Source organism: Nitrosomonas oligotropha (assembly GCF_900106555.1).
Classification (GTDB): domain Bacteria; phylum Pseudomonadota; class Gammaproteobacteria; order Burkholderiales; family Nitrosomonadaceae; genus Nitrosomonas; species Nitrosomonas oligotropha_A.
This window is the reverse complement of record NZ_FNOE01000007.1, coordinates 1-57,671: the sequence shown is the minus strand read 5'-3', so window position 1 is coordinate 57,671 and position 57,671 is coordinate 1. Positions and strand designations below refer to the sequence as shown.

Sequence of the window (57,671 nt, the reverse complement as noted above, 5' to 3'; positions counted from 1 at the left end):
AAGCTTGCCAAACCGATGGCCTCGGCTTGTTGTCCGGCCTCATTTTCATGATAAGCGGAACGATAAGTCGGGTCATGCTGTAATGCAGCTTCATAAGCATCTAAGAGGCTCATTGCATGACCATGGCTGATCGGGCTCAAGAAAAACCCGGCTAAAATTAAAATTTTACGGATATCTATCATTACCGTTATTCTTCACTCAAGGCCGAATGAACGCGATCCAGGATCGGTTTGAATAGATAGCTCATCAACGAGCGTTCACCGGTTTTAATGAATATTTCTACCGGCATGCCGGCGCGTATTTGTTGGTCGGTCAGCTTTTTTATACCTTCCGGTGTAACCTTGGCCTTGATATTATAAAACGGAAGTCCGCTACGTTCATCCATAAGGCGATCCGCCGATACTTGGGTGACGGTGCCCGGTATATTAGGGGTTTTCTTTTGATTTAACGCGGAAAAAATAAGATCGACTGGAAGATCTACGTGCACCCGGTCAATCAGATGAACCGGCACTTGCCCGGTAATGATCAGCATATCATCGCTCGGAACGATATCCATCAACTTAAACCCCGGGCTAATCACACCGCCTTCGGTAAAGACGTTCATCCCCACCACAATGCCATCGACGGGTGCTTTAACTTCTACATTGGCTAGTTCAAAATCCTGTCCGCTCAAACGGCTGCTTAAAGAATCCACTTCTCGTTTGATGTCGAATAGCTGTTGCCGCACTTCTTTCTGGTATTCCTGCTGGCGATGAATGCGCCGTTGTTCCAGTTCGGCTATTTGGCGTTGGATGCGGCCGATGTTGCCGGTTTCCGCAGAAATCTCCCCGGTCAATTGGGTATACGTGCGTTCGAGTTCCAATACGCGATTGCGAGGGACGAAACCATCCTGAGCCAAGTCGCGCAGATTGACAAGCTGTTCTTCCAGGAACTTCAATTGCGCATTTTTACTGCTCCGCGATGCTTCCAGTCCGCGCAATTGCATTTTTGAGCCTGCAATATTTTCTTCCAGTGCCGCGATTTCATGATGCAAGGCTAACTGGCGCGATGTGAATAATTGGTTCTGAGTGATGATGTTACTGGCGATGCGTGGATCATGCTGGAGTGTGAGCAAGTCCTGCGGGAAAGTGATTTCCTTGATGCCATCGCGTTCCGCCAATAGACGCGCTTCCACTGCGCGCGCGGTATATAGTTGACTGCGGGTGATTTCAGCCTGTGCTTTGAGCTGAACATCATTCATCCGGACTAAAACTTGGCCGACTGCGACATGATCGCCTTCCTTCACCAGAATGCTGTCGATAATGCCGCCGATTTGATGCTGGACTGCTTGCAGATGACTGGCGACCGTAACCGTACCAGGAACTGGCACGCCTTTATCCAGCGGTGCAAAAGTCGCCCACAGAATAAATCCGCCAAAGCCTGCCAGGACGATCCACCAGCCCAATTTGGTATGGAGGGTCTCATCGGTTTCGACCTGATGAGATAAATCGGTTGGCGCATGTTCAACGACGGTCTTTTTTTCTTCCACTGCAAGCTTCATTATTCTTCCTGTCCGGTAATCAGTGTTTTCTCAATATATGGTTGAAAGACGCAGTAAAATTATCCGGTTTTAGAATCGGCTGCATTGATAGTTTGCGGTGTCTGGTTTTGAGCGGCTTGCTGCTCCGCCTTTTTTTGTGCCAGCTGAGCCTGTTGCTGCTTAGCCAATGCTTCCACTACCTGATTGGTCGGCCCAAATATTTTTGCTGTGCCATCATGCAATAATAGCAATTTAGTGGTTGCACCGAGGATACTGGTGCGGTGCGTGATCAAAACGATTGTTTTGCCGCGTTTGCGCAGATCGGTGATGGCGGCCAGAAGCGCCTGTTCTCCCACATCGTCCAGGTTTGAGTTGGGTTCATCGAGAACAAGCAACGATGGATCGTCATACATGGCGCGCGCCAAACCGATGCGTTGCTTTTGTCCGCCGGAAAGACCGGCGCCGCCGTCACCCAGATGCGTGTCGTAACCTTCCGGCATATTCAAGATCATTTCATGAACTCCGGCACGTTTGGCTGCCAGAATAACTTTTTCCGCATCGATTTCACCAAAACGAGCGATGTTTTCCGAAACCGTGCCAGCAAAGAGTTCAATATCTTGCGGCAAATAGCCGATATGTGGGCCCAATTCGTCCTTGTTCCACAGATAAACATCGGCATTATCCAATCTGACTTTGCCTGCCGCTGCCGGCCAAACGCCGACTAATAAGCGCGCTAGAGTTGATTTTCCCGATCCGCTTGGACCGATGACACCGAGCACTTCACCAGCAGCGAGAGAGAAAGTTAATCCCTTGATCACGGGAAATTTGCTGCCGGGCGGGGCTGCGGTGACATTTTCAACCGCAATAAAGCCTTGCGGCTTAGGCAGCGCCATACCGGCTTTCCGCTCCGGATTCTGGTCGAGTAATTTGGTCAAACGCTCATAAGCGCTGCGGGTGCCGCCAATTTGTTTCCATACACTGATGAGTAACTGTACGGGTGCAATGGCCCTGCCCAATAGAATTGAACCGGCGATCATCATACCCGGCGTAATGCTGTTATCCAGAACCAATAAGGCGCCTAACCCCAGCATCAGCGACTGCAATGCGACAGTGCAAGATTTCGACAGCGCGGTGACGATACCGGATTTTTCGCTGGCTTCGGCCTGCAGATTGAGAAAACGGCGATGCAGTTTATACCAGCGGGATTGGAGATTAGGCAGCATGCCCATCGCCTCGATGACCTCGGCATTGCGCAAATTATTGGAGGCGATATTGGTGGATGCAACCGCCATTGAATTAGCTTCGGCTAAAGGTTTATGTGAGATTTTTTCATTGATGTAGGCCAACACCATTAACAGGGTTGTACCGCATAAAGCAAAAACGCCCAGAATGGGATGAAACATAAAGATCACGAATAAATAAATCGGAAACCACGGTGCGTCAAAAAAAGCGAACAAGGCATTCCCGGTCAGGAATTGCCGTAAATTGGTCAAATCTTTTAATGCTTGCCCGGCATTGCTATCGCCCTTTTTGAGACTTTCCTCAAAGGCGGCGGTATAAACGCGTTTATTCAATTTCATATCGAGTTGCGCACCGACACGAATCAATACAAAGCTGCGGACGAATTCCAGCGCGCCCATAAAAATGTAGGCACCTAACATGATCAATGTCAGCATCAGTAAAGTCATTTCATTGCGGCTGGTTAATACGCTGTCATAAAGTTGCAGCATATAAATGGCCGGCATGAGCATCAACATGTTGATGACTGCGCTAAAAACACCAATGTTTCTAAAGGTTTTTTTAAAGCTGGTCAGTACCTGCGCGATTTCATTCTGAGGCGCTTTAAATTTGAACTTCATTTGAATATAAATGCCATGGAGTTGAATAATTCATCAGTGAATACGTGATCCATTGAATTGATTATAGTTGTCGATTGTTAATGTTGACCCGGTAAATCTTCTGCCGTCAGTTTAAATGGTCGTGGAGAAAAATCTAAATCCCGCTTGGCTTCGGACCAGTCAAATTTCAAATCCTGATTCATTCTTTCCGCCATTGCCGTGGTCCAATTGCGGTATTTCGGCAGCCATCGTAGTCCCCATGTTGCGATCTGAAAAAGCCATAGCGGCACTGTCAACATGTGTGGAGAACGGTTCATCGCTGTGAATACGCGTTCAACCATTGCGCGATAGGTCAAAGTTTCCTCGCCGCTGAGATTATAGGTCCGGTTGGTCAAATTTTCCCTGCTCAGTGCGGCATAACATGCAGCGGCTACATCTTCCACGTGGATTGGCTGCCGCAAACCGCTCGCTGACCCGAACAAGGGAAAGAACCCAAACCGGCGGATAAATTGTGCGATTTCAGTAATATTTTTGTCACGCCCGTATCCGTAAATCAGTGTCGGGCGCAAAATGACGCATTCTACCTCATGTGCGGCGGCCCATGTTTGCAGTAACTCTTCGCTTTTAATCAATTGTTGTGCAATTTTCCTTTCGTTGGGATCGGATGAAGTATTTTTGGTGAAACGGCTGGTGGAGGATAATACGACGATCCGTCGAGCGCCATAAGCCGATAAAAGATCAAAATGCTCGGATAACACCCAAATTGGTGCCACACATAACCAAGCGCGAATTTCACGGCCTTCATTGCAAGCCTTTGTGCTATCCATTGTAGCAAATTGTTGCCACGTGATTTGTGCGTCCAGTGTTTTGTTTGTGATGGAATGACGAGAGAATGCGGTGACATGCCAGCCATACTCAATCAGTTTCCTGATTAAACATTCTCCTGCTAAGCTCGTTGCACCCAGCAATCCAACGCGTTGCTCATTCATGTTTGAATTTCAACATCCGGTAACAATTTTGGGCTGCATAAACCAGCACTGTGGCGCTGAAGCGCAGCCATACACCTAATGTAATCAATCCCATTAATATGCCGGGATATTGCTGCCGGAAAAATTTCCGGTAGAAACGCAGCATGCCTTTATGTTTATGCCAAGAAACGAAGTACGGCCGGGCGCGGCTGCAGGTTCCCTGGAAATGAACAACCGGTGCATCCGGCACAAAAACAATTTTCCAGTTCTTTTGCTTGAATCGCATGCACCAATCCAAGTCTTCGCAATGCAGGAAATATTGTTCGTCCCAAGAGCCGACATCGTCGATGGCCTGACGCTTTACCAACATCAACGCGCCGGATATCGCTTCAACTTCGATTGGAGTTTGGGGTAAAGGCTGTTTATCCAGATGAAAATCAAAAAACAGCCGTGGCGAGTATTTTTCCAGATGATGCAAACCGAAAGCGCGTACGAAAGCCCGCCATGGCGTAGGGATCGCGCGCCGCCCGCCGCCTTGTTCGGAACCATCCGGGTTAACGAGATAGCCGCCAATCATACCGATGCGAGGATCCGATTCCATGACTTGCATCATGCGCTGTAGTGAGTTTTCCTGCAGGATGCAATCCGGATTTAAGAAAAGGATATAAGGTTGCGTTGCCGCGCCAAGGCCAGTGTTGCAACCGGCGGCGAAGCCAGCATTACTATTCAGGCGAACTATCTGGAGGTGATTATCTGCGAAAAAACTGGATTCAAGTTCTGACAGGCTGGAATCAGATGAGGCGTTGTCAATGACCAAGACTTGCTGCACTTGTTGCAAAACTGCCTGAACGCACTGGGTTAATATTCGACCGGCGTTATAGTTGACAATTATTACAGATATGGATTGTTTGCATCGTTCTTTTATGTCGTGACAGATTTGTTGTGGAGCGTACATTGTCTATCTTTAAATAAGGCCACTATGAGATGAAATAACTGCTGCTCAGTATTATCGGTAATTATCTCATGGTGTCAATGGGTTGTGTCCTTTAGTTTGACAGATGCTTTAATAAAAGCCTTGCGTGGCAACCAAGCCATCATTTGCAGTAAGCTTAAGCAAGAACAGATTCGCTTGCGCTGAATTTTTTTTCTTTGTTCCCATAGTTGTCCGATATGCTTAAAGGCATCGATTTTGGCTTGCGAATAAAGCCTAAGACGGCCAGAAGCAGCATAATAAAATCCCACGTAAAGAATCATGGCGATATGGATCGGCATGAGGATAAAAATTAGCGGACTGGGCATATTCTTGATAAATGTCCAGGTTAAGTTACGATGCCCATGATAAACAGAGAAGTCGCTCGAGCTTCCTGTGATGCCTGAACCGACGTGATGCACTTTAGCTCTGGGTAGTAACAGGCTTTTACCACCGCTGAGTCGCAGACGAAAACCAAGATCGACATCTTCAGAGTAAGCAAAATAAGTTTCATCGAAGCCGCCTAAGCGGCGATATGTTTCGGTGCGATATATCGCTGCGGCTGCACATGCTGAAAAAATCTCTACCGGCTGTTTGGGAGTGATATCGCAAGGGTATCCATGGGCGGTGCGCCAATGTAATCCGGATAGGTGGTAACTGTCGCCCAGTCCATCCAAGTGCGATGGATTATTTGCGTCAATCAGTGCACAGGCAAAGCAATCGACATCCGGAATCCTATGAATGTTTTTTACAATTTCTTCCAGGCATTCCGGCTCAGGATAAGCATCAGGGTTCAGAAAAAAAATCCAATCACTTTGAATATAATCCGCTACGGCGAGGTTATTGGCAGCTGCGAAACCGGTATTTTCGTTTAGGCGAACAAGGCGGCATGGGAAGTTTGTTTTCTCGGCCGCCTGCCAAGAACTATCCACGCTGTGGTTATCTATTACGATGACCTCAAAATTTGAGTAAGTTTGCTCCGCTAATGCAGACAAGGCTTTGGACAGCATCTCTCCGGAATTGTAGTTGACAACGATAACAGAAATAAAAGGGTTAAAAGGGGGCTGTGCGCGAGTCATTCGTTTTGCAGCTCATGATTCATGATTAAGTATGATTTACTCACGCATTGATTGCTTGGTTGATCGTATTTTTGGAATTCTGGCCATCTTGCAAAATATTACGCAGTTGGCGTTCGGCAACAGCAAATGAGAAATGCTCCTCGATATTAACTTTTCCTGAATTGGATAAACTTGTCCACAGTTGTTCATCATCGTAGGCGCGGACAATTTGCCTGGCGAAGTCTTCCGGAGTGTCTGCAACCAGGATGTCTTTGCCGTGCGTGAGATTCATTCCTTCGGCTGCGACTGTGGTGGCAACTACCGGCACACCGTAAGTCATGCTGGTGTTGATTTTGCCTTTAACGCCAGCACCATAACGAATGGGGGCAATAGATAGTCTGATACGATCAAAAATTGGTTTTATGTCTGATACAAAGCCTTTAATAATGATATGCGAAGAAGCATGAGCAGCAATTTTTGGGGGAATATTGGAGCCGATAATCAAAAGTTTTAAACCCGTTTTTAATGAATGGAGTATCGGGAAAATTTCGTTAATAAAAAATTCCATTGCATCTACATTAGGCCGGTGTTCAAAGCCGCCGATAAACAGAATATCTTTTCTTTCTTGATAGCCGTAAACCGTTTCCTGGTTTTGATGAATATTCGATAATAGTGCTACCGGAACATCGGGGGCTTCTTGTTTAAATAATTCAATTTCTACCGGGCTGACTAATAAAGTTTTATCCGCTTTACGTGCAGTACTCAATTCCTGCAGTTTTAGCCTTTCGGCTGCAGCTAATTGCTGTTTGTCCTGATTGATCAAAGCTTGCCGCTGTTCACGCAAAAAATGTAGATCCACCGTATCGAACAGTATCATTGCATTCGTGCAGTATTTTTTTGCGGTATCTATAAATTGCTCAGCAACATTGACCCGGCTGAGTAATACAACATCGTATAGATGCCCATGTGCTATCAAATGCGAATGAATCGATTCTAAATAAGGCAAATAAAAGCATTCGATACCGATAGACTGCATTCTTCGTGTGTAAACCGGGTGATATGCAAGCGTTTTTGCGATAAAACTAACTTTGTATCCTAATTTTTTGAAAATTTGCAGCAAATTAAACATGCGTAATGAGCCGGAATCATTATCGGGCATTAGAACCAGATCATCGAGGACAAGCACACGCTTACTGACGTCACGTTCTTTCTCAAGATGGGGCATGTCTCCGTTGGGCCGGTGAGATTGCAGTGTTTCGCGCCAGCGTCGATAAAATTTTTCATGATTAACCGTCTGATAACGTTTGGTGCCTTGTGTAACATCTGTTCCAGAAGATACGCCTTCAAAATGAATGACCGTAACGGCGGGCTGATAGTACACTTTTTTTCCAGTCTTCCTGACACGAAAAGCGAGATCGGTGTCTTCATAATAAGCGGGGGTATAGTAGTCATCCAATAGCCCGAGATCGACAAGATCTTGCCGTTTAATCATTAAGCAAGCTCCCGAACAATAATCAACGGCTCTGCAATAGGAATATTCCGGTTTTTCCGGATCATCGGTGCGCCCATAATTCCAGGCTGAAGCATCCTGCCACACGATACCCCCGGCTTCTTGCAGCTTGCCATCAGGATAAACCAGTTTGACTCCCACCAATCCGGCATCTGGAAAATCTGAAAATGTTTTTGTTAGCGCACTCAACCAGTCACGAGTGACGATTGTATCGTTGTTTAACAGTACGATAAAACGTCCTTTTGCGGTATTCACTCCGGCATTGCAAGAATAGATGAATCCCTTATTTTCTATGTTGTGGATGACTGTAATTCCTTTGATATTACTGAGCATCTTGGAGGTGTCATCGGTTGATGCATCATCGACGACAATCACTTCATAGGCACTTTCTCCACTGTTTTCATGAATCGATTTCAGGCAGGTGAAAGTATATAAATGTTTGTTGTGAACCGGGATGACAATAGAAATATCGGGATTAGGGGTCTCTGGAAAACTCAGTGAGTGATAGCGGGTTGCAATTGAATAATCATTTTTATGTGGCTGGGCTTTCTGAGGGGCAGAAAAGCACTTTCTGTGGATTCGTGTGAGTAACGCACGAACTCCTTGTGTTTTTAGAATGTTTAATGCGGCTGGAACGTATTTAAATAGTTTGGTCATTTGTAGGCTTGCTTTCGTTGGTTTTGACGTGTTTCTGAAACCCATTGAAATGCAACGGTTTCTTATTGATATTTTGTGGAGCAGCAATTGAACGGCATTTTATAGCATGCGGTGATGGTTTGTTAACGTACTAGGCCGTGGCCGTAATAATAATCATCCAATACTAATGTGCGCAGCAAATCTGTTTCGGATCCGGAAGGGTTTTTAATAAACTGCAAGAAAAGATCCTCTGCAATTTCTCCGGGTACCTCAAAATCAGTTAATAAGTTATCTCTTAGATTGATTGATTGGTTAACAAAATCCAGAATACCTCGCCGGATTTCCGCGCGTGCCGCCGCAGTTTGACGTTCTTCGTTCGATTGCGCGCGGAATTCGGGTGTTATATCAGTTGAATTGGTTGTTCTGTAGCACACTATTTGCGCGTCGTCGGCACTCAAAAATTTTTCAATAGTAAAGCTTTTTCTATATATGATTGGCTCGGTCGCAGTCGGTTTAGCATAATGACAATAGTAACCCTGTGCAATGACCTGATGTTTCAAAGCAACCTGCTCTGCAGAGTCTAGCGTCATTAAATAATAACCATGTATTTTTTGCCCCAGAAGTTGATTGAGGCGTTTTTGTGTTGTCGCTGCGTAACCAATATCGACAATGGCCACAGTCGAATCTTTGTTTAATCCAAGATTATCTAAATAGGCCATTAATCCGGGGCGTTCTTGTCCAGCCTGCTTCAGGATCCGCTCTTCGAGTTCTTGCAGCAGCGGTTTCAGATGATCGATATTTTCTTCTTCAACCGCAACCATTTTTTTCATTGGCCATATTTTGCGACGCGCCAATTCTTCACATTCTTCGTTCGATAGGCGTAATCCATACCGCTCAAAAATAAAATCCGGCATTGGGTTGGGCGCATAGTGAGTGCATGCAATTTTAAAAATATCATCCAGATTTGAAATCATTGGGACAGTGATTGCGCGCCGTGAGAGCACCAGATATTCAGATGCAACCGCATCAGTTTTACCGGATACCCACAAATCGTAAACGATTTTGAGTATTTGTCCTTCACGTGCGAGGAAATATAAACGTTTCATGCCATCGGTTGCCGCTTTTTTAACTAACCATTGCACAAAAGAGAGTACAAGGGGACCAGCGATCGTGAATCCAATCGCCCAGGGTGAAGAAGCCGGAACAAAATCGGCCGGATCGAAGCGGGGATAGAACACGGGGTGGAAGTTGCCTTGTGTGATGATTCCGAGTGTAAGCTGCTTATTCAGGTTATTCCGGGCATCCCGGTTGAGCGCCCGTTCGATAACCGGTTCAAAACGCGGTATTGCCCGGGCAAGTTCGACAGGGCGCATAATATGCATGGTTCTAAATCCCATATCGACCGGGATTTGCACATCAGAATGTTCGTTATCACCGATGACCAGGATTTCATGGGGTGATACATTTTCATCCGTCAGGAGCTGACGGTAAAAATGACCAGTATCTTTTCTCAACCGATTGTCAGAAGATAAGTAAAATTTATGCCATCCATTGATTCCACAACGTGTCAGCATGGTTTCAATGACGGATTTGGGTAGATACATGTCGCTGGCAAGAACAACGCGTTTACCGAGATTGATCGCGAGTTTAAATAAGGCAATTGTTTCGGGGCGGGGTGACACGATGGCCAGTTCGATGGTTTTCTCAAGTTCGCAGATTTCTTTGACGACATCGGCTGATAGGCCGGACATGGCCGCGAATTGTTTGAAAATGGCATCCAAACCAACGTCGTGTCCTGCAATCCGGCGCGCCTCGTTTTCTGCCGCGGCGCGGAACTCAAAATAAAGCTGGCCTGCTTGGCCACCGATACGCCGGGCTATGATTCGCTTGATACTTTCAGGATCCAACAGCGGGCGCGTGATCAATGTATCGAATATATCGAATACCACCAGGCGTATGGCGGGGTTTCTGAGTTGAATATGAACGTCTTCCGGTTTGTGCGACAGGTACTGGTCAATGCGCCAGCGAGACCAGTGATTGGATTGCTTATCCCAGAGGATAACTGCATTGTGGCCGGATTTCCGGGTAACCAAGACGAATAAACGTTCAATGCAATGTGCCAGTGTTGCATCGGTTTGTCCCGTTTCTTCGGGAAAATCTTCGATACTAAGATGAGCGTTGAATAAAGGTTGTAATGCTTTGGATTGCGCCCAGAACATCGATCCGGCCGGGAAGTCAAAATAGCCTATTGGACAATCGGCGATGCCCAGTTTCTTACACAGAATATATCCGTTGGTTTTATTGGAGAGCCAAGTATTTGCCCAATAAGGTAGAACGGTTGAATTATGTGGATAAATAAAGCCGATATTTTTATCACCACTTAACAGTGAAAAGATTTTCTGGATTTGTAATGGATTGCCCAATAATTGGGTCAACAAATATTCGCGCCAGCCATCCGCCGCGCCATTGGTATATAGTGATTTTTTACTATGAATATGCGCTATATAATCATATTCTTGTAATGCCGTGCCAAAAGTACAGAACATGGGTGCAATATCACGTCCGCGGTTGGGCACGATAGTGATGATTAATTGCCCTAGATGCGGCAAATGAGAAAAAGCATGCTTGCATGTCTGGCTTGCTGCCTCATCGGGTGTCGAGATAAACAAGTCATATGGAAAAGGCATATTACTCAGATAGTTTGCAAATTCTGTTGCGAGATCCGCATAAAAAATATGCGCGTGGATCGCAATACGTTCGGCTGGTGGTGTTGCTAACGGGGCAATCGTGGAAAGATCCACCATTCCTGCCAGAGAGCCATAGGAATCTACAGTCCCTGGAGTCGAATCACCGGCCTTACTTACGCGCCATGCCTCATAGTGCCCCATTCCGGAAAACAGTGGACCGGCGACGCGATAAGCGATATTCAATGCATGTTTGCGCCATCGCACTGGAAATTGCCAGTAGATGGCTTTGAGTAAAGGGAAAATTCTACGGCGCACCCCATCCCAAGCGGCGTGATGCTGTTCGCGGATTATTCGAACAAGGAACCGCAAAGGGGCTGTGATTTTCCATGAAGTTGAGTGAAATATGTCATGAATTGTTTTTTGCAGGGATTGCTCACGCTGAGTACTTGCAATTGTATTTTGTGTCAGTTGACTGTGTAGCGAAGCAAGCGAATGTTCATTATTCGCTAATTGGTTGCGAAGACTGGATATCAAATGTTCACTATGAGCTAATTGGCTGCGAAAGCTGGATATCAGGTCTTCACGGTATTCAATTAAATCCTCCAGTTGCTTGCCGGTCAGCAGCATTTTCCATTTATCGTAAACTTTACTTCTCGATTCCTTTAGAAAAGCCTTGTCTTGCTGGAGCCCTAAGCCGGAGTGTCCATAATTGTGGTAAATAGCGGTAATGTTGTCGATATGCAATATTTCGCTGTGCTGTGCGACTTGAATCCAGAAATCCCAATCTTCAAATACCTGCAGGTTTTCATCAAAACCGCAATGATCTTGCGTGACTAAAGACTGCTCAAACAGCATGGCATGAATCGGGATAAAATTTCTGCCCAAAAGCCGGTGTTGATCGTAAGGTTCGTTAAATGCAGTGACTTCCTGAAGTTGTTGATCCACGTAGTGCTCAACGCGTACGCCAGAGTATACGCATCGAGCTCTGGGGTGATTTTGTAATGCAGTAACTAGATGGGTGATGTGTTCCGGATAAAATAAATCATCGTCGTCAAGGAAAATCAGATAGTTTCCATTCGCCGAGTGCAGCCCAGTGTTGGCTGCCCGGCTTCGATCTAATGGTGCGCCAGTTTCAATGGTTTTGAGTGGAAAGCGCCCGCACCATTCGCCTAGTTTCCGATGACCTTCCCCCTTTGCGTCTACCACCACCACTTCGATATTCTGATAAGTCTGCAAAGCCACGGAGTCCAGTGCATCGGATAACGTGGGCCGATCCATGCTGCGGATAATGACGCTGACCAATGGCAGATCGCCGCTATCCAGCGGAAGTCCAAGTAATTTTTGGCGGGTATGCTCGGATTGATAGAGTTTGAGCGGATCGTTCGCTAACGCTTCCGCGGCAAGGAGAATGTAGGCTTCCGCTGCTGTGACATCGGCTGGCAGCGTATAGGTACGATAATGATTCAATGATGCAATATGCTGATCGTAACGCTGCTTTGTGTTTTGTGAAATAAAGCAGGTCATCGCGGCTGCCTTGCGTGCAGCCAAATCGCTGATATCGAGTAACTGATTGGGGGGCAATGGAATGCCCACTTCGTACAACGCAATGTTGACCGTAGCGCCAATGCGTCTGACAGCCTCAACAGCTGCCATACTCAGCGCGCGATGGTCCGGGTGCATTTCAAAAACCGATGGGGCATAAACCAGATCAGCGCCGGTTTCGCGGATGGCGGTTAAAATTTCCTCAATCAGTTTTTCACCATAGCAGACTTGCCGATCCTGGTATTGCCAGAAAATGGGTGTGCCATAGCCAAGGATGCCGGCTGCAGCAACACTTTCCTGTTGACGCTGCAGAATGTATTCAGCTTTTGTGTCTTCGCTTGCGCCATAAGCGCCATCGGATACTACGATAACGTGAACAGGGATGCCTTGCTCAATGTGACGCATAATGGCTCCGCCGCAACCGAATACTTCATCATCGGGATGAGGGGCGAATACGAGTGCGCAATTACCAGGGATTTTTCTAATAGCTTGGTAGGGAATGAGTGTGTTTTCCAATGTTTCTCGCTAAAAATTCTTACTGTAGATGATAGATCCGGCTCTCAAGTGGTGCGGATATTCATGCCTTGAGAGTCTATGGTGGCAATGTTCGCATTTATTGTTTTAACTTGCAATTTTCCTGCGCGGACATGTGGATTGCGCTTTGACATCGATAAAGCACGCCATTTCTAGCCTTCTGTTTTTATTCTCGCAAGTGCTGTCAGGAAGCATGCAACCAACGCATTGACTCATGTGGTTCGTGTTTCTTGGCAGTAAGCTTGGTAGTAACTTCTTACGTTTTGTTATTGTGAAAAGATCTTCCTTGTATTATTTTCCTTGTATATCAATCTTGTAATGCGTGCAAGTGATCGGATTGGATTGGTCACGAGAGTCCGATATCAGTATGAATATGGTATTTGCAATGCGCATTGATGCTCCGCGGGACTGGTTGTAAAACCGCTGAGCTTAAAGCTCTCATTCTCCTTTTATTGTTACAGTAGGGATTGCACCATGAAGATAAACAAACTAAAAAGTCTTGTGGCAGCACTGTCTCTGCCTGCTGGGTCGAATATGGCGTATGCGTTGATGCCATGGAATGACGGTCCGCCTGATATCGTAATCTACACCGGTGGTGCTGCACAGGACAGAGCAATTGATTTGGCGGTCGTAAGCTCCCTGGTTGAGCCGGAAACCGATGACTGGTTTAGTGATAAAACTTCAACCGGTTCTATCGGAAGCCGTTGGCGCGCTTATAAATCAACGTTAGGTGAAGGTCTGGCAGGACGGAAAATTCTGTTTGAGAAACGGTCCTGCGGTGCTGCCGGTTACGGGGTTATCCCTCTGGTGGGCAATGATGGCCGGGGTATTTCTATGGAGCACTTCAATATCCAGGGCTTGCCGCAAACTATCTGGACAGCGGACGGGGCCAAACGTTGGGTTGCTTCCATCACCGGCGCCAATGCCAGCACCTACTTAGCTAAGGTGCTTCCAGATGCTGGTTTTCTTGGCGCCGATCCCGGCATTTTGTTGAAACTGGGTACTGAAAGCTATCAGAACAAGTTAAGGAATTGATTTCCAGCCAGTTTGAGACCGATTGACCGACCAATATTGATCGTTTCCCGATACCTTATGCAGCATAAATCGGGTAACTATCAGACCTGGTGTGAACTACTACAGGTTATTGCAGTAATCCAGAATTTGTGCCGGATGTTTCTCCTGCTCTGCCGGGTTTTCCGGTTCAACGGAAATCTTTATCGCCGCTCATCAGCCACCAGCGATCTTTCAGTGTCTCCGAGGATGGGCCATCGCTCCAGGTGTTTGCAGGTATATGGATGTTCACGGACTGTTGAGTACCGCCTGTAACGGCAAAGTGGCGGGCGAAATTCTCGGTAATCCGGCAAAACACTCTTGCGGCGCCCTGCAGGCCAGCCAGTCTTCTGGCATGAGTGATCAATAACGGAATTTCAGCTAAGGGCGCAATCAAATCAAGGATTTCGCAACCTTCAGGATCGAAGCGCAGTACCAAGATGCCGCGCGCGCGCGGGCTGAAACGGCTTTTTACCAATATTACCTGATAGCGTTGCTGTGGATGATTAAGGTAACGGTGCAGCACATATTCCCAATCGCGCACGCCGGCAATCGCGTTCTGCAGATCTTTAGCCATACGTTGCCAGCATTGATTGACCGTGGCTTTTGTGAGGCTAGTCTGATCATGGCTAATCAGGTGCAAACGAGTTCCCCATAATGGAAAACGTGATCGTGTGCTCCAAGAGAATTCAGTCATGCGCCCGACGGTCGCATATAATCCATGCCGCTCCGCAATTTTCATGTGGCGTTCGTTCGGGAAGCCAAAACCTACCAGATAAGGTTTGCCGTAGCCGATGAAACGCTCCAGAAAGGTCGCCGTTGTCAGGAAGAATGGGCCTCTGCGGGTGAGTATGCCGCGTTCACTCGTATCCACCATGACATCGCAGATTTGCACCGCCATTTGCAGCTGGCCGAAGAACAGAATTTTCCGGCCTACACCGCCATAATGAGCGATCAGTTTATCGCCCAGCCACGCGCCCACTTGATGACTTAAATTGGAGCCGTATTTCCACTGCCAGGTAGCCGGTGTCATGTCATGATGAAAGGTATCCTTGAACAATCCGAGCATTGCCGGGATATGGTTTTTGCCCAGAAGTTGCAAGCGCCATTTGGGGAGTGACTTTTTTCTGAAATGCAGCAAAGCGTAGCCATGATGGCCGCTCGCATATTGATTGCGATAGTTCCGGTTTGACTCGTCCAGTTGTTGTAGTTGTTCGGTGTTCAGAGCAAGGTCTTGCAGTAGACTTCTCCGATGGGTTGTGGTCATTCGCAGCAGGTGATCCAATGTGGGGGCGGCCATCGTGGATAGATCCAAGTGTTCAAGCAGCTTGAATCCAAATCGCCCGGCCAGCTCTATGATGTCTTGCAGTAAATGGAGTCTGCTAATTCCAACGCTATCATACTTAAGCGCGAATTCATCGATGATAATTAAATCACCCGATAAGGTGAGCAGATTCATCGCTTTCTCGAAAATCAACAGCGGCTCAATGTATTGCGCCGATTCCTGGAATAATACGGCATCAAAGCTGCCTGGCTCGGCTGTATATGTTTCCAGAGAATGGTGGCTCACGGAAGCTTCCGGCCCCAATGATTTTTGAATATATTTTAATTGCTGTGTATCGGCAGTGATGCCATGCACATCATAGCCGTGCTGGCGAAGTAAAGAAAAGGTGGTGCCAAGACCAACATCGACCTGCAGAATGCGGCAGGGAGGAAGCGGCAGCCGCGCCATCAGCAGATTGGTGGAAAATTGCTGTGCGGTGCTTAAGCTGGTTTTGTCATTCTCAAATAATCCATAATGCAGATCGGTGGCTTTATCTTCTTGCAATGACAGTGCATGGGCATAGACATTCGCCGGGAATGTCAAATCTCTAAAGGGAGAGGGTGGCGTAGACATGCCCGTAGCCGTAAAAGTATCGGTCTGCCGGTAGTGCTGAGTGTCTGGTATCAGATGATGATTGATTGACTTAGTCATTATGGGGAACCGTGTTATTTTCCCATTGATGAGGAATTGAAAAATATCCTTGTAAGCGCCCAGCTTGTCTGACTTGCAAGTTTGCTACAGCTTCGGCTGCATCATAAAGATGCAAACCACGTTCACACAGCAAATATACATTAATCAAATATTCACCTTTAAGCAGCGGCAGCTGATTGAATCCGAGGCAAACTTGGCCCGCGCCGGATGGCGCGCGCTGCAGAGCAAATTGGTCTTCCCATGTTGCCGCACTGGTGATCGTGCGTCCATCCTTTGTTTGTATTGTCATGGCAATCGTGGGGCAGGGCAGTGCAGGATCGGAAGTGAACGCCACTGCTATCATCATGCGTGACTCGCCGCTTGTGACGATGGCCTGTTGAACAAGCATATCGTTGACGTGTAATTTGATTCTTTCCAGACGTGCGCTACCGGATCCGTGTTGTGTATTGGATGCCGGTTCAGTGCGAGCGGTGGCGGGAGTTTCGGGCGTTGCATTCCAAGCGCTTTTGTCCAGAAATGTTTGATAAGCGGATACCACTTGCGCTGATTCACCATCCAATACGATCTCGCCTTTATTGATCCAAATGGCGCGCGCGCATAAGGATTCAACTTGAAAGAGCGAATGTGAACAAAACAATATCGTTTTCCCGGCGTCGCGCATTTGCATGATGCGATCAAATGATTTGCGGGCAAATGCGCCATCACCGACGGATAAGGCTTCATCAATCACCAGAATATCCGGATCGACATTAATCGCAACGGAAAAGGCCAGGCGCACATACATACCGCTGGAATAAGTTTTTACCGGCTGATCAATGAAATCGCGAACACCGGAGAAATCGATAATATGCTCGATGCGGTCAGCGATTTCAGATTGACTTAGTCCCATGATGGCTGCGCTCATGAGAACATTCTCGCGCCCGGTAAATTCAGGATTGAATCCGGCACCAAGTTCCAATAAAGCGGCAATACGCCCATTTACCAGTACTTCACCCTGCGTGGGCGTTAAAGTGCCGCACACCAATTGCAGCAGTGTTGATTTTCCGGAACCGTTCTGGCCCACGATACCAATAACTTCCCCGGGCATTATCATCAAGTTAATATCGTGCAGCGCCCGCAATTCACGGTAGTATTGACGTGAACCCAACCATCGGTGCGGCCATAAGTATTGTTTCAAGCGATCCGCTGGCCGTTGGTAAAGCTGATAGCATTTGGAGAGATTAAGTGCTTTGATGGCCGGTTCAGGGTTTTTAGCACTAAAGAACATCAGCAAATCCTTTACGTGTTTTTTTAAACCACATCAAGCCAATCCAGGCAACGAAAAAGGCAAATAGGTAGTATAGAATCAAGCTGCCCCAATCCGGCATCCGGCCATAGAGAATAATTGCGCGTGCTTGTTCGATGACTAGAGTCAAGGGATTAAGGAACAGATAATCACGAACAGATTCAGGCAATGCGGAAGCAGGGTAGAAAATGGGGCTAAGAAATAGCAGCATGGTTAAGATCAGACCAATAAATTGGCCGATATCGCGAACAAAAACGCCGATAGAAGCCAGTATCCAGGACAATCCCATAGTAAGCAAAATGAGCGGCAACAGGATAACGGGCAAAAAAATGACAGTCCATTCAACCGGATGGTTAATAATCAACATGAAAGAAAATAATACCAAAAAACTAATTCCGGCATGAAACAGTGCGGAGCCTAAAGAAACTAAAGGTAATATTTCCAGGGGAAAAATAACTTTCTTGACATAATTGACATTGCTAAGTATCAGTCCGGGCGCGCGGGATAGGCATTCGGAAAACAAATTAAACAGAATCAACCCAATAAACAACAGCAGGGCAAAGGCAAATTTATCATCATGATCCCCGTTTTGCGGATCTAGCCGCACTTTAAACACCACGCTAAAAACAAATGTATAGATAGACAACATTAGGATGGGATTGATAAATGTCCATAGCAATCCCAAAAATGAGCCTCGATACCGGCTAATTACTTCCCGCTTGGTCATTTGCAAAATCAGCGGATAGTGCTGCCACAAGCTGAGAAAAGTATTGAGAAAGGTAAGATTGAAGGAATGCAAGAAATTGGTTATTCAACAGTAATAATTGACTAGCGCATTATCGCAGAAATATTGACAAAAAAATAAATGAGAGAGGGAGCTGGTGATTCTTAATAAAATATTCCTAGGGAGTTAAATCCATAAAATGCTGATTTTTTGAATTCAATCTCTTCCAGATTTAATTTCTCGTCCCTCTGGGTGTGAGCTGGTTGAAAACCAGCAGCTTGAAGAGGGTACTTAATACCTCGTCGCTTACGGCGGGTACTTTATTTTTAAAGTGTGGTTTTCCATTCATTAGTGAACGGCTTTGGTATTTGCTTGCAATGAAACGCATCATTTGTAAGCTGCTTTTACAAGTAAAATGTTAATTCGTGTGAGAAAAGACACATTTTTATCGCTTATTTTAGATTTAAACTATGAAAGTATTCTGTTAAGGTATTAAATACTTTATATTGTTGCAAATAAGCAACATGGTAAATGGAAACTTCGGTCGCATACTTGCAAAGCGGGTTTGTTTTGGGCAGAATGCGCTTTAACTTGGCTTTTGTGGTATCTTCTGGCAGATAATTTATTGGATGCGCAGGAGTTACATAGAGACAAAGTGAAAAGTGAAAAACTTGCAAGTAATTTACTTTCGTAATTATTTTTAATTTTTTATCAAGGGAGCTCCCATGGCTATAACGAGTACACAGCAAACTGACATTTTGAAGGTTGTTGCAGGTTTGTTTAATGCGGCACCAGGTGGTAGCAATCTATCTGAGTTGGCAAATTTAGTTGCAGGTGGAACATCTATCAGACAATTGGCCGATGATTTGGCGGCCAATACATTATTCACAAATGGTATTTTGGCTGGTAAAGTAACAGTAGAAGATCAAGTTGCTGTTCTGATGAAAAACTTTGGTGTGACTGCTGATAGCGATTCAGCAAGCGCGGGCTCTCAAGCTGAAGCATATTTTACGCAACAAATTGAAAATAACGTTGGATTTGGCGAAATTGTCTATAACGCTGTAACTTTTTTGTCAACCACGACTGATGCAGCATTTGTAACGGCTAAAACACTGCTGGACAATAAAGTCCTAGTTTCTGCAGCTTATTCTAAAACGAGTTCTTCCAGTGATTTGGATACTTTGCAAAAAGTTTTAAGTAATGTAACTGGAACGGCGCCTTATACAGATGACGATGTTGCTGCTATTTTGTCGGATAGTGGTTCAACGGTTGGCAAAACATTTACACTTACTAATACTACTGATTCATTAACAGGTTCGTCGGGTGCTGATGTCTTTATCGGTGATAATGTCTCTGCGTCAGCAGGTGATACATTGGTTGGTGGAACCGGAACTGATACGCTAAAAATATTTGGAACAAATACCGTTCCAAATATCTCCGGTATTGAGCAGGTTTACTATAATGCTCCAGCTGGCGCCCTAGACTTTTCGGCTAAATCCGATGTTAAATCAGTTGAGTTAGATGGATTTGGCACCAATACAGTAACCGTTGGTTCTGATCAGGCAGTTAAGTTGACCAATCAAGCAGCTGGTTCGACCGCTACTGTTGCCGGTAACACTCCAACAAGCTTAGGATTGACGCTAGATAAAGCAGGTAGCAAAACAGGCGGTAATGCTACGGTTGCACTGACTGGAACGGCATTGACCACATTGAATGCAACCGCTTCAGGAAATGATAGCTACGCTACCTTGACCAATGCGGGTGGTAAGCTTGCTACGGTCAATATAGCCGGTGATAAGAATTTGAGCCTGGATACATCGGCCATAGGAACAGTCCCAAGATTGATGCGAGCACAGCAACCGGTAATGTAACAGTAGGTCCTACCGCAGTAGCTGCTTCAGATCTGACATTTACCGGCGGTAAAGGTAATGACAAGATTGTAATGGGTGCAACAATCGATGCTAAAGATGTTTTGACCGGCGGCGACGGTACTGACACCTTGAGTGTTTCCGATGCAGATACAGTTGATACGGCAGCGGAAGTAGTTGGTATCACTGGATTTGAAGTTTTTGAAGCTGCTGGTGCTGATGCAACGACTTATAATCTAGCTATTATCGGTGCTAAAAATACCATTTCCGGTTTGGTTATTAGCGAAACCGGTGGTGCTGCAACTGTTTCAAATATTAATGCAGCAACGACGGGTAATATCACGATCAATGGTGCTGCACCAACCACCATCACATTAACCGCTAGTGATTTCGTATCAGGTGGTACCAGCGATACAACAACCATAGCGTTGGATAACAGTGTAACGAAGAGCGGTACGGGTATTGATGTGACCTCGTTAGTGTTTGCGAATGCTGACGTTATCAACTTAAAATCCATTGGTGACGGTTCTTCAACCAAAACAGTGGGTGGTGCCGAAGAGAACTCAGTTATTCTGACAGCAACGGATAATGAGAAAGTAGTTATTACCGGTGATGAAGCATTGAAGTTCGAAACAGCCGCAGGCACCAATCCAACAGAAGTGGATGCCTCTGGATTGACCAACGACGCAGCAGTTACAATTGATACCGATGCATCGGCTATCACATCCTTGCTGGCTAAAGGTACTGGCAAAAACGATACCATCGATATTGATAACGCTGCAACTGTAACTTCAACCTTATACTTGGGTGGTGGTTCTGATACCGTGACAGTCGCTGGTGGTGGTACTTCTGCGCATACCCTGATTTACGGTGCAACCGCGCTGAATGCTGGTGATATTAAAGCAGGGGATTCTTCAACGCTGGCTTTAACTGGTGTTGCGGCAGGCGATACCGTGACCATCAACTTCTCATCTGCTTTGGAAGCGCTGTTGAAGAGCGGTAGTACGCTGTTGTCGGCAACGGGTGCCAACATCAATGTTCACGGTACAACGATTAGTGCTACTACGAATATTGCTGCAGCAGAAGTTGGTGGTACCATGACTCTGCAAATTGATATTAATGGTGACGGAGCTTACACTGCCGCTGATGATTATCAGTTGACGATTACCGGTACAGGTACCGATGATACGTTGATTTATAACGCTGCTGCCGATACGCTGATCTTCACAGTGGTATAAGGAAGTAAATTGTAAACAGTTCGTTAGTAAAAAAACTGTTTCCAGTAAAGAAGGGCCAAATCTTATTGATTTGGCCCTTTTTCATTGGAGAATGTAGGGGTTGCGCACAATAAGTTTCATATGCGTTGGATTGAAAAAATCTGCAAGTCTGACTCAATCAAGAATCACTTCATAAATGACCTCTCCAGTCTTCTAAAAGGTCAATTCATTTCTGGGAAAATATTTTAATTACTCGTGCAGTATAAAAAAATAAGGCTAATTTATTTGTATCAAATTCAGCATTTATAATTCAATGCTGTCATTAATAAGAATGACGGCACAATCTATTTCGAGGGTTTATGAACGACTGGACTGATGGTTATGTGGCTGATATTGGTTATACCCATGGTTACTATTCTGAGCTTAATCCATTAAGAATTAGGCAGATCTTTTTATATGCGGGTTTGAAATTTCCAGAGGTAGGGACTGCGTGTGAGTTGGGTTTTGGTCAAGGTGTTAGTATCAATGTGCATGCGGCAGCATCCGCAATTGAGTGGCATGGCACCGATTTTAATCCGTCGCAAACGGTCTTTGCTCGGGAAATGGCTATTGCTTCAGGATCGGGTGCACAATTGTTTGATGATAGTTTTGAGAGTTTCGCTAGCCGCACAGATTTGCCCGATTTTGACTTTATCGGCGTGCATGGCATCTGGAGTTGGATCAATGATGAAAACCGCGCGGTTATCGTAGACTTTGTTCGCCGCAAATTGAAGGTTGGCGGGGTTCTGTATATCAGTTATAACACGTTGCCTGGATGGTCATCGTTTGCACCGATGCGGCATTTAATGACTGAGCATGCAAAAATTCTTGGTTCAGAGGGACATGGCATTATCAATCGCATTAATGGCGCCATGCAATTTTCAGAAAAACTGCTAACAATGAATCCAGCCTTTCTGCGAGCAATTCCGCTTATTTCGGAACGATTTAACAAGCTGAAAGAGCAGAACCGGCATTATTTAGCGCACGAATATTTTAATCGTGACTGGCATCCTCTATATTTCTCAGCCATGCAAGACTGGTTGACGCCAGCTAAGCTCAATTATGCTTGCTCAGCGCATCATCTTGATCACCTAGATCTCGTCAATCTATCAAATGAGCAGCAAGCATTGCTTAACGAGATTCCCGATCAGATGTTTCGCGAGAGTGTGCGTGATTTTATCGTCAATCAGCAATTTCGCCGTGATTATTGGGTTAAAGGAACTTGCAGACTGTCCGCGTTAGAACAAATGGATCAGTCACGCGCGATACGCGTAATCTTAACAGTACGTCGCACCGAAGTTGAACTCAAAGTTACCGGGGTACTGGGTATGGCGACATTAAGCGAGCCGGTTTATGCTCCGATCCTGGATTATTTGGCGGATCATAAGATTAAGTCGCTGGGTCAAATTGAACTGGCAATGAAAGAGAAAGGGATACCACTATCGCAGATTACCCAAGCAGCATTGCTGCTCACTGGATCCGGCCAAATGTCTTTGGCCCAAGAAGAAAGTACGATTGCCAAGGCAAAGAAACATACTGATAAATTAAACAGTCATATTTTGCGCAAGGCTAGCAGCAGCGGGGATATCACATATCTGGCCAGTCCTGTAACCGGAGGTGGAATAATTGTCGGGCGTATTCAGCAATTATTTTTATTGGGATTAAGCAAAGGATTAAAGCAATCTAATGATTTGGCACAGTTTGCTTGGCAGGTATTGTCTGTGCAAGGACAAAAGATTATTAAAGAAGGTAAAAGACTGGAGACTGGAGAAGAAAATATCCAAGAGTTAACAGAGCTAACAAAAACATTCATCGAAAAACAGCTGCCGATTCTCAAAGCCCTGCTAGTTGTTTAAAGTCGCATGCTATTGGCAAAAGATTAACGGTGTTGCGAGAGAGAAAGACAGTAACTAAAGAAAATTGGCCGTTACAGTTTTTCAGAAACAAACGCTACATCAAATTAGCAATTTCCGAATTGAGTTGCTGGCACATTAAAAGCGGGTCACTTGCTTGCGTTATGGGTCTGCCGATTACCAGATAACTGGCGCCATTCTCGATAGCCTGTTGTGGCGTCGTAATTCTTTTCTGGTCATTCACTTGGCTATCGGCTGGACGAATGCCGGGTGTAACCAGACAGAAATCAGCGCCGAATTGTTGCCGCAGATTGGTTGCTTCCAGCGCAGAGCAGACCACACCGTCCAATCCGCAATCCTTTGCCAGCTGAGCGAGGCGCATCACAATTTGCTCCGGCTTTCCCTGTAATCCGATGTCTGCGATGTCACTCTGATCCATGCTGGTAAGCAAAGTGACCGCGATAAGTTTTGTGTTGGAGCTTTGCGGAATAGCTTCTCGTGCAGCGGTTAACATTTTTCGCCCGCCCAGTGCATGAATATTCATCATCCATACACCGAGATGAGCGGCTGCCTTGCAAGCGCTGGCAACCGTGTTGGGGATATCGTGAAATTTAAGATCAAGGAATACATCAAATTCCATGTGCATCAGCTTTTCGACCAGTTGGGGCCCAGTTGCCGTAAAAAGCTCTTTGCCCACCTTTAAGCGGCATAGGTGAGGTTTCAGTTTCCTGGCGAGTTTGAGTGCATCTTCAGCGCTGGAGAAATCCAGTGCCACAATAATGCGAGGATCATGCATAGGGATTATTAGTTATGGCAGCGGCATCGAACAAATAAAGCAGTGATGAGCACACCCAGCGCAAAGAAAATCAATAGTGCAACGCTCAAGGGAAGCTCAAGGGATTGAGATTGATCCAGATAATATTGAAGCACGACGGGCTGTGAGTTTTTTGAAGCAAATACGGCGAGAATAACAAAGACTGCAATACGCAAAAGCCAGGTAATTAGATTGATCATGATGAGTTTGCCTACGAGTTGATAGATGTCTTAATTATTAAACTGACAAACAAGCTGATTTACAACTTGCCAGAAGAAATTCTAGCGCTTTTTTCTTGGAGAGCGCTTAAAAAATTCAGCAGCGCTCTCCATGCTATCTTTTATTTCCTTTCTTTGTAATCAACACGCTCGCGCATCTCTTTTCCTGCTTTGAAATGCGGAACATATTTTTCCGGTACTTTAACTTTCTCACCCGATTTTGGATTCCGCCCAATCCGCGGCGGCCTGTAATTCAGGTCAAAGCTGCCAAAGCCGCGAATCTCAATGCGCTGACCTTTTGCCAGGCTTTTTGCCATGGCATCAATAATCATTTTGACTGAGAGTTCGGCATCCTTGGTAACCAGTTGCGGAAATCGTGCCGCAAGTCGAGTAATTAATTCAGATTTTGTCATGAATTTTCCTTATTGCTCTGTATTCTTGCTATCCATTTTAGCTTTCAGCAAAGCACCCAGGCTGGTAGTTCCAGCGTTAGCCGGTGTTTTGATTTTTTGCATAGCAGTGGATTCATCCGATTTATCTTTCGCTTTGATTGAAAGATTGATAGTGCGATTTTTACGGTCGACATTGATAATCATAGTCTCGACCTTATCGCCTTCTTTCAAGTGTGTGCGAATGTCTTCAACGCGGTCACGCGACACCTCGGAAGCGCGTAAATAACCTTCCACATCGTTGGTCAGGGCGATGACAGCACCTTTCGCATCAATGGATTTTACAGTGCCTTCAATGATGCTGTTTTTATCATGTTCAGCGACAAAACTGGTGAAAGGATCGCCTTCCATCTGTTTGATGCCGAGCGAAATACGTTCGCGTTCGACATCGATAGAAAGAATCATGGCTTCAACCTCATCACCCTTCTTGTAATTGAGCACAGCTTCTTCACCGGGTTGGTTCCAAGACAGATCAGATAAATGCACAAGTCCGTCAATATTGCCTGGCAAACCGATAAATACGCCAAAGTCGGTGATGGATTTGATTTGACCGTTAACTTTATCGCCTTTTTCATGGGTCGCGGCGAATTCTTCCCATGGATTGGTTTGGCATTGCTTCATACCGAGTGATATGCGGCGGCGTTCTTCATCGATCTCAAGAATCATGACTTCAACTTCATCGCCTAACTGCACAATCTTGGAAGGATAAACATTTTTGTTGGTCCAATCCATTTCCGAGACATGCACCAATCCTTCAATGCCTTGTTCGATTTCAATGAATGCACCGTAATCGGTTAAGTTGGTGACTTTGCCGAACAGACGGGTACGTGCTGGATAACGTCGTGACAAACCAACCCACGGATCTTCGCTCAGTTGTTTCATACCCAGTGAAACACGATTTTTTTCCTGATCGAATTTGAGAACCTTGGCAGTAACTTCATCACCGATATTGACGACTTCGGAAGGATGTTTGACGCGGCGCCATGCCAGATCGGTAATATGCAGCAGACCGTCTATGCCGCCCAGATCGACGAATGCGCCGTAGTCGGTAATATTTTTAACGATACCATGAACAACCGAACCTTCCTGCAGATTGGATAACAAGGTTTCGCGATCGGCGCCTTGTGTCGCTTCCAATACCGCGCGGCGTGATACGACCACGTTGTTGCGTTTACGGTCCAGTTTGATGACCTTGAATTCCATTTCCTTATTTTCATAAGGCGTAGTGTCTTTGACGGGACGGATATCCACCAGAGAGCCGGGCAAAAAGGCACGGATACCGTTGATCATGGCCGTCAGACCACCTTTCACTTTGCCGTTGACCATACCGGTCACTATCTTACCGCTTTCCATGGCTTCTTCCAGATCATGCCAGGCGGTCAGGCGCTTGGCTTTGTCACGGGAAAGCCGTGTTTCTCCATAACCGTCTTCGAGAGATTCGATGGCAACACTGATAAAATCGCCCGGTTTAACTTCGATTTCGCCGCGATCGTTTTTAAATTCTTCGACCGGGATAAAACTTTCGGATTTGAGGCCGGCGTTCACGACAACGATGTTATAGTCAACACGGACTACTTCGGCGGTGATTACTTCGCCGATACGCATTTCCTGGCGTGAGAGGCTTTCTTCAAAAAGTGCGGCGAAACTATCGGGAGAGTGCTGGTTTGCAGTAGAAGCTTTAGTCATTATAAAAATACCTGATTTATCATTCCGGCGGGACGGGTATCCTGCGGATTGGGTTGGTTAATAAAAATGTTTGAAACAATCACTCCATTTCTTTTCTGCACGGGAATGTTAAGAAAAGCGGCTTTATTTCGTGTTCAAACGCGGGTTCTTGCAAGCATGTCATTATACCAGGAGAGAACTGCATCTTGCGCCTGGGATATGGTCAATGAAGTCGTATCCAGCAATTTGGCATCAACCCCTTGTTGTAAAGGCGCGATACTGCGACTGCTATCGCGTTCATCCCGTTTCTGGATATCCTGCAATAAGTCGGCGATATTAGCATTCATTCCTTTCTCTATCAACTGCTTATACCGTCTTTGCGCACGTACTTCCGCACTGGCGGTTAAATAAATTTTGAGAACGGCATCGGGAAAGATAACAGAACCCATGTCACGTCCATCCGTCACTAACCCGGGCAGTTGACGAAATGCACGTTGACGCTCGGTAAGCGCGGCGCGAACCTGCGGATAAGCAGCCAGCTGGGAAGCCACAATACCGCATTGCTCGGTACGAATAGCATTCGTGACAATGGTATCGTCCAAGTAAATGTGCTCATCCTTAAAAAAGACATTCAGATGGATGGCAATTTCCGCGACTGCGATGGGATTCTGAGTATCCGTATTCAACTGCATCGTTTTCAATGCGACCAGACGGTAAAGTGCGCCGCTATCGAGGTAATGAAAACCAAGCTTGCGCGCAACCAGTTGAGCGACAGTGCCTTTACCGGATGCGGATGGACCATCGATAGCGATGACGGGAATCTTATTCGTATTCATGCAGCAGTTTTGTTATGAATTAAATGGGCGGGGTGCAGATTATTTCATTTCAGAGTGAATTATTTGTGAAAATTTCTCAAAATAATCAGGAAATGTTTTGGCGACGCAATCGGGATCGTTAATCCGCACCGGCGCTCCCAAGGATGCCAAAGCAAAGCACATGGCCATGCGGTGATCGTCATAGGTATCGATTGCAGCATAGGGAGTTAAGCCATGCACGGGCGGTGTGATGCGCAGATAATCCGCGCCTTCCTCCACAATCGCGCCTAGTTTGCGCAATTCTGTTGACATGGCGGCGAGACGATCCGTTTCTTTCAAGCGCCAGCTGGCAATATTGCGTAACGTGCTGGTACCTTCAGCGAATAACGCTGTGACGGCCAGTGTCATGGCTGCATCGGGAATATGGTTGCAATCCAGATCGATAGCGCGGAGAGATTTTTCCTTGTTGCTGGCTTCAAGCCAATTTTCCCCCATCGCTATGTCTGCACCCATCAGTTCAAGTGCTGCTGCAAACCGGATATCGCCTTGCGTACTGTCGCGGCCCACGCCTTGGACGCGAACCGGACCATGTCCGATCGCACCGGCTGCCAAGAAATACGAAGCGGACGATGCGTCACCTTCGACAAAAATGTGGCCAGGGCTACGGTATTTTTGTTGCACCGGTATGATGAATTGCTGCCAGCCGGAATGCTCAACCTGCACGCCGAAATGCTGCATTTGCGCCAGTGTTAATTCAATATAGGGCTGAGAAATGAGCGTGCCGGATACATTGATGATGGATTTTTTTTCGCTTAATGGCAGTGCCATGAGCAATCCGGTAAGAAACTGACTGGAGACATCGCCTTTGACTGTCACGGTTTGAGTGTCAGTCTGGTCACGCAGTGCAGCCGGTTTGATCTCTACGGGAGGAAAGCCTGGGTTGCTCAGGTATTTTATGTCTGCGCCCAATTGCCGCAATGCATCGACCAAGTCCGCAATCGGCCGTTCATGCATGCGCGGTACGCCGGATAAGCGATAATGCCCATGCATCAAAGATAATACCGCCACCAAAGGGCGGAAAGCAGTGCCTGCATTGCCGAGAAATAGGTCGGCATCTTTGACCGGAAATACGCCTTCCCCACCGGTGATCGTGTAATCATTATTACCTGTGTGCGTGATGGGTACACCCAAACGGGTAAGTGCGTCCAGCATGCGGGCGGTGTCGTCGGAAGCCAATAAATCATGAATTTCCGTGGCGCCTTCCGCTAATGCCGCAAGCAGAAGAATGCGATTCGAGATACTCTTTGATCCGGGTAATTGCACAGTGCCCTGAGCATTCTTGGCAAATGGGAGGTCAAGCCATTTCATGGTGTATGCAGGTGAAAATTGTAAGATGATATCCCATAAAGATATTGAAAGCGTAATTTTATTGATTCTCGGGGAGTGCCAGTGCTATGGAAATTGTTTGGATAGATTTATTGCATTTGGAAAAATCTTTATTAAACTATCGCGTTTGAGGTAATCTATCTTTTGTACGAAAAAGACACTTTATATAAAAGAGGTTGATGAATGGAAGATGCAGAAATTGTTTTAATGTTTTCTTTGCTAATGATCCCAGCGGCTATCTGGTTGCAGTTGTGGGTAAAGAATCGTAGAGAGAGACGCAGAAATGAAATGGGCGAGGAAGAGTTCGAAAATACGGCCCGAGCATTCGGATCGATTATTCTTGAGGGTACGGCGATCGTAGGCGGACTCATCATGATTATCATGGGTTCCAGCGGTGTGCTCAAATACGTTCTTAACTTTTATGGCACATAAAAAACCGTATTAGAAGTATTAATTGCCCGGGCCATTAGCGCAGGCTGATGCCCGGAAATTTTTTGTCACTTGCTTTCCGATGTGCTGGTGGGTTGACATGAAACCAGCGCTGCGCAACATATACATCATGAGGTTGTACTGTCGGCCGCAGGAGTTTCCGCTTGCTTCGTTTTAGATTTTGTTCCGGCTGCTTTCTTGGGCGCTTTCTGCTCAAACTCGAAACCTATTTTTCCATCCGTATTTCTGACCAAGTAGGCTGAGAAAGGCTTGCCTTTCTTGGAAATGAATTTGGTCAGCAGATCAGTTCTTCCGGTTTCCAGCAGTTTGGTGATTTGTTCCTGTTCTATCGGGCGCTTAAGGATGATTTTACCGGTTTTAAAGTCGCAAGTACGATTAGCGCCGGTAGATTTCTCGCAAACATACTGTAAGCCGTGTTCATACACCGCATGACCGCATTTTGGACATTTGCCTAAGGATGTTTGGCCGCTGAAATCGACTTCTTCATGATTGTCATTATTGTTGCCAAAATCAAATTTCATCTCAAATGTGTCGGTGAGTTTGATCATGGCATTGAACAGCTGTCCCATTTTGCTCCGGAAGCCTTGTAGTGGACCGACTTCTCGCTGGGTAATGAGCGTTTCCATCTCTTCCACTTCAAACTGACGGCCCGCCAGAATTTTCCATAGCGCGAAATCGCATTTCTGGCATTGAAACTTTTTATAGGTTTCATGCACGGTTCCGCCACATTTAGGGCATGGGGACTGGAGTGTTGCAAAGTCCCCCGCAATGGTTTCGCCGCGATGCGTTTTGGCTTGTTCCACGATATGCCGCGTCATTTCGGCAATTTTTTCCATGAATGCGGCGCGTTTAAGATTGCCCTGCTCAATTTGGCGCAGCTGGGATTCCCAGTTGCCGGTTAACTCAGGTGATATCAATTCAGGGATCTTGAGGCCGCGCAATAGCGTGATCAAGGAAAAAGCTTTGGCTGTCGGATGCAGTTCACGGCCAATGCGCTGGATATAGTTTTCAAATACCAGTCCTTCAATAATGGCTGCCCGTGTTGCCGGAGTTCCTAAACCTTTGGCGTTCATCGCTGCACGCAATTCTTCATCCTCGACCAGTTTGCCTGCACCTTCCATCGCGGAAAGCAGTGTCGCTTCATTGAATCGTGCCGGCGGGCGGGTTTGGTTGGCAATAATTTCGATCGCTTGAGTGGTAACGGATTCACCGGGCGTAATGGCTACGAGCGTTGTGTCTTCTTCCTGATCATCCGGTTTGACAGACTTGCCGTAAACCGCTTGCCAACCTGGATTGACCATGACTTTCCCTTCCGTTTTGAACGGTTCGTTTTCAACCCGGGTGATGCGGGTAGTGACCAGAAATTCAGCGGCGGGAAAGAAAATGGCCAGGAAACGCTTGGTGACCAAATCGTACAGTTTGGCTTCGATTTCGTTTAATTTGGTCGGACTTAACGAGGTCGGAATGATGGCAAAGTGATCCGAGATCTTGGCGTTGTTGAAAATGCGTTTGTTTGGAACAACCCAGCCGGATGCCAGAACTTGCCGGGCAAATTTGCCATAATCCGTATTTTCGAGACTGAGTAAGGTGTCTTTGACGGTGGCGATATAATCTTCCGGCAGTGCGCGTGAATCCGTACGCGGATAAGTCAGCACCTTGTGTTTCTCATACAAGGCTTGCGCCAGACCCAGCGTTGTTTTGGCGGAAAAACCAAAGCGGCTGTTGGCATCGCGTTGCAAGCTGGTCAAGTCGTAGAGCAACGGACAGATTTCTTTGCTGGGTTTGCTTTCTTCGCTAACGTGCCCCGGTTTTCCCTGGCATTTGTCGTGAATAGCCTCAGCTTGTTTTTGCTCCCATAACCGTTCAGGCTTTGCTTCCTGCGCGGCTTTATCCTTGTTGAATTTGTCATCAAACCATCGGCCGGTGTAAATGCCATTACTGGCTTCAAACGTGCCGTGAATCTCCCAATAATTTTGCGGGCGGAATTTTTTAATTTTTTCTTCGCGTTCTACCAGAATCGCCAATGTGGGTGTTTGTACCCGTCCTACAGTCGTTTTGTGGAACCCGCCTTCCTGCGAGTTAAACGCAGTCATTGCACGTGTGCCGTTAATGCCTACCAGCCAATCCGATTCCGACCGACTCACCGCCGCTTCAGCCAATGATTGCACAGCCGAGTTATCCAGTAACCGGGTGAATCCATCGCGTATGGCATCGGGGGTCATCGATTGCAGCCACAGGCGCTTTACCGGCTTACTTGTGCCAACATGGCGCAGAATATAGTAAAAGATCAATTCACCTTCGCGTCCCGCGTCACAGGCATTGATGAGCGTTTCGATATCTTTGCGTTTGATGAGCTTGCTGAGAAGTTTCAGCCGCGCGGAAGTTTTCTCAATCGGATTCAAATCAAAATGTGGCGGAATAACCGGCAAATTGGCAAAACTCCATTTGCCGCGCTTGACTTCATATTCTTCCGGAATGACAAGCTCAAGCAAATGACCTACCGCGGAAGAGACCACGTATTGGTCGCTCTCGAAGTAATCCGTGTGTTTGGTAAAGCCTCCCAATGCCCGTGCGATATCGGCTGCGACAGAAGGTTTTTCTGCAATAATCAGCGATTTACTCATTAATTCCCCAAAATAAATCATTCGTCGGCACTGTGTTTCCCAGCCTTTGGGTTACTTGATGTATCAGGGTTGCAAACATGGTCAAAATTTAATGAGTGTATTGGAGGTATTCACTCCGGCAGCCATTGAGTCAGATGCGGCTTAATATGAAATGGATTTTTTCTTAGTGCCGGTAATGCGAGTCGCTGACAATCAGCAATTTCTCAAGAACAGCATCATCAGTCAGCTGATTTTGAATCCATAGTTCGGTTAAAACAATCAATTTGATTTTTTCCAAACTGGAGGAATTTTCATCCATGGCCAGTACACGGTCGATTAACAATTCCCGTTGTAGCGGGTTAATGATGCGAGCTTGTTCTAGGAAGAAAATAAAACCCCGCCCTTCGGTGTCGATTCTTTCCATTTCATATTCGGTATAGCAGCGGAAAGAGTCGTTTTCGGCGAAGCTGGCAGGATAACTGCCAATATCATGGCGTTCGAGTTCCGAGAGCCAATTCAGGGTCTCATGGATATCCTCGTCGGCGAATCCGGCCATGGTCAGTTTGCGCGTCAATGTCGCAGAATCCGGATAGCTGCCCGAGTCAAAGAAATTTTCAAATAAATAAACGAGTATATCGAACATAATTGTGTCTAAAAAAGCGAGTATGTTTACAGATCAGTGCTTCCGGTTAATGCCATCACATCGATTGGATCCGCTGGTAACATCCTCCCGGCAAACTGCTGATTTGACCGTCAAGCTCGAGCGTTAATAGCATGGCTGATACTACCTCAGCCGTCAAGCCACTGCGCGAGCAGAGCGTATCAATATCAACGACATCATAACCTAGGTGTTTGAGTAATACCGTGTTTTCGGCTGGCTTTGTGACAGAAAATTCTTTCGCTGCGGCGCTACTCTCATACCGGGTTAAGGGTAAATGATTCAATTCATCCAGAATATCCTGGGTATTTTCAACCAATTTGGCGCCTTGTTTAATCAACGCATGACAGCCTTTTGACAGGGGCGAATGTATCGAACCCGGGATTGCCATGACTTCGCGCCCTTGTTCCAATGCTTGCCGGGCTGTGATCAATGACCCGCTCTGTAATGCCGCTTCCACTACCAGGCAGCCGTGACTCATACCGCTGATGATACGATTTCTGCGCGGAAAATTCCTGCCGATGGCAGGGGTACCCAGCGGAAATTCGGAGATTAATGCGCCTTCTTTTGCCAGCCTGTGCGCAAGCGGGTGATTCTTTGCCGGATAAACGATATCCAAGCCAGTGCCGACAACGGCAATGCTGGAGGCTAAGCCGCGCAAACCGCCCTGGTGTGCGGCGGTATCGATACCCAGCGCCATGCCGCTGATGATGCATAATCCGGCGCTACTGGCGGCTTCTGAAAAGGCTTCCGCGTTGGATAAACCCTGCGGCGTGGCGTTGCGGCTGCCGACCACGGCCAGCGCCGGGCGCTGCAACAGCTCCCGCCGGCCTTTGAAATACAACAGCGGGGGCGGGGCGTCAATATTGAGTAACTGCGCCGGGTAATCGGAATCGGCCAAGGTGATGACCGCATTGACAGGGTCCTCCAGCCAACGGAACACAGCGGCGATTTTATGTTGCTCGGCACCTTGCGAGATGCGCTGCGCGACGGGTTTTTTTACGATGCGCTCCAGTGCTCTCATATGCGCTGACAGGATGGCCGCGGGACTGCCAAAAGCGATCAGAAGTCTGCGGATGGATTCGTCACCCAGACCGTCGATCAGATTAAGACTCAGCCATGCTTCAAGATCCGGTGCATGTTTCATGACGATACGAGTTAATTTCAGGGCGTTTTGACGGCGTCCAAGACTTTGATGGCTTGCGTGCTTTGTACGACCAATGCGTAGGATATTTTCTCAAAGACGCGGAAGATGAATACCAATCCGGTTCTTTCATCCGGTAATTGCACCGTTTGCCCTTTGAGCGACTTGGCTTGGCTTCTCCGGTAGATAGCCAGAACATGGCCCATTTCCAGGCCATCCAATCCACCTTTGTTGAGTGTGACAATATCGCCTCGGCCAATCTCGGAGACGCCGCCATAAACCGAGATGATTCTTCCGTTGAGCGAAAAATCCGGTGCATGCGGAGCGTAGTTATTGAAGATAGTATTGGGTGCAGGAACCAAACGATCGCCTTTCAAGATCTCTTCCGAAGCGTGCGTGATGATGACCGTGCTGACATCCGAAAAAGCATTTACTTTGGCATTTCCCAGGTAAGTCGCTTCAAAACCGAGAACAGCGTCTTTTTGATCCGGATCCTTCAGTGCCTTACCGGGACGGAAAACTTGCCATGCCGAACCCTTATCTTTAGGCAGTTCGCTGACATAAGCGATATTGCCTGTGCTCAAAGCAACCCGGCCCTCACTTGAGCCTAATATATACGGTGCATTGTCGAGGCCGTCTTTTTCGATGACCAGCGGCTGGCTCAGGAAAGGTCCGATCGCCGCTGCCGGGATGCTGGGAATTGCTGAAGTGCCAGACTGCTCCGTGCGAATTTTCGGTGATAATTTAACGGTTTTCACACCGTATTCATCGTCCTCCGAAAGGCGTAAGCGGATGCCATGCAGTGATTTTTCCAGTATGACAACATCGCCGGGGTAAATCTTGTGCGGATTCTTTACCTGCGCGCGATTGAGTCCCCAGATCTCCGGCCAGCGCCAAGGATCTTTCAGAAACCGGGAAGCAATTCCCCATAGCGTATCGCCCGGTACGACCACATGATGATCGGGCGTATCACTACGCAATTCGATCTCTTGAGCCTTTATTGACGTGACGGAAAGCAGGCCCAGAAATAAAATCATAGTTATAATAAGCTTTCGCATGGATGATCTCACAGGCAGTGATAAGGCATACAGAATGATTGGTTAATGATACGGTCTAAATGCGAAATTGGGTTTGTTAAACTACACATTTTTTTCATGGCTATTCTAAAAATACTACAATATCCGGATGAAAGGCTACATACTGTAGCGGTTCCCGTAGCACAAGTCACGGATGAAATCCGTTCGCTGATAAGAGATATGACCGAAACGATGTACGCAGCACCCGGTATAGGGTTGGCTGCAACCCAGGTGGATGTGCACGAGCGCATCATTGTGATCGATACATCGGAAACACGTGATGAATTGCTCGTATTGATCAATCCGGAAATTATCGCCAGTAACGGTCTATCGGACTATGAGGAAGGTTGCTTGTCAGTACCCGGCATCTATGGGAAAGTGCGGCGTGCCGAATCCGTGACTGTGAAAGCGCTGAATGCGCAAGGCGAATCATTTGTTCTGGATGCCGATGGATTATTGGCAGTATGTATTCAACACGAGATGGATCACTTGGCGGGAAAAGTGTTTGTGGAATACTGGTCAAAGCTCAAGCAATCGCGCACCTTGGCCAGATTAAAGAAAAAACAGCGCAGTACCATGTAGCGGGCGCATGTTGGCATAAAATAAAGCTGTGCGCTGCATCCGGATCTTCTGAATCAATAATACGATTCGTTGGTACGATTGAATCCCGTCACCCCAATTAACAAGTAATCGATGCACTAGCATGAAAATCATATTTGCTGGAACCCCCGTCTTTGCCGCGACGGCGCTGGATGCGCTGATTCAAGCAAGGCATGAGATTGTTATGGTGTTGACCCAGCCGGACCGCCCTGCGGGCAGAGGAATGAAAGCTGCCGCCAGCGCCGTTAAATTGCTGGCCGAACAACATCATCTGGCATTATTGCAACCCTTGACCCTGAAAACTGACGGCATACAACAGCAATTGCAGACACTACACGCGGATGTGATGGTTGTGGCGGCGTATGGATTGATTTTGCCGCAGGCGGTACTCGATATTCCCCGTCTGGGATGCTTGAATATTCATGCTTCGCTATTGCCCCGCTGGCGGGGTGCGGCGCCGATTCAACGCGCCATTCTGGCGGGCGATCGCGAGACCGGTATCACCATCATGCAGATGGATGCCGGATTGGATACGGGTGATATTTTGTTAACGCACAACGTGGGAATTACGCCGGACGATACCACGCAATCGCTGCACGATAAATTAAGTGTGTGCGGTGCGCGAAGCATCGTTGAGGCGTTGACGCTGCTGCCTCAGGAAAAACTGGTTCCCGTGCTGCAAGACGAGACGCAAGCCTGCTATGCAGCCAAGATAACCAAAGCCGAAGCGGAAATTGATTGGCGGCACAGCGCGCAGCAGCTAGACCGGGTGGTGCGGACATTTAATCCCAATCCCGGCGCCTATGCGCATTTCCGGGATATGGCGCTGAAGATCTGGCAAGCTGAGGTGCTTGACGGAAATGCAGGAAAGCCGGGAGAAATTGTTGCAGTGGATCGTGCGGGCATCACGGTTGCCTGCGGTTCGGGTTTGTTACGGATAGCCCTGATGCAGAAACCTGGCGGCAAGAAAATGAGCGCGGCGGATTTTTTGGCTGGCAACCCGATAGAACCTGGCGAGTGTTTTATGACTGCGCATCATCCTGCTGCATCGCATGATTAAGGCACAGCTGGCGGCAGCCTCTGCAATCGGTAAAGTGTTGACGGGATCAAGCCTGACCGGCGTGTTGCAGGATGTCTGGCGTGCCGATCCTATGTTGTCGAAACAACAAAAAGGCGCCATTCAGGATTTAAGTTATGGTGTCCTGCGTTTTTACGGCCAATTACAAGCGATTCTCGCGTTGTTACTGAAAAAACCGTTACGCGATAAAAGTTTGCAACAGTTGTTGCTCGTGAGCTTGTATCAATTGCAGTACAGTAAAGCATCTCCGCACACAGTGGTGGATCAAGCCGTATCTGCTTCGCGCGCCTTGGCGCATGGTCAAGGAATGCAGGGATTAGTGAATGCCGTTTTGCGCAATTTTATCCGGCAACGTGAGCGCTTGTTGCAGCAAGCGGCCGCCCATGAGGACGGACTTTACTCGTATCCACAGTGGTGGATTGACAAGTTGCGGCAACAATATCCGGAAAAATTCCACACAATACTGCAAGCCGGCAACAAACGCCCTCCAATGACGTTACGGGTGAATCAACGCAAAATTAGCGTGGCCGCTTATCGTGATTTATTGACGGAAAAAGCGATGCAAACGGAATTATTCTGGTCCGGCGCGTTGCAACTGAATCAGCCGGTCGCGGTGGAGCATCTGCCTGGTTTCAGCGCCGGGTTGGTGACTGTGCAAGATGCCGGAGCGCAGCTTGCCGCGCCATTCCTGGATGTGCATGATGGCATGCGGGTGTTGGACGCGTGCGCGGCACCGGGAGGGAAAAGCACGCATGTGTTGGAATTGGCCGATGTTGCATTGACGATACTGGATAATGAAGCAGCAAGATTGACTCAAGTGCAGCAGAATTTGCAGCGCCTGCATATGACCGCAGAAAAGATGGTGTGCGGCGATGCGTCGGATCCCGATGCCTGGTGGGATGGGCGCTTCTATGACCGTATTCTGGCGGATGTGCCTTGTTCGGCATCCGGAGTGGTTTGCCGGCATCCGGATATCAAATGGTTGCGGCGTGAAAGCGATCTGGTTAAGTTTGCAGAAATTCAACAAGCTATTTTGCATGCCTTGTGGAAAATTTTGAGCAAGGGTGGTAAGTTGCTGTATGTGACTTGTTCAGTTTTTGCTGAAGAAAATACCATGCAGATTGCAAAATTCCTTAACCATCACCCTGATGCAAGTTTATTACCGCTTTCCGCAGCGGCAATGGCGGATGGACAACTGTTACCTGATATTCGACATGATGGCTTCTTCTATAACTTACTGCAAAAAGCCTGATCCGCAAGTGCGCCGAATAAAGCTACCCTATCTCAATCTTGTGCTGTTGCTACTGATTTTGCTATCGCCAATGTCCGTTGTGCGGGCGGAAGGTATCCAGATAAAGTCTGTCAGTCTTGCGGCGACCGAGCAAGGCTATACCATCAGCATGGATTCCGAGATTACGCTGAACGAGACGTTGGAACAGACGCTGGAGAAAGGTATCGTGCTTTATTTCGTCACCAAATTCGGCTTGCTGGATACGCGCTGGTATAAGCTCAATGAGGAAGTGGCGCGCAGTAAGTTCGTGGTTGGTTTGCGCTATTATGCGCTAACACGGCAATATCACCTCAACCATCCGGTGTTTTCACAAAGTTATTCTTCATTAAAGGAAGCATTGCAGGCATTGGGGCGGATACGCGATCTTCCGTTGACGGCTAAAACCGAATTAAAGCCAGATGCCGATTATGTGGCGTCGCTGCGAATCTGGCTCGATCTGACGCGGATGCCAAAACCGTTCCAAGTTGAAACATTGGGTTCCAGTCAGTGGAATTTGAGTTCGGATAAACTGGAATGGCACACGAAGCTGCCCACACCCGGGGAACCGGTACAGATTAAAGGTCACTGATGAAATACGTGCTCATTGTGGGGGCCGGTGTGGGGGCTGTGATGCTCTTTCTGCTGGCTACCGCGGGCGCCAATACCGAGTTTTTTGAACGGAAGTACCGCTTATTGTTAGGCATCAATATCGCCTTTGTGATCTTTCTCATGGCGATTCTGGGATTTCTGCTGTGGCGGTTCAGACGCCGCCTCAAATCGGGTGTTTTCGGATCTAGGCTGGCGTTACGGTTGATGCTGGTTTTTTCCATGATGGCGACACTTCCCGGTGTTTTGGTGTATGCCGTGTCTGTTCAGTTTCTTGAGAAGAGTATCGAATCCTGGTTTGACGTTAAAGTGGATCGTGCCCTGGAAGGCGGCTTGAATCTGGGGCATACCATGCTGGATAATCTGCTGGAAGAGTTGCAGCGCAAAGCGCAGGCGACGGCGTTAATATTGTCCGATCCCGCTAATCCGCCTTTATTGGTGCTGAATGAGTTGCTGCTGCAATCGCAAGTGGAAGAAGCGACCTTGTTTAACCAGGATGGCAAAGTCATCGCTTTTTCCAGCGAGAGTAATCTGACGTTATTTCCTGGGATGCCGAATGCCGTCGTTATGCGCTATATCCGGATGCAGAAAGCGTATGGCGCGATTGAGTCGATTGCCGATAAAGGCTTGTATTTGCGCGTCGTTGCTCCGGTTAATGTGCTGAGTTTGCAAGAGGATATCCGGATGCTGCAAATGCTGCAGCCGGTTCCGCTGCAATTGGCAAAAGACGCCGAACGGGTGCAGGCCGGTTATCAGGATTATCAGGAACTTTCTTTGTCGCGCCATGGATTGACCCGGCTGTATAGTGTTACCTTGACGCTGGCCTTGTTGTTATCGTTGTTTTCAGCATTGGCGACCGCTTCTTTGCTCAGTGAGAAACTGAGCGCGCCGCTGGGCATGCTGGCGGAAGGCACGCGGGCGATTGCGCAGGGTGACTACAGCCGCAGACACCTGGTGCAAAGTCGTGACGAATTGGGAGTATTGACGGAGTCCTTCAATTTGATGACGCAACAATTGGAGGAAGCACGCGCAGCAGCACTGCATAATCAGCAGGCGGTCGAGAGCGCGAGAGCGCACTTGGAAAGTATCCTGGCGAATTTGTCATCGGGTGTGCTGGTATTCGACGATCAGTTGGTATTATCCAAGGCCAATCGCAGTGCCGAACAGATCCTGCAAATACCGCTGATCAGCTTGGACGGTTCGATTATCGAGGGCTGCGTGAGCAATGAACCGCAACTGAATACCTTGATTACCGAGATCAAGGAGGGATTTAATTCCGGAGAAACCGGCGTTTGGCAGCGGCAATTGACGCGTTCGGAAGATGGCCGTAATCAGGTTCTATTGCTGAGAGGAACGCGCTTACCCAAGATATCCAGCGGTGGCGGCGTGGTGGTTTTTGATGACATCACCAATCTATTGCAAGTGCAGCGCGCGGTTGCCTGGGGTGAAGTCGCGCGACGGCTGGCGCATGAAATTAAAAATCCGCTGACACCGATTCAACTATCCGCCGAGCGCGTGCAGCACAAATTAATCAATAAGCTCAATGAAGAAGACGCCAAGATATTGCGGCGTTCTACTGAGACTATTGTCAATCAGGTGGAAGCCCTGAAACGGATGGTAAATGAATTTAATCAGTATGCGCGCGTGCCTGAAATGCAATTGCACCAATTGGATTTTAACCGGCTGGTGCGCGAGGTATTGTCGCTTTACGAAACCGCGAATATGGCTGCTGAGAATAGCAAGCATGTGCGAATCCAGCAGCTACTGGGGGATGATTTACCGCTGATCAAAGGCGATTCGGCACAATTGCGCCAAGTGCTGCATAATTTGCTGCAAAATGCGCAAGACGCACTGATTGATACGCCGCAACCCGTGATCGAAGTGAAAACCGAAAAAGTGCATGGCGGGGTGCAACTCAGTGTTCGTGATAACGGTTGCGGTTTTTCGGATGAAATCAGAGCCCGGGTTTTTGAGCCTTATGTCACCACCAAGGCTAAGGGAACCGGATTGGGATTACCGATTGTGAAGAAAATTGTTGAAGAACATGAAGGGATAATCCATATCGAAAATATTAAACCGCAGGGCGCGCAAATTTCAATTATCCTGCCGACGGTGGAGAAAAGCGCATCCACCAACGATAACCGGCTGGCGGCGCATTAGGGAACAACCGGTGATAACAGAAAAGAGGAATGCAATCTTTCCTGGCAAGATATCCGTCAATCAAGAAACTTGGAATTCATAGATGACCGTGAAATTTGACAGTTGTGGCTAAGCTGATTAGATTTCAGTAGTGGAGAAACACTCAATGATAACGAACAATACAATACTGGTTGTTGATGACGAAATTGGCATCCGCGAATTGCTGTCTGAAATTTTGCGGGACGAAGGATATCGCGTGGCGTTGGCCGAGAATGCCGAACAGGCGCGGATCTGGCGTGCGCAAACGCGCCCCGATCTGGTGCTGCTGGATATCTGGATGCCCGATACGGATGGTATTACGCTCCTGAAAGAGTGGGCCAGCAATGGCTTGCTGACGATGCCGGTGATCATGATGTCCGGACACGGCACGATTGATACGGCGGTGGAGGCTACCCGCATTGGCGCATTCGGTTATTTGGAAAAGCCGATACCGTTGCAAAAGCTGTTGAGCACGGTCAGCAAGGCATTGCGCGGGGCGCAAAATAAGCAGCAATCAGCGCTGTCACTGGCCAGTCTGGGTAAAGGCGCCTTGATTCTTGATCTGAGAAAAAGGCTGGAGCAAGTAGTGAACCTGAAAACGCCCGTGCTGCTGATGGGGGAGCCGGGCGCGGGCGCGGAAATTTGCGCGCGTTTTATGCATCGTCCGGGCACGCCATGGGTGGAACCCGAGACGTTGACGGGATTGGCCGAATCGCCGCTGGATTTGCTGGGGCTTGCGCGTGACGGGCTGTTATTTCTGAAAGATGTCGGCGAGATCAGTAAATTGGCGCAAAAAGGCTTGCTGTTATTGCTAAGTAAGCTGGAGAAGTATAACGTCCGGCTGGTTTGCGCTACATCGCAACCGTTGGCGGAGCTGACCGCGCAGGGTGCTTATCATCCCAAATTGTACGAGATATTGAGCAGCCTCAGCATCGGCATTCCGGCATTGCGCACACACCGGGAAGATATCCCTGAGCTAGCCGGTCAAATCTTGTCGCGTTTCGTTGAATCGGGAGAGGCTTCGTCCACGTTACAATTCAGTACCGCAGCATTAAATTGCCTGCGCAATTACGATTGGCCCGGCAATCTGACGCAGTTAACCGGTGTGGTGCATTCGCTGGCACTGACTTGCACGTCCGATGAGATTTCGGTTGAAGCCGTGCAGCAGGCGATGGTTTTTCCGGAATCGGTCTCGTCATCAGTTTCGCCGGAGATTCCGCTCGATCTTTCTCTGCGCGAAGCGCGCGATTTGTTTGAAAAAACTTACTTTGAAAGATTGATCGATCAGGAAAGTGGCAACATGACGCGAGTCGCGGAACGCGCTGGATTAGAGCGCACGCACCTGTACCGCAAAATAAAATTATTGGGAATTAAACTGCGGGGCAACTGATTTTTTAAAGAAATTTTGCTGCTACCGGATTGGTTTTAGGCGCAAAAAATGAAGGTCTCTAGTTGTCGTATCCTCTATCTTAGGGGATAATATCGCATTAATTTATTTGCCGATACGATGTGTTCCTATTCAATTAGCGCACAGTTCGATCTTTTCTATTCGTTTAAAATATTAGGGAGTTAGTGTTAATGGGGACATTCAAGGATTTTGACGCGCCGGTGTTTAAGGATTTAACCAGCGCAATTCGTGCATTGGCGATGGATGCTGTGCAAAAAGCCAATTCTGGTCACCCCGGTATGCCGATGGGGATGGCGGAAATCGCTGAAGTACTGTGGATTCATCATCTGCGTCATAATCCTGGTAATCCGGGGTGGGTTGATCGTGACCGGTTTATTCTTTCCAACGGGCATGGATCGATGCTGATTTATGCGTTACTGCATCTGACCGGCTACGATTTGCCGATGGAAGAAATTAAGAAATTCCGGCAATTCCATTCCAAGACACCCGGGCATCCGGAATATGGCTACACGCCAGGTGTGGAAACCACAACCGGCCCATTGGGTCAGGGCATCACCAATGCCGTGGGCATGGCGCTGGCAGAAAAAATATTGGCCGCTGAATTTAACCGTCCTGGTTATAACATTGTCGATCACCATACCTACGTTTTCTTGGGCGATGGTTGCCTGATGGAAGGCATTTCGCACGAGGCTTGTTCCTTGGCGGGTACCTTGGGTCTAGGAAAACTGATTTGTTTTTACGATGATAATGGCATTTCCATCGATGGTCATGTGGAAGGCTGGTTTACCGATGACACGCCGAAGCGGTTTGAGTCTTATGGCTGGCACGTAGTGCCAAACGTCAACGGGCACGACCCGGTAGCCATAGAAGCAGCGATTGAAGCGGCTAAAAAAGTCAATGATAAGCCAACAATGATCTGCTGCAAAACGGTCATCGGACTGGGATCACCTAATATGGCCAATACCCACTCGGTACACGGTGCAGCATTAGGTGACGCGGAGATCGCTGCCGCTCGTCCGCACATCGGCTGGCATCATCCGCCTTTTGAGATTCCGCAAGAAGTGTATAGCGCCTGGGACGCAAGAGCGAAAGGGCAGGCGCTGGAAACAGAATGGAATCAGAAATTTGCTGAGTATGCTGAAAAGTATCCGGCTGAAGCAGCCGAATTCAATCGCCGCACGGCTGGTGAGTTGCCAGCGAACTGGCGCAGTCATGTCGACGGCGTTATCAATCAAGTTAATGCAAAAGCGGAAACCATTGCAAGCCGTAAAGCTTCGCAAAATGCGATTGAAGGTCTGGCGCCAGTTCTGCCTGAATTACTCGGCGGCTCTGCTGATCTGGCCGGATCCAATTTGACTTTGTGGTCAGGCTCCAAAGGGATCAGCAAACAGAATGGCGGTAACTACGTGTACTACGGTGTGCGCGAATTTGGCATGAGTGCCATGATGAATGGTTTGTCGTTGCATGGCGGCTTGATTCCTTACGGTGCCACTTTCCTGATGTTCTCCGAATATGCGCGTAATGCATTGCGCATGGCCGCACTGATGAAGATTCGCAATATTTTCGTCTTTACGCATGACTCCATCGGTCTGGGTGAAGATGGTCCGACGCATCAACCGGTAGAACAGACTTCAACCTTGCGTTTAATCCCTAATATGGATGTATGGCGTCCTTGCGATACGGTTGAGTCAACCGTGTCATGGGCGCGTGCCATCGAACGCAAAAATGGTCCTTCGACATTGATATTCAGCCGTCAGAATTTGCCATTCCAAAAACGCGATGCCGCTACCATCAAGCTGATCGATAAAGGCGGTTATATATTATCCGAAGCCGGTAATGGCAAGCCGCAAGCAATTTTGATTGCGACAGGTTCCGAAGTGGGGCTGGCCATGAATGCGCAAAAAGCGCTGGCCGAAGAAGGCGTTCATGTGCGCGTGGTTTCCATGCCGTGCACGAATGTATTCGATCGTCAGGAACCATCGTATAAAGACAGTGTCTTGCTGAAGGGTGTTAAACGCGTAGCGGTGGAAGCGGGCGTAACTGATTTCTGGCGTAAGTATGTTGGGCTGGACGGCGCGGTAGTCGGCATGGACACTTTTGGTGAATCAGCGCCTGCAGATGTGTTATTCAAGCATTTTGGCTTTACCGTCGAGAACGTTGTTAAAACAGTCAAAGGCATTCTCTGATCCAATTTATGATTAAAGCAACCGGATGATGAATTGCATTCATCCGGAAGTAATAGGTTTTTTATTTAAGGAGTTTTGGTATGACAATTAAGGTTGGTATTAACGGATTTGGTCGTATCGGCCGTATGGTTTTCCGCTCAGCAGTACAGAATTTTCCAGATATCGAAATCGTTGCAATCAATGATTTGCTGGAACCGGATTATCTGGCTTATATGTTGAAGCATGATTCAGTGCATGGCCGTTTTCATGGCGATGTTGCGATCGAAGGCAATACTCTAGTGGTTAATGGCAAGAAAATCCGTTTGACCGCAGTTAAAGATCCGGCGGAATTGAAGTGGAATGAAGTAGGCGCGGATGTCGTCATTGAATCTACCGGTTTGTTTCTGACCAAGGAAACGTGTGAGAAACACTTGGCGGCTGGTGCAAAGAAAGTCATCATGTCGGCGCCTTCCAAAGATGATACACCGATGTTTGTTTATGGCGTGAATGATAAGTCTTACAAAGGTGAAAGCATCATTTCCAATGCGTCCTGCACCACCAACTGTTTGGCGCCGATTGCCAAAGTATTGAACGATAAATGGGGTATCAAACGCGGTCTGATGACCACGGTTCATGCCGCAACTGCGACGCAAAAAACGGTGGATGGACCATCCAATAAAGACTGGCGCGGTGGCCGCGGTATTCTGGAAAATATCATTCCTTCTTCAACCGGCGCTGCCAAGGCTGTCGGCGTGGTGATACCGCAATTGAATAAGAAACTGACCGGCATGGCTTTCCGTGTTCCAACATCGGATGTGTCCGTGGTTGACTTGACCTGCGAATTGGAAAAAGAAGCGACCTACGACGAAATCTGCCAAGCGATGAAAGAAGCTTCTCAAGGTTCGATGAAAGGCGTGCTGGGTTATACCGATCAGAAAGTCGTGTCTACCGATTTCCGCGGTGAAAGCTGCACTTCCATTTTCGATGCCGAAGCGGGTATGGCGCTGGATAAAAGCTTTGTCAAAGTCGTTGCATGGTATGACAATGAATGGGGCTATTCCACCAAAGTACTGGAGATGGTTCGTACCGTCGCCAAGTAATTAAGTGCTTTCAGATGGACAGTCAAGCGTTAGGATTCTGATTGCCATCTGATTTAAATAGTTAATTTATTAAGACATAAAGGGTAGCGTTTGCTATCCTTTATACTTTCTTAAAGACAAATCTGGAGCTTACCGTGTCTGTTATTAAACTTGTTGACCTTGATCTTAAAGGTAAACGTGTATTTATACGCGCCGATCTCAACGTGCCCGTGAAAGATGGAAAAGTGACCTCGGATGCGCGCATCACCGCCTCGATGGCGACGATTAATCACTGCATCAAACAAGGCGCCAAAGTGATGGTAACGTCTCACTTGGGCCGCCCCGAAGAAGGTGTGTGGGTTGAAGAAAATTCTCTGAAACCCGTGGCGGATAATATTGCCAGCCGGTTAGGAAAACCAGTGCGCCTGATCAAGGATTGGGTCGATGGCGGATTTGAAGTGGCCGCTGGAGAGCTGGTGGTGCTGGAGAATTGCCGCATCAATAAAGGCGAAAAGAAAAATGTCGAGGAAACGGCGCAAAAATATGCCAAATTATGCGATGTCTTTGTCATGGATGCATTCGGCACTGCGCATCGCGCAGAAGCCTCGACCCACGGCATTGCCAAATATGCTCCTGTGGCTTGCGCCGGTATCCTGCTGACAGAAGAACTGGATGCGCTGACTAAAGCGCTATTGAGTCCAGCGCGTCCGATGGTGGCGATTGTCGGCGGCTCCAAAGTTTCCACCAAGCTGACCGTGCTCGAATCGTTGTCCGAGAAAGTCGATCAACTGGTGGTCGGCGGCGGTATTGCCAATACCTTCCTGAAAGCAACCGGTAAAAATGTCGGCAAATCGCTGTGCGAAGATGATCTGGTCCCGACAGCCAAAACATTGATGGATAAAATGGCGAAACGCAATGCGTCGATTCCAATCGCGGTCGATGTAGTGACCGGCAAAAAATTTGATGCCAATGAACCTGCGGTATTGAAAGATGCAGGCGCTGTAGCGGATGATGACATGATTTTTGATATCGGCCCGAAAAGTGCGCAAGAATTGGTGGATATCATCATGAAAGCCGGTACGGTGGTGTGGAACGGCCCGGTTGGCGTGTTTGAGTTTGATCAATTTGGTGCCGGAACCGAGAAGATCGCCAGGGCGATCGCAGAAACAAAGGCTTTCACGTTAGCGGGCGGCGGTGATACCATTGCGGCTATTCAGAAGTATGATATCTACGACAAAGTTTCCTATATTTCAACCGCAGGCGGCGCATTCCTGGAATTCTTGGAAGGCAAAAAATTGCCGGCGGTAGAGATATTGGAAATGCGCGCCAAATAAACACCATTAAGAAAACCATGATCCGAAGAACAAAAATTGTAGCGACCCTGGGTCCCGCCTGTAAAAATCCAAAAATCTTGGATCGTTTAATCCGGGCCGGTGTTGATGTTGTTCGGATCAATTTTTCGCACGGCACGCGCGAACAGCATATCGAGTTCGCCGAAATGACACGGTCACTGGCGCGGGCTGCTGGTCTTACAGTCGGCGTACTGGCCGATCTGCAAGGGCCGAAAATACGCGTCGGTAGATTCGAGCACGGTAAGATCAGGCTCGAAGTCGGTGATCAGTTCATTCTGGATGCTAATTGTGAATTAGGCAATCAGGAAAGAGTCGGTCTGGATTATAAGGAGCTGCCGAATGATCTGGAAACCGGCGCTACGCTGATGCTGGACGATGGCCGTATTGTGCTGGGTGTATCGCATGTAAAAGGTCATCAGGTGTTCTGCGTGGTCGAACAGGGCGGCATACTATCAAACAATAAAGGCATTAACCGTAAGGGTGGCGGACTCGGTGCGCCAGCGCTGACCAGTAAGGATCTGGAAGATATTAAAACCGCCGCCGAACTGGGCGCGGATTACTTAGCCGTATCGTTTGTCCGCTCAGGCGACGACATCCGCCAAGCGCGTGCATTGTTTCACGAGGCAGGCGGTCGAGGCATGATCATGGCCAAGATCGAGCGTTCCGAAGCTATTCTTGCTTTGGACGATATTCTCGAAGCATCGGATGCCATTATGGTGGCGCGTGGTGATCTGGCGGTTGAAGTCGGCGATGCTGCCGTTCCGGCGCTGCAAAAACGAATGATCCGCTCCGCGCGCGCCAACAATAAAACCGTGGTAACCGCCACACAAATGATGGAATCGATGATTACCAATCCGATTCCAACGCGTGCGGAGGTATCGGACGTGGCTAACGCGGTGCTGGACGGTACCGATGCGGTCATGTTGTCGGCGGAATCCGCTGCCGGGGAATATCCGGTGGAAGCGGTTGAAGCGATGGCCAGAGTTTGCTTGGAAGCGGAAAAGGAATATCTGGTCAACACCGACCGGCGGATGCAAAATATCAATCCGGCGACCATCGAAGAAGCCATTGCGCGCGCCACGATGTACACCGCCAGCGGCTTGCAGATTCGCGCCATCGCCGCACTCACGCAAAGCGGTGTGACCGCTTTGCTGATGTCGCGCAGGAGTTCCAAAGTGCCTATTTTTGCGTTGAGTCCCAATGAAGAAACGCGCAGAAGGGTAACGTTGTTCAGAGGTGTATATCCGGTGGAATTCGGCGCAGGATTGAACGATCCGGAAGAAATTCTGAATCTGGCCGAACAGGAATTACTTAACCGCGGTGTGGTGCGCAGCGGTGATATTATGGTGATGACGATCGGCGAACCGGTGGGTAAAACCGGTGGCACCAATACGATGAAAATCATTAAAGTCGGCGAATGGAAAACCAGGCAAGGCATTGAAGCAATCTGACCGGTAAAATGCAATGCAATCCGGACAAACACGCTGAGACTAGGAAAAAGAACGAGCAGTATTCATACCGAATAATTGCTTATACTAATGGCTATAGAATTTTTTAAGATAATCAATAAGGAGATCTAAATGGCACTCGTATCATTAAGACAACTACTCGATCACGCAGCGGAAAACGGCTACGGTTTGCCGGCTTTCAACGTCAACAACCTGGAACAGATCCAGGCGATCATGCAAGCCGCGGATGAATGCAACAGCCCGGTCATCATGCAAGGTTCCGCCGGTGCGAGAAAATATGCCGGTGAAGCATTTTTACGTCATTTGATTGAGGCAGCCGTTGAATCCTATCCGCATATACCGATTGTGATGCACCAGGATCATGGCGCGTCGCCCTCCGTTTGTGTCAATGCGATCCGTAGCGGTTTTTCAAGCGTCATGATGGATGGCTCATTGCAAGCAGACGCCAAAACACCATCAACCTACGAATACAACGTTAATGTCACTGCCGATGTCGTTAACATCGCGCACTCTGTCGGCGTATCGGTAGAAGGCGAACTGGGTTGTCTGGGATCGCTCGAATCCGGTATGGGCGAAGCGGAAGACGGACATGGCGCGGAAGGCGTGCTGTCGCATGACCAACTGCTGACCGATCCGGAAGAAGCTGCCGACTTTGTGCGTAAAACCGGTGTGGATGCACTGGCAATCGCTATCGGAACCTCGCACGGCGCGTACAAATTTACCCGCAAACCCACCGGCGATATTCTGGCGATCGAACGCATCAAGCAAATTCATGCGCGCATCCCAAATACTCATTTGGTTATGCACGGCTCCAGCTCGGTACCGCAAGAATGGCTGGAAATCATCCGTCAATTTGGCGGCGACATTAAAGAAACCTACGGTGTACCGGTCGAAGAAATTCAACAAGGCATCAAATACGGTGTGCGTAAAGTCAATATCGACACCGATATTCGCCTGGCAATGACCGGCGCGATCCGTCGCAGCCTGGAAAAAGACAAAAGCAATTTCGACCCGCGCAAATTCCTGAAAGAAGCGACCGCCGCTGCTAAAGACATTTGTAAAGCCCGCTTCGAAGCTTTCGGTTGCGCCGGACAGGCCGGAAAAATCAAACCGATTTCTCTGGAAAGTATGGCGAACCGCTATGCTAAAGGTGAATTGAACGCGGTTATTAAGTAGTCAAAGTCCAGTAGTATTCAATATTCCCATGATTGATTGCGCGGTTTGCATTATCAATCATGGGATTCAGGTTAGAAAGCTATAGTAGTCTTTTCTTTCTTCACACGTGCCTAGCGCAACAATCAAAATATTCCTGGTTTACGGAGATCCTAAACGGCTTCGTACTGCGGAATTGTCGAATTGGACTGGAAAGGCTGTCGCCGGTCCCAGAAGTGAGTTTGAAGGTGTCTTTTCTCGTGAAGAATCGAACGGTGCGGGAATCTATCTTTTGACGGGCTCCGATCCTGAGTCGGGAAAACCAGCAATCTATATCGGTGAAGCCGAGAGCATTCGTGATCGAATCAAAGCTCATTTGGAAAAAGATTTTTGGAATCAAATCATCTTTTTTATCAGCAAAGACGAGAACTTAACTAAGGCACACATCCGCTTTCTTGAAGGAAAGCTAATAGACCAGGCGCGCAAATCTGGGCGAGCCGTGGTTACAAACGGTCAAAGTAGCGGAGCTCGATTGCCTGAATCTGATCGAGAGGATATGGAAATATTTTTAGAGAAGATTAACCAATTATTGCCAGTTCTAGGGGTCGAGCTCCTTGTACCAACAGCAGCAAAAGCCGTCACAGAATCCGAACACAAGAAACTGTTCTGCGAGATTAAGGGGATTAAAGCAGAGGGTCATTTGGCACCCAATGGTTTTGTGGTACTTAAGGGTTCTCAAGCTATTTTGAACGATCGGGCTTCAGCTCAAAGATGGCCATGGACAATGAATATGCGGCAGCGCTTAAAAGATGAAGGTGTATTAGAGATCAAAAACGATACACTGGTATTTACAAGAGATGCGGAGTTTACAAGCCCGAGTTCGGCAGCAGCGGTTATTCATGGCGGACATGCAAATGGACTCACTGCATGGAAAGATAAAAGCGGGAAAACTCTTAAGGAAATAGAATCTAAATAACCAGTCATTTCACACAGCGCTATGCGATAAAGGTTCGTCTATGATTTCAATGTTATGCTTAGGTATATGTTAAGAATTAAGATTAATTCTTAGGAGGCACATACCCCGCCGCCTGTTCCGCGCCTTCCCCAAAAAAATGTGCTTCCATTTGTTCCGCCAGGTATTTACGCGCTTTAGCGTCTGAGAGATTCAACCGGTTTTCGTTGACCAGTGTGGTTTGGTGTTTGATCCACTGACTCCAGGCTTCTTTGGAAACATTCTCAAAAATCCGCTTGCCCAATTCGCCGGGGTAGGTTTGAAAATCCAGGCCTTCGGCTTCGCGGCCTAGTTTGATGCATTTCACCATTCTTGCCATTTCGTATCCTTGCTCCAAGTCAGTAAAAGAGTATTGGAAATTCTCTGAACCAGATATCGTGTCTCGTGCTGAGCTTGTCGAAGAACAAGGTCAGAGTTTCCTTTTGAGGAAAGACCGGCATTATGAAACGTTCGTTTCACTGAGTAAACAGCGGAAGTGTATTTTCTATGGAAAAATTATAAGTGCTTGATTAGCACTTTCGAGCGGCGCTGATAATTGTATAAATTCTGTTTGGCTTTGGGTAATTCAGCCGGGGTAGCGGGATTAAAACCGTGTTCGATAAACCAATGCGTGGCATGTGTGGTGAGAACGAACAGTTTGTGGATATCCTGCGCGATGGTTTTGTTTTCGATGTGCTTAAGCAGGCGTTCGCCGTGTCCTTGGTCGCGATAATCCGGGTGGATCGCCAGGCAGGCGAGTTCGCACGCGTGTTCTTCGGGAAATGGGTACAGCGCGGCGCAGCCGAGGATGACGCCGTCGTGCTCGAGCACCGTAAAACGATCGATTTCGATTTCCAGCAATTCACGGCCGCGCCTGACCAGAATGCCTTCGGCTTCGAGCGGTTCGATCAGTTGCAGAATGCCGCCGACATCGTCGATGCGCGCTTTGCGCAGCGCTTGCAGTGTTTCCTGCGAAATCATGCAACCGATGCCGTCGTGCGTAAACAGTTCCTGGATGATGGCGCCGTCGATATGCCGGCTGACCAGATGCGCGCGCGTTACACCTAATTCACAGGCTTTGGTCGCGTATTGCAGCGATGACCGGATCGCATCCGGTATCGGCGCTACTCTTGCCGGTGTTTTGTTTTCCAGTAGCAATTTGCTTTCCGGCAAGGTGAGTTCACGCGGCAATACTGAGGTATCGGCGCTATCCAACAGAAGAATCAGTTTCTCGGCGTGAAGTGCGATGGCGGTTTCGGTCGCCACATTTTCCATCGTTAAGTTAAAAATCTCGCCGGTGGGCGAGTAACCCAGCGGCGAAATCAGCACCACATCGCCTTGCTCCAGGCGCGAATGAATCGCTGGTGCGTTGATCTTGCGTACTTTACCGGTATGCATGAGGTCGATGCCTTGAATCACGCCCTGCGGACAAGCGGTGACGAAGTTCCCGCTGGTCACGCGGATGGCGGCATTGGCCATCGGCGAATTGGGCAAACCCATCGACAGCAAGGCAGCGATCTCGTGATGCACGCGCCCGACCGATTCCTTGACGCACTGCAACGCGGCGGGGTCGGTGACGCGCATGCCCATGACGGTTTGCGTTTCCAGTTGCGACTCATCCAGGCGCAGTTGAATCTGCGGACGCGCGCCGTGTACCAATACCAGACGGACACCCAGACTAGCGAGTAAATTGACATCGTGGATAAAATCGACAAAGGCGGCGTTCGTGACCATTTCGCCGCTGAAACTAATGACGAAGGTTTTGCCTCTGAACGCATTGATATACGGAGCAACTGAGCGGAACCAGGCGACAAATTCAGCGGGTGTGTTCATGGTGAGTGAAGATAGCGGATTTTTGTTCATGCGATCGATTAAAAATCACCCCACAAGGTTTGTAATGCGGCGATAGCCGTCAAAGCCGCGCTTTCGGTGCGCAGGATGCGTTTCCCCAGGCGCACAGGAACGAAGCCGGTGTGTAAAACAGTTGCTTCTTCTTCCTGCGTAAACCCGCCTTCCGGTCCAATCACGAGCGCCAGATTGGCACCGGCGGGTGGTTTAGGAATCTCTTTTAAACTTTGCGTGGCTGTCGTGGATAACATAAAGCAAACATCATGAGGCGATCGGCCGGATTTTTTCCGGCTCAGCCATTCCGGCAGCGAAATTAGCGGCAGTACTTGTGGTACATAATTTCTGCCGCATTGCTCGCACGCGGAAATGACGATTTTTTGCCAGTGTTGCTGACGTTTGTCAGCACGCTCGCCGGACAGATGCACGATACTGCGAGCTGTGGAAACCGGTTGAATGCGTGTTACGCCCAACTCCACTGCTTTTTGTATGATCCAATCCATTTTTTCATTGACACAGACTGCTTGGGCCAGCTCAATCGACAGCGGCGACTCCCGATCCATCGCATGATAGGCATCGACCCGGACGGTCGTGCTGGATTTTGTGATGCTGGTGATGTGCGCGGAGAATTCACCACTCTGTCCATTGAACAACGTGACCGCATCACCCTCTTTTAGCCGCAATACCCGCGCGGCATGGTGTTTGTTCTCGGCCGATAATTCGATAACCGTTCCAGCAGTGATTTCTTCGGGATGGTAGAAGCGCGCATGCATGATGGGGGGGCTGGCCGGGGTAAGTAGCAATTCGATAAATGGACTCATGATAATATAGCACGTTATTTATCCGGCATTCATTGTCTGACCGCTGTTGCAATGGGTGAGCGCGGCAGGCTGGAGAAGCTGGTTTTCAAGATTATTATCGATAGCAGGAGAAAAGAATATGGCAAGTTTGGAAACACCAGTTTGTGATTTTGGCTGGAAAGCGGTTGATTTTGATTTGTTGGGTGTCGATGGCAGGCGCTATAACCTGGCTTCCGCAAAAGGGGAAAACGGTTTGCTGGTGATGTTTATCTGCAATCATTGCCCGTATGTGAAAGCGGTGCAGGATCGCATCATTCGCGATGTGAACGAGCTAAAACCGCACGGCATGAGTGCGATCGCCATCATGTCGAACGATCCGGCCGATTATCCGGAGGATTCGTTTGAGAATATGGCGCTGGTGGCGAAACAGTTAAATTATCCTTTCCCGTACGTGTGGGACGAAACGCAGGAAATCGCCAAAAAATATGGCGCGGTGTGTACCCCCGATTTTTTCGGTTTCAACAACAAACTGGAATTGCAATACCGCGGACGGCTGGATGCCTCGCGGAAAGAAGCAGCACCTGCCGATGTGCGGCGCGACTTGTTTGAAGCTATGCTGCAAGTCGCCAAAACCGGCCGCGGTCCGGCGGAGCAAATCCCCAGCATCGGCTGTTCGATCAAATGGCGGTCGGAGTAAACGTGTTAGAGGAAGTGATTGGGGCGGTAAGAGAAGTCGCACAGCAAGTCATCATGCCGCGTTACCTGCAAGTCGACCGTCAGATTAAAGCGGATGGCAGCTTTTTTACCGAAGCGGATGTTGCGGCACAGAATGCACTGCTGGAGAAGTTGCAGAAAATTCATCCAGCAGCCGCGATGGGCGAGGAAATGACAAAACAGGAGCAGGAAGCGCAGTGGATCAAGGGACAATCCGGTTTGTGGAGCATTGACCCGATCGATGGCACATCTAATTTTCTCAATGGATTACCGTATTTCGCCATTTCGGTGGCGTTCATGGAGGAAGGCAAGAGTGTGCTGGGCGTGATTTACAATCCGGTGACGGATGAGATGTTTTACGCTACTAAAGGCGGCGGCGCTTTTTTGAATGGCATTGCGTTGCCGCTGAAGACGTATATACCGACATTATCGGGTGCCATGGCCAATGTTGATTTGAAACGGCTGGACCGGAAATTCGCGGCCAGAGTGGCTGCCTTTCCACCGTTTGCTTCACAGCGTAACTTCGGTGCGTGCGCGCTGGAATGGTGCTATACCGCCGCCGGTTATTTTGATTTGTATTTGCACGGTGGACAGAAGCCGTGGGATTACGGCGCGGGTTCATTGATTTTGGCAGAAGCGGGCGGACATATGTGCGGCTTCGAGCAAGATGATTACTGGGCAGGATCGCCGTGGACGCGATCCGTAATAGCGGCGCTGGATCCCGGGTTATTTGCGCAATGGCGCGACTGGGTGCGCGAGAACCGGAAAGAGTAGGTTGTTCAAGTGAAAATTATCATTCTGGGGGCGGGTCAAGTCGGTTCATCGGTGGCTGAGAGCTTGGTGAGCGAAGCCAACGACATTACCATGGTCGATGTCGATCCCAAGCGTTTGGCGTTATTGCAGGATCGCTTGGATTTGCGCACCGTCACCGGTAACGCTTCGCATCCGTCAGTACTCGTCAATGCCGGGGCGCATGATGCGGATATGGTGCTGGCGGTCACCGAACACGATGAAACCAATTTGGTGGCGTGTAAGCTTGCCGCTACGCTGTTTAACACGCCGACTAAAATTGCCCGGATCCGTTCTACGGAGTACTTGGCGCATCCGGAAATTTTTTCGACCGAGAATTTCTGTGTCGATTTTGCGATTTCTCCGGAACAGATTCTGACTGAATATATTGAGAAACTCGTTGAGTTTCCCGAAGCTTTGCAGGTGCTGGATTTCGCATCAGGAAAAGTAAGCTTGGTGGCGGTGCGCGCATTAAAAGGCGGTTCGCTGGTCGGACAGGAATTACAGCAATTGCGCAAGCATGTGCCCAATGTGGATACCCGCGTCGCGGCTATTTTCCGTCAAGACCGGCCGATCATACCCGAAGGCGACACCATCATCGAAGCGGAAGATGAGGTATTTTTCATTGCCGCAACTGAAGACATTCGCACCGTCATGCGGGAATTGCGCAAAATGGACAGGCCGGTCAAGCATGTGATGATCGCCGGTGGCGGGAAAATCGGCAGGCGTCTGGCCATGACATTGGAAAAAGATTATCAGGTTAGGATCATAGAACGCAATTACCAAGCTTGTGAGCGCTTGGCTGGTGAATTGAGCAATGCGCTGGTGCTGCACGGCGATGCAACGGATGAAACCTTGCTGGAGAGTGAGAGCGTTGCCGAGATGGATTTGTTTTGCGCGCTGACGAATGACGAAGAGAACAACATTATGGCGGCACTGCTGGCGAAACGGATGGGGGCGCATAAAGTGATTGCGCTGATCAATCGTCGCGCTTACGTGGATCTGGTACAAGGCAGCCGTATCGATATCGCGATCTCGCCAGCGCAAGTGACGATCGGCTCATTACTGGCTTATGTCCGGCACGGCGATGTTGCTGCTGTGCACAGCCTGCGGCGCGGTGCGGCGGAAGCACTGGAATTGGTCGCGCATGGCGATGCCAGATCGTCTAGTGTGGTCGGGCGCAAGATTGAAGAAATCAAACTGCCCAAAGGTGCAACGATTGGTGCGATTGTGCGCGGCTTGCCGAGAACCGAAGGATTATTCGGCGAGAGTTTGAACTCAGCAGAGCTAGAAAAGAATCTAGTTGATTCGAGTCACTCGATACGCGTCATTATTGCGCATCACGATACGGTCATCGAATCGGAAGATCATGTGATCCTGTTTGTGGTCAACCGGAAAATGATCCGCGAAGTGGAAAAACTATTTCAGGTTAATGTTGGTTTTCTGTAGTACATCATTCCATGAATCGGTTGCTTATAGTTGTTAATGTGCTGGGCAAGATGGTCCTGGTATTCGGCCTGACCATGCTGGTTCCATTTGGTTTGGCGCTATGGACCGATGACGGTGCGCATTTTGTTTTTGGCGAGTCTATTGTGATTACCCTGGGTAGCGGTTTGGTCATGTGGCTTGCGACACGCCGTTATCAACGTGAATTGCAGACACGCGATGGCTTTTTGCTGGTGGTCATGGTGTGGTCCGGGTTGCCGGCCTTTGCCATGCTGCCATTATTGCTCTATCTACCCGAACTTAATCTCAGTATGGCTTATTTTGAAGCTGTTTCGGGATTAACTGCTACCGGCGGTACGGTATTGTCGGGGTTGGATGCGTTGCCGCCATCCATCAATTTATGGCGCGGCGAAATCGTGTGGCTTGGCGGTATGGGTCTGATTGTGCTGGCGGTGGCGATCTTACCGCTGCTGGGTGTCGGCGGCCGACAATTGCTGAATGCCGAAATACCGGGTCCCATGAAAGAAAACAAACTGACGCCGCGTATCGCCGAGACGGCCAAAGGGTTGTGGTCGATCTACGCGAGTCTGACCTTGGTGTGCGTTTTTGCTTACAAGTGGGCAGGCATGGACTGGTTTGATGCAGTCATGCACGCATTTACGACTTTAGGGTTAGGTGGTTTTTCATCGCATGACGCAAGTTATGCTTATTGGGACTCTCCGCTCATCGAATCGGTTGCAATGGTCTTTATGCTGATTGCCGGGATAAATTTTGCGACCCATTTTCTGGTTTGGCGCGCAAAAAGCTTCACTCCTTATCGCTATGACTCTGAAGTTAGCTGGTATGTCATGATCCTTTTTCTCAGTTGCACCGGATTGGCATTTTATCTTTGGTTAACCGGTGTGTATTCTGAACCGCTGATAGCCTTGCGTTATGCCGCCTTCAATATCGTGTCTGTTGCCACGACGACCGGCTACAGTAACACCGATTATAATCTGTGGCCGATATTCGTTCCTCTATGGATGCTATTTTTATCCGGATTCTGCACTTCTTCAGGTTCCACTGGCGGTGGCATTAAGATGATACGGGCTCGTATTTTGTATCAGCAGGTTTATCGTGAAATCATTACGATTATGCATCCGAATGCGGTGATGCCCGCGAAACTGGGAAGAAGTGTGCTGGCAAGCCGGGTCATTCTTGCAGTTTTGGTATTTCTGTTTGTTTATACGGCGAGTATTGTGTTGATGATGTTACTGCTCACATTAAGCGGATTGGATGTCATTACGGCCTTTTCCGCCGCGGTGGCTTGCATCAACAATTTAGGGCCGGGTCTTGGGGAAATTGGACCAGCAACCACTTATGCATCGCTAACGGATTTTCAGACATGGATATGTAGCTTTGCCATGTTGCTGGGTAGATTGGAATTTTTTACAGTGCTTGCTATATTTACGCCCGCATTCTGGCGGAAATAGAATTTATGAAGATCGGCTGGGTTTAAAAATATATGTGTCAATTCTCATAAGGAGTCCGGGTGGATAATACCGGTGTGTTGAAAGGTATTAAAGTCATGGTGATCGATGACAGTAACACGATTCGGAAAAGTGCTGAAATTTTTTTAAGACCATTTGGTTGTGAAGTGATATTGGCAGAAGATGGTTTCGATGCGATGTCTAAGATTGTTGAGAATCAGCCTGATATTATTTTTGTGGATATCACGATGCCACGCCTGGATGGCTACCAGGCGTGTAAGTTAATAAAAAATAATCCAATTTATCAGTCTACACCGGTGATTATGTTATCCAGCAAAGATGGATTATTTGATAAAGCACGGGGCAGAATGGCAGGATCGAACGATTATCTGACTAAACCATTTACCGCAGAGGGTTTATTGAGCATAATACGTAGCTATACTTTGCAGCAAAATTAAGTAACCTAATTTGGCGAGTGAGAATGTAATTCTAATCTTCCATTGAGTTTAGTAAGGAGGGTAGGATTTATTTTGAATATGCTTAAAGAGTGCTTTCTTAGTATTTGTATACGAAGTAGAATCGGGCAAGTTATGAGTGAAAATCCCTTGAGGAAAGGAGGAGATTTTATGACAAATGACTTGACTTTGAGGGGTAAGGTCGACTAGCCTGAGAGGCGTGGTTAAATTAAGGGTAAAAATAGGTTAATTTA

At 48.0% G+C, this 57,671-nt stretch carries 46 protein-coding genes (1 of these 46 running past the window's edge); 22 read left to right on the top strand and 24 right to left on the bottom strand.

Annotated elements, in window-relative coordinates; translation table 11 throughout:
• From BLU57_RS05710 to BLU57_RS05675, 8 genes are all read right to left on the bottom strand, one after another.
• A protein-coding gene (locus tag BLU57_RS05710) for a TolC family outer membrane protein (protein ID WP_256206166.1) crosses the window boundary here: on the bottom strand, positions 1 to 113 show its 5' end (the start). Its footprint begins 1,162 nt before the window's first position; 113 of the gene's 1,275 nt are visible here — the first part of the coding sequence; its start codon is at positions 111 to 113; its stop codon lies off the left edge, out of view.
• Positions 114 to 187: 74 nt separating this feature from the next.
• Positions 188 to 1,540, bottom strand: a complete 1,353-nt coding sequence (locus BLU57_RS05705; RefSeq protein WP_090317622.1) for an HlyD family type I secretion periplasmic adaptor subunit — start codon at positions 1,538 to 1,540, stop codon at positions 188 to 190.
• Between the two features lie 59 nt (positions 1,541 to 1,599).
• Entirely contained in the window at positions 1,600 to 3,378 is a 1,779-nt protein-coding gene (locus BLU57_RS05700; protein ID WP_090317620.1) for a type I secretion system permease/ATPase, read from the bottom strand.
• Positions 3,379 to 3,455: 77 nt separating this feature from the next.
• Positions 3,456 to 4,346: an NAD-dependent epimerase/dehydratase family protein gene (locus BLU57_RS05695; protein ID WP_090317617.1), complete on the bottom strand. Its 891-nt coding sequence runs from the start codon at positions 4,344 to 4,346 to the stop codon at positions 3,456 to 3,458.
• Positions 4,339 to 5,280 (bottom strand): glycosyltransferase, encoded by a 942-nt coding sequence (locus BLU57_RS05690; RefSeq protein WP_090317614.1) that lies wholly within the window; start codon positions 5,278 to 5,280, stop codon positions 4,339 to 4,341. Before BLU57_RS05690 ends, BLU57_RS05695 begins: the two co-directional genes overlap by 8 nt.
• A 74-nt stretch (positions 5,281 to 5,354) precedes the next feature.
• Positions 5,355 to 6,374 carry a glycosyltransferase family 2 protein gene (locus BLU57_RS05685; RefSeq protein WP_090317611.1) on the bottom strand — a complete coding sequence of 340 codons (1,020 nt, stop codon included), beginning with the start codon at positions 6,372 to 6,374 and terminating at the stop codon, positions 5,355 to 5,357.
• Between the two features lie 40 nt (positions 6,375 to 6,414).
• Positions 6,415 to 8,520, bottom strand: a complete 2,106-nt coding sequence (locus BLU57_RS05680; protein ID WP_176776374.1) for a glycosyltransferase — start codon at positions 8,518 to 8,520, stop codon at positions 6,415 to 6,417.
• 122 nt (positions 8,521 to 8,642) lie between these two features.
• Positions 8,643 to 13,244, bottom strand: a complete 4,602-nt coding sequence (locus BLU57_RS05675) for a rhamnan synthesis F family protein (RefSeq protein ID WP_090317605.1) — start codon at positions 13,242 to 13,244, stop codon at positions 8,643 to 8,645.
• Positions 13,245 to 13,736: 492 nt separating this feature from the next.
• On the opposite strand from BLU57_RS05675, the gene BLU57_RS05670 reads away from it, so the two are divergent.
• Positions 13,737 to 14,297, top strand: coding sequence for a hypothetical protein (locus BLU57_RS05670; protein WP_143026939.1), 561 nt, complete (start codon positions 13,737 to 13,739; stop codon positions 14,295 to 14,297).
• Positions 14,298 to 14,463: 166 nt separating this feature from the next.
• Here BLU57_RS05670 and BLU57_RS05665 read toward each other — a convergent pair whose 3' ends face one another.
• Genes BLU57_RS05665 through BLU57_RS05655 form a run of 3 tightly spaced genes read right to left on the bottom strand, consistent with a single transcriptional unit; the run spans position 14,464 to position 18,299 of the window.
• Positions 14,464 to 16,287, bottom strand: a complete 1,824-nt coding sequence (locus BLU57_RS05665; RefSeq protein ID WP_090317600.1) for a bifunctional class I SAM-dependent methyltransferase/GNAT family N-acetyltransferase — start codon at positions 16,285 to 16,287, stop codon at positions 14,464 to 14,466.
• The gene (locus BLU57_RS05660) at positions 16,280 to 17,554 is read right to left on the bottom strand and encodes an ABC transporter ATP-binding protein (RefSeq protein WP_090317598.1); all 1,275 of its coding nucleotides are present in this window, start codon (positions 17,552 to 17,554) and stop codon (positions 16,280 to 16,282) included. Before BLU57_RS05660 ends, BLU57_RS05665 begins: the two co-directional genes overlap by 8 nt.
• A complete protein-coding gene (locus BLU57_RS05655; RefSeq protein ID WP_256206167.1) occupies positions 17,544 to 18,299 on the bottom strand; it encodes an ABC transporter permease in 756 nt (251 codons plus the stop codon). Before BLU57_RS05655 ends, BLU57_RS05660 begins: the two co-directional genes overlap by 11 nt.
• Positions 18,300 to 19,021: 722 nt before the next feature.
• On the opposite strand from BLU57_RS05655, the gene BLU57_RS05650 reads away from it, so the two are divergent.
• The 3 genes from BLU57_RS05650 to BLU57_RS05640 all read left to right on the top strand — a co-directional run bounded on the left by BLU57_RS05650 (position 19,022) and on the right by BLU57_RS05640 (position 23,276).
• Entirely contained in the window at positions 19,022 to 20,167 is a 1,146-nt protein-coding gene (locus BLU57_RS05650; RefSeq protein ID WP_090317592.1) for a hypothetical protein, read from the top strand.
• 71 nt (positions 20,168 to 20,238) lie between these two features.
• Positions 20,239 to 21,402 (top strand): hypothetical protein, encoded by a 1,164-nt coding sequence (locus BLU57_RS05645; protein WP_090317590.1) that lies wholly within the window; start codon positions 20,239 to 20,241, stop codon positions 21,400 to 21,402.
• A gap of 338 nt (positions 21,403 to 21,740) precedes the next feature.
• Positions 21,741 to 23,276 (top strand): methyltransferase regulatory domain-containing protein, encoded by a 1,536-nt coding sequence (locus BLU57_RS05640; protein WP_090317587.1) that lies wholly within the window; start codon positions 21,741 to 21,743, stop codon positions 23,274 to 23,276.
• A gap of 94 nt (positions 23,277 to 23,370) precedes the next feature.
• Here the strand turns inward: BLU57_RS05640 and pyrF are convergent, their stop codons facing one another.
• The 6 genes from pyrF to aroA form a co-directional block, all read right to left on the bottom strand.
• A complete protein-coding gene (pyrF, locus tag BLU57_RS05635; protein WP_090317584.1) occupies positions 23,371 to 24,069 on the bottom strand; it encodes an orotidine-5'-phosphate decarboxylase in 699 nt (232 codons plus the stop codon).
• An 8-nt stretch (positions 24,070 to 24,077) separates the two neighbouring features.
• A complete protein-coding gene (locus BLU57_RS05630; RefSeq protein WP_090317581.1) occupies positions 24,078 to 24,287 on the bottom strand; it encodes a lipopolysaccharide assembly protein LapA domain-containing protein in 210 nt (69 codons plus the stop codon).
• A gap of 140 nt (positions 24,288 to 24,427) precedes the next feature.
• Positions 24,428 to 24,718, bottom strand: a complete 291-nt coding sequence (locus BLU57_RS05625; RefSeq protein WP_090317579.1) for an integration host factor subunit beta — start codon at positions 24,716 to 24,718, stop codon at positions 24,428 to 24,430.
• Positions 24,719 to 24,727: 9 nt separating this feature from the next.
• Entirely contained in the window at positions 24,728 to 26,440 is a 1,713-nt protein-coding gene (gene rpsA, locus BLU57_RS05620; protein ID WP_090317576.1) for a 30S ribosomal protein S1, read from the bottom strand.
• A 134-nt stretch (positions 26,441 to 26,574) separates the two neighbouring features.
• Positions 26,575 to 27,255: a (d)CMP kinase gene (gene cmk / locus BLU57_RS05615; RefSeq protein WP_090317572.1), complete on the bottom strand. Its 681-nt coding sequence runs from the start codon at positions 27,253 to 27,255 to the stop codon at positions 26,575 to 26,577.
• 39 nt (positions 27,256 to 27,294) lie between these two features.
• Positions 27,295 to 28,602, bottom strand: a complete 1,308-nt coding sequence (gene aroA, locus BLU57_RS05610) for a 3-phosphoshikimate 1-carboxyvinyltransferase (RefSeq protein ID WP_090317570.1) — start codon at positions 28,600 to 28,602, stop codon at positions 27,295 to 27,297.
• Between the two features lie 201 nt (positions 28,603 to 28,803).
• Here aroA and BLU57_RS05605 point away from each other — a divergent pair, with 201 nt between their 5' ends.
• Positions 28,804 to 29,052, top strand: coding sequence for a hypothetical protein (locus BLU57_RS05605; RefSeq protein ID WP_090317567.1), 249 nt, complete (start codon positions 28,804 to 28,806; stop codon positions 29,050 to 29,052).
• 125 nt (positions 29,053 to 29,177) lie between these two features.
• Here the strand turns inward: BLU57_RS05605 and BLU57_RS05600 are convergent, their stop codons facing one another.
• The 4 genes from BLU57_RS05600 to BLU57_RS05585 all read right to left on the bottom strand — a co-directional run bounded on the left by BLU57_RS05600 (position 29,178) and on the right by BLU57_RS05585 (position 34,533).
• A complete protein-coding gene (locus BLU57_RS05600; protein WP_090317877.1) occupies positions 29,178 to 31,694 on the bottom strand; it encodes a DNA topoisomerase III in 2,517 nt (838 codons plus the stop codon).
• Between the two features lie 163 nt (positions 31,695 to 31,857).
• Positions 31,858 to 32,316 carry a Smg family protein gene (locus BLU57_RS05595; protein WP_090317565.1) on the bottom strand — a complete coding sequence of 153 codons (459 nt, stop codon included), beginning with the start codon at positions 32,314 to 32,316 and terminating at the stop codon, positions 31,858 to 31,860.
• 55 nt (positions 32,317 to 32,371) lie between these two features.
• Complete coding sequence (gene dprA, locus BLU57_RS05590; protein WP_090317562.1) at positions 32,372 to 33,478, bottom strand: DNA-processing protein DprA; 1,107 nt, start codon at positions 33,476 to 33,478, stop codon at positions 32,372 to 32,374.
• A gap of 17 nt (positions 33,479 to 33,495) precedes the next feature.
• Positions 33,496 to 34,533 (bottom strand): LysM peptidoglycan-binding domain-containing protein, encoded by a 1,038-nt coding sequence (locus tag BLU57_RS05585; protein WP_090317559.1) that lies wholly within the window; start codon positions 34,531 to 34,533, stop codon positions 33,496 to 33,498.
• A 96-nt stretch (positions 34,534 to 34,629) separates the two neighbouring features.
• Between BLU57_RS05585 and def the strand changes: the two genes are divergently transcribed.
• From def to BLU57_RS05525, 12 genes are all read left to right on the top strand, one after another.
• Complete coding sequence (def, locus tag BLU57_RS05580; RefSeq protein ID WP_090317556.1) at positions 34,630 to 35,133, top strand: peptide deformylase; 504 nt, start codon at positions 34,630 to 34,632, stop codon at positions 35,131 to 35,133.
• 121 nt (positions 35,134 to 35,254) lie between these two features.
• Positions 35,255 to 36,211: a methionyl-tRNA formyltransferase gene (gene fmt, locus BLU57_RS05575; RefSeq protein ID WP_090317553.1), complete on the top strand. Its 957-nt coding sequence runs from the start codon at positions 35,255 to 35,257 to the stop codon at positions 36,209 to 36,211.
• The gene (gene rsmB, locus BLU57_RS05570; RefSeq protein WP_090317550.1) at positions 36,204 to 37,481 is read left to right on the top strand and encodes a 16S rRNA (cytosine(967)-C(5))-methyltransferase RsmB; all 1,278 of its coding nucleotides are present in this window, start codon (positions 36,204 to 36,206) and stop codon (positions 37,479 to 37,481) included. The genes fmt and rsmB overlap by 8 nt, the downstream gene beginning before the upstream one ends.
• The gene (locus BLU57_RS05565) at positions 37,444 to 38,088 is read left to right on the top strand and encodes a DUF4390 domain-containing protein (protein WP_090317547.1); all 645 of its coding nucleotides are present in this window, start codon (positions 37,444 to 37,446) and stop codon (positions 38,086 to 38,088) included. Before rsmB ends, BLU57_RS05565 begins: the two co-directional genes overlap by 38 nt.
• A complete protein-coding gene (locus BLU57_RS05560; protein ID WP_090317544.1) occupies positions 38,088 to 40,265 on the top strand; it encodes an ATP-binding protein in 2,178 nt (725 codons plus the stop codon). Before BLU57_RS05565 ends, BLU57_RS05560 begins: the two co-directional genes overlap by 1 nt.
• 145 nt (positions 40,266 to 40,410) lie before the next feature.
• Positions 40,411 to 41,673: a sigma-54-dependent transcriptional regulator gene (locus BLU57_RS05555; protein ID WP_090317541.1), complete on the top strand. Its 1,263-nt coding sequence runs from the start codon at positions 40,411 to 40,413 to the stop codon at positions 41,671 to 41,673.
• Between the two features lie 188 nt (positions 41,674 to 41,861).
• Positions 41,862 to 43,877 (top strand): transketolase, encoded by a 2,016-nt coding sequence (gene tkt / locus BLU57_RS05550; RefSeq protein ID WP_090317538.1) that lies wholly within the window; start codon positions 41,862 to 41,864, stop codon positions 43,875 to 43,877.
• 80 nt (positions 43,878 to 43,957) lie between these two features.
• Positions 43,958 to 44,956: a type I glyceraldehyde-3-phosphate dehydrogenase gene (gap, locus tag BLU57_RS05545; RefSeq protein WP_090317535.1), complete on the top strand. Its 999-nt coding sequence runs from the start codon at positions 43,958 to 43,960 to the stop codon at positions 44,954 to 44,956.
• A 134-nt stretch (positions 44,957 to 45,090) separates the two neighbouring features.
• On the top strand, positions 45,091 to 46,269 hold the full coding sequence (locus tag BLU57_RS05540; protein ID WP_090317532.1) for a phosphoglycerate kinase: 1,179 nt from the start codon (positions 45,091 to 45,093) through the stop codon (positions 46,267 to 46,269).
• Between the two features lie 17 nt (positions 46,270 to 46,286).
• A complete protein-coding gene (pyk, locus tag BLU57_RS05535) occupies positions 46,287 to 47,738 on the top strand; it encodes a pyruvate kinase (RefSeq protein WP_090317529.1) in 1,452 nt (483 codons plus the stop codon).
• 129 nt (positions 47,739 to 47,867) lie between these two features.
• Positions 47,868 to 48,932: a class II fructose-bisphosphate aldolase gene (gene fba, locus BLU57_RS05530; RefSeq protein ID WP_090317526.1), complete on the top strand. Its 1,065-nt coding sequence runs from the start codon at positions 47,868 to 47,870 to the stop codon at positions 48,930 to 48,932.
• Positions 48,933 to 49,200: 268 nt separating this feature from the next.
• Positions 49,201 to 49,884, top strand: coding sequence for a GIY-YIG nuclease family protein (locus tag BLU57_RS05525; RefSeq protein ID WP_218131637.1), 684 nt, complete (start codon positions 49,201 to 49,203; stop codon positions 49,882 to 49,884).
• Between the two features lie 82 nt (positions 49,885 to 49,966).
• Here the strand turns inward: BLU57_RS05525 and BLU57_RS05520 are convergent, their stop codons facing one another.
• The 3 genes from BLU57_RS05520 to BLU57_RS05510 all read right to left on the bottom strand — a co-directional run bounded on the left by BLU57_RS05520 (position 49,967) and on the right by BLU57_RS05510 (position 52,565).
• Positions 49,967 to 50,239 carry an oxidative damage protection protein gene (locus BLU57_RS05520; protein ID WP_090317520.1) on the bottom strand — a complete coding sequence of 91 codons (273 nt, stop codon included), beginning with the start codon at positions 50,237 to 50,239 and terminating at the stop codon, positions 49,967 to 49,969.
• Positions 50,240 to 50,415: 176 nt separating this feature from the next.
• Positions 50,416 to 51,762 carry an amino-acid N-acetyltransferase gene (argA, locus tag BLU57_RS05515; RefSeq protein ID WP_256206168.1) on the bottom strand — a complete coding sequence of 449 codons (1,347 nt, stop codon included), beginning with the start codon at positions 51,760 to 51,762 and terminating at the stop codon, positions 50,416 to 50,418.
• 8 nt (positions 51,763 to 51,770) lie between these two features.
• Positions 51,771 to 52,565 carry a 16S rRNA (uracil(1498)-N(3))-methyltransferase gene (locus BLU57_RS05510; RefSeq protein ID WP_371113142.1) on the bottom strand — a complete coding sequence of 265 codons (795 nt, stop codon included), beginning with the start codon at positions 52,563 to 52,565 and terminating at the stop codon, positions 51,771 to 51,773.
• A 118-nt stretch (positions 52,566 to 52,683) separates the two neighbouring features.
• Between BLU57_RS05510 and BLU57_RS05505 the strand changes: the two genes are divergently transcribed.
• From BLU57_RS05505 to BLU57_RS05485, 5 genes are read left to right on the top strand one after another with little or no spacing between them, the layout of a single operon-like run.
• Positions 52,684 to 53,241, top strand: a complete 558-nt coding sequence (locus tag BLU57_RS05505) for a thioredoxin family protein (RefSeq protein WP_090317517.1) — start codon at positions 52,684 to 52,686, stop codon at positions 53,239 to 53,241.
• Positions 53,242 to 53,243: 2 nt separating this feature from the next.
• A complete protein-coding gene (locus BLU57_RS05500; protein ID WP_090317866.1) occupies positions 53,244 to 54,032 on the top strand; it encodes an inositol monophosphatase family protein in 789 nt (262 codons plus the stop codon).
• Positions 54,033 to 54,041: 9 nt separating this feature from the next.
• Entirely contained in the window at positions 54,042 to 55,496 is a 1,455-nt protein-coding gene (gene trkA, locus BLU57_RS05495) for a Trk system potassium transporter TrkA (protein WP_090317514.1), read from the top strand.
• 11 nt (positions 55,497 to 55,507) lie between these two features.
• Entirely contained in the window at positions 55,508 to 56,965 is a 1,458-nt protein-coding gene (locus BLU57_RS05490; protein ID WP_090317511.1) for a TrkH family potassium uptake protein, read from the top strand.
• A 59-nt stretch (positions 56,966 to 57,024) separates the two neighbouring features.
• On the top strand, positions 57,025 to 57,420 hold the full coding sequence (locus tag BLU57_RS05485) for a response regulator (RefSeq protein WP_090317509.1): 396 nt from the start codon (positions 57,025 to 57,027) through the stop codon (positions 57,418 to 57,420).
• Positions 57,421 to 57,671 lie beyond the last annotated feature (251 nt).

Bases quoted from the DNA above. Each gene is read 5' to 3' on its own strand.
- BLU57_RS05705 (WP_090317622.1), bottom strand. From the start codon at position 1,540: ATGAAGCTTGCAGTGGAAGAAAAAAAGACCGTCGTTGAACATGCGCCA.
- BLU57_RS05700 (WP_090317620.1), bottom strand. From the start codon at position 3,378: ATGAAGTTCAAATTTAAAGCGCCTCAGAATGAAATCGCGCAGGTACTG.
- BLU57_RS05695 (WP_090317617.1), bottom strand. From the start codon at position 4,346: ATGAATGAGCAACGCGTTGGATTGCTGGGTGCAACGAGCTTAGCAGGA.
- BLU57_RS05690 (WP_090317614.1), bottom strand. From the start codon at position 5,280: ATGTACGCTCCACAACAAATCTGTCACGACATAAAAGAACGATGCAAA.
- BLU57_RS05685 (WP_090317611.1), bottom strand. From the start codon at position 6,374: ATGACTCGCGCACAGCCCCCTTTTAACCCTTTTATTTCTGTTATCGTT.
- BLU57_RS05680 (WP_176776374.1), bottom strand. From the start codon at position 8,520: ATGACCAAACTATTTAAATACGTTCCAGCCGCATTAAACATTCTAAAA.
- BLU57_RS05670 (WP_143026939.1), top strand. From the start codon at position 13,737: ATGAAGATAAACAAACTAAAAAGTCTTGTGGCAGCACTGTCTCTGCCT.
- BLU57_RS05665 (WP_090317600.1), bottom strand. From the start codon at position 16,287: ATGACTAAGTCAATCAATCATCATCTGATACCAGACACTCAGCACTAC.
- BLU57_RS05660 (WP_090317598.1), bottom strand. From the start codon at position 17,554: ATGTTCTTTAGTGCTAAAAACCCTGAACCGGCCATCAAAGCACTTAAT.
- BLU57_RS05655 (WP_256206167.1), bottom strand. From the start codon at position 18,299: ATGACCAAGCGGGAAGTAATTAGCCGGTATCGAGGCTCATTTTTGGGA.
- BLU57_RS05650 (WP_090317592.1), top strand. From the start codon at position 19,022: ATGGCTATAACGAGTACACAGCAAACTGACATTTTGAAGGTTGTTGCA.
- BLU57_RS05645 (WP_090317590.1), top strand. From the start codon at position 20,239: ATGGGTGCAACAATCGATGCTAAAGATGTTTTGACCGGCGGCGACGGT.
- BLU57_RS05640 (WP_090317587.1), top strand. From the start codon at position 21,741: ATGAACGACTGGACTGATGGTTATGTGGCTGATATTGGTTATACCCAT.
- pyrF (WP_090317584.1), bottom strand. From the start codon at position 24,069: ATGCATGATCCTCGCATTATTGTGGCACTGGATTTCTCCAGCGCTGAA.
- BLU57_RS05630 (WP_090317581.1), bottom strand. From the start codon at position 24,287: ATGATCAATCTAATTACCTGGCTTTTGCGTATTGCAGTCTTTGTTATT.
- BLU57_RS05625 (WP_090317579.1), bottom strand. From the start codon at position 24,718: ATGACAAAATCTGAATTAATTACTCGACTTGCGGCACGATTTCCGCAA.
- rpsA (WP_090317576.1), bottom strand. From the start codon at position 26,440: ATGACTAAAGCTTCTACTGCAAACCAGCACTCTCCCGATAGTTTCGCC.
- cmk (WP_090317572.1), bottom strand. From the start codon at position 27,255: ATGAATACGAATAAGATTCCCGTCATCGCTATCGATGGTCCATCCGCA.
- aroA (WP_090317570.1), bottom strand. From the start codon at position 28,602: ATGAAATGGCTTGACCTCCCATTTGCCAAGAATGCTCAGGGCACTGTG.
- BLU57_RS05605 (WP_090317567.1), top strand. From the start codon at position 28,804: ATGGAAGATGCAGAAATTGTTTTAATGTTTTCTTTGCTAATGATCCCA.
- BLU57_RS05600 (WP_090317877.1), bottom strand. From the start codon at position 31,694: ATGAGTAAATCGCTGATTATTGCAGAAAAACCTTCTGTCGCAGCCGAT.
- BLU57_RS05595 (WP_090317565.1), bottom strand. From the start codon at position 32,316: ATGTTCGATATACTCGTTTATTTATTTGAAAATTTCTTTGACTCGGGC.
- dprA (WP_090317562.1), bottom strand. From the start codon at position 33,478: ATGAAACATGCACCGGATCTTGAAGCATGGCTGAGTCTTAATCTGATC.
- BLU57_RS05585 (WP_090317559.1), bottom strand. From the start codon at position 34,533: ATGCGAAAGCTTATTATAACTATGATTTTATTTCTGGGCCTGCTTTCC.
- def (WP_090317556.1), top strand. From the start codon at position 34,630: ATGGCTATTCTAAAAATACTACAATATCCGGATGAAAGGCTACATACT.
- fmt (WP_090317553.1), top strand. From the start codon at position 35,255: ATGAAAATCATATTTGCTGGAACCCCCGTCTTTGCCGCGACGGCGCTG.
- rsmB (WP_090317550.1), top strand. From the start codon at position 36,204: ATGATTAAGGCACAGCTGGCGGCAGCCTCTGCAATCGGTAAAGTGTTG.
- BLU57_RS05565 (WP_090317547.1), top strand. From the start codon at position 37,444: ATGATGGCTTCTTCTATAACTTACTGCAAAAAGCCTGATCCGCAAGTG.
- BLU57_RS05560 (WP_090317544.1), top strand. From the start codon at position 38,088: ATGAAATACGTGCTCATTGTGGGGGCCGGTGTGGGGGCTGTGATGCTC.
- BLU57_RS05555 (WP_090317541.1), top strand. From the start codon at position 40,411: ATGATAACGAACAATACAATACTGGTTGTTGATGACGAAATTGGCATC.
- tkt (WP_090317538.1), top strand. From the start codon at position 41,862: ATGGGGACATTCAAGGATTTTGACGCGCCGGTGTTTAAGGATTTAACC.
- gap (WP_090317535.1), top strand. From the start codon at position 43,958: ATGACAATTAAGGTTGGTATTAACGGATTTGGTCGTATCGGCCGTATG.
- pyk (WP_090317529.1), top strand. From the start codon at position 46,287: ATGATCCGAAGAACAAAAATTGTAGCGACCCTGGGTCCCGCCTGTAAA.
- fba (WP_090317526.1), top strand. From the start codon at position 47,868: ATGGCACTCGTATCATTAAGACAACTACTCGATCACGCAGCGGAAAAC.
- BLU57_RS05520 (WP_090317520.1), bottom strand. From the start codon at position 50,239: ATGGCAAGAATGGTGAAATGCATCAAACTAGGCCGCGAAGCCGAAGGC.
- argA (WP_256206168.1), bottom strand. From the start codon at position 51,762: ATGAACAAAAATCCGCTATCTTCACTCACCATGAACACACCCGCTGAA.
- BLU57_RS05510 (WP_371113142.1), bottom strand. From the start codon at position 52,565: ATGAGTCCATTTATCGAATTGCTACTTACCCCGGCCAGCCCCCCCATC.
- BLU57_RS05505 (WP_090317517.1), top strand. From the start codon at position 52,684: ATGGCAAGTTTGGAAACACCAGTTTGTGATTTTGGCTGGAAAGCGGTT.
- BLU57_RS05490 (WP_090317511.1), top strand. From the start codon at position 55,508: ATGAATCGGTTGCTTATAGTTGTTAATGTGCTGGGCAAGATGGTCCTG.